Raw genomic sequence first — 57,671 nt, 5'->3', positions numbered from 1 at the left:
ATATCGACCGCCTCGGCCCCGGCGAGATCGGCTTCATCACGGCCTCGATCAAGGAAGTGGCCGATACCCGCGTCGGCGACACGATCACCGAGGACAAGCGGCCGACAGCCCAGGCGCTGCCGGGCTTTAAGCCGGCGCAGCCGGTGGTGTTCTGCGGCCTCTTCCCGGTCGATGCCGCCGATTTCGAGGATCTGCGCGCCGCCATGGGCAAGCTTCGCCTCAACGACGCCTCCTTCTCCTTCGAAATGGAATCGTCGGCGGCCCTCGGCTTCGGTTTCCGCTGCGGCTTCCTCGGCCTGCTGCATCTCGAAATCATCCAGGAACGGCTGGAGCGCGAGTTCGACCTCGACCTCATCGCCACCGCACCCTCCGTCGTCTACAAGATGTACATGACCGACGGCACGGAGCGCGAGCTGCACAATCCGGCCGATATGCCCGACGTCGTCAAGATCTCGGAAATCCACGAGCCGTGGATCCGCGCGACGATCCTGACGCCCGATGATTATCTCGGCAGCATCCTGAAGCTCTGCCAGGACCGGCGCGGCATCCAGATCGAACTCACCTATGTCGGCACACGCGCGATGCTGACCTACGACCTGCCGCTCAACGAAGTCGTGTTCGATTTCTACGACCGGCTGAAGTCGATCTCGAAGGGTTATGCCTCCTTCGACTACACGCTGACCGACCACCGCGAGGGCAACCTCGTGAAGATGTCGATCCTCGTCAACGGCGAGCCTGTTGACGCGCTGTCGATGATGGTGCACCGGACGGCTGCCGAAAAGCGCGGCCGCGACATGTGCGAGAAGCTCAAGGAGCTGATCCCGAAGCACATGTTCAAGATCCCGATCCAGGCGGCGATCGGCGGCAACGTCATTGCCCGCGAGACGATCTCGGCGCTGCGCAAGGACGTGACCGCGAAATGCTACGGCGGCGATGCCACCCGCAAGCGCAAGCTGCTCGACAAGCAGAAGGCCGGCAAGAAGCGCATGCGCCAGTTCGGCAAGGTAGAGATTCCCCAGGAAGCCTTCATCGCAGCGCTGAAGATGGGCGACGAATAGGCTTTCGCAGAGCTTCGTTTGACGAGGAGACGTAGGTCTCCTTAGATGTTGACAAGCCTCGCTCTTTGTTCGCCGTCATCCTCGGCCTTGTGCCGAGGATCTGCTACATATCAAACGGCTGCAGATGCTCGGGACAGGCCCGAGCATGACGAAAGAGAAGTGGTTAGGCTCCGTCAACAGTTATTTCCGAGGGGGATTCTGCGATGAACGATGAAAGCCGAACGACGGGCAAACCGGGATCGGTGATGGGTGCAAACACTGATTCCAAGATCGAAAAGGACTACAAAGCTCCGACCTTCGATCAAAAAACAAGCGATGATGAGACGTTGCCTCGCGAAGAACGCGAGAGACTTTGGCGAATTGAAAACGCCGAGGCGATCGCGGAGCAAAATGAGTATGTCGCGAAGCATGGCTTGCCATTTGCGAAATACAGGCAGTTTTGACTTACCCCCTGCCCATATACTCCTTCACCAGCCCCTCATACGCGTCCATCGCAGGCAGCGCCTCATAGCTGTACACCGCGCCAGTCTCGGCGAATGACAGCTTCTCGCTCGTCCACGTCTCGATGAAAGGCGTGAACCAGCTGGGGTCGTCGAGCATGGTCGCGCGCAGATTGACGAACCAGTCCATGCCTTCCGGGCGGGTGAACATCCAACTCATGCAATGCGGGCAGAAATAATGCTTCGTGACGCCATGCAGGCCGCCGATGACAGGCTCGCCTTGTGTGACCTCGAAGCCTTCGCTGGGGATGGCCGCACTCAGCGAATAGGCGCTCGCGGTCATTTTCTGGCACCCGGTGCAATGACAGGCCATGGTGAGCAGCGGCGGGGCGCTGATCTTCAACCGCACCCGGCCGCAACGGCAGCCGCCTTCCATGGGTAAATTCAGTTCGCTCATGCTTCCCTCCCGTTTGTCCTCTCATCTAGCGGAATGATCGCTGCTGTCGAGATGGCAGATCATCGCGGAATGGCGGTCTTGCCGGCGTTAGCGGATGCGGGCTGGATTGCCGACTACGGTTGCGCCGGCCGGCACATCCCTGGTCACCACCGCACCGGCGCCGACAATTGCACCGTCGCCGATGGTGATGCCGCCGAGGATGATGGCGCTGCCGCCGATCCAGACATCGCTGCCAATGGTGACCGGCCTGGCGATCTCGATACCTGTGCTGCGCAGTGCCGGATCCTTGTGATGCTCGGCGCAATAGATCTGCACGCCGGGGCCGAACATGCTGCGGTCGCCGATGCTCACCCGGCCGGAATCCAAGATGGTGCAGCCGGCATTGAAATAGACGCGTTCGCCGAGAGTGATATTGATGCCGTAAGAGCAGTGAAACGGCGCCTCGATGAAGATATCGGGCGCGGCCCACGCAAAGAGCGCTTGCAGGGTCGGCGCGACGGCGCCACGCTCATCCGGCGGCAGCGTGTTATGCGCGTGGACGGCTAAGCGCGCCTGCCGGCGCAAGAGATCGAGCTCGTCATCGAGGCAGCAATACCATTCGCCTGCCGCCATCTTGTCGCGTTCGCTGGCCGGCATCGCATCACCCCTCAAGCCGAGACCTGCGACAGCATTTCGACCTCTTCCCGCTCGATCAGGCTGACCCAGGCGCGCGCGATGGCAAGGCCTGCGGCATCGGCGGCACCGGCGTGTCTTGCCGCCAGTTCGGCATGGCCCTCCAGCCAGCCGGGCGCAATGCGCGCGATCGTATCGGGAAATTCGGCCTTCCATTGCTCGACGACCGCAGCATTGGCCTCGAAATGGAACTGGGTGCCATAGACGGCGCGGCCGATGCGGAACGCCTGGTTCTCGGCAACGGGGCTCGAGGCGAGACGGACTGCGCCTTCGGGCAGCGAAAACGTATCGGCATGCCATTCGAAGATGGTGAACTCACCGCCAAGCGCCGACAGCAGCGGATCGGCCCGGCCCTCGGCGGTGACGCCGATCCCGTGCCAGCCGAATTCGCGGGCGATTCCTAAATGATTGTCGGCGCCATAGGCGCGGGCGAGGATCTGGCTGCCGAGGCAGATGCCGAGCACCGCCTTGCCGGCATCACCGAAGCGGCGCGTGAGCCGGACGAGTTCCGGCAGATAGGGGTGGGTTTCGTCATCCAGCGCGCTGTGCTCGCCGCCGAGAACGACCAGCGCGTCATGGCCGGATATATCTTTCGGCAGGACGCCATCCTGCCACACCCGGAACCACTCCATCTCCGCGCCGGCCTCGTCGAGGGCCGCGGCAAGCGCGCCGAGGCCGGTATTCCGCATGTTTTCGATGACTGCGACGCGCATGGGCTCTTCCCGGTATGGCCGACCACGGGAAGAGACCATGACGGAGGACGGCGCGCAAGACGCCAGAACAGGATTCAGGCCTTAGGCCGGTTCGACCCAAAGCCTGAATCCTGTTCTTAATTAAATAGTTATAGCATGATGTCGCCCGAAAACCGCTCACACTTTTCGGCATCATGCTCTAGCGAAGCAATTGCGCCGGCACGCGACAGGCCTTAAATCTGAGCAAACGAAAGGACATCGCTATGACCGAAAAAGCCCGCGTCACGATCCTCTACTGCACCCAATGCAACTGGCTGCTGCGCGCCAGCTGGATGGCGCAGGAACTGCTGCACACATTTTCCGACAGCCTCGGTGAAGTGGCGCTGATCCCCGCCACCGGCGGCAATTTCGAGATCCGCGTCAATGGCGATCTGATCTGGGAGCGCAAGCGCGACGGCGGCTTTCCCGGGCCGAAGGAGCTGAAGCAGCGGGTCCGCGACATCGTCGAGCCCGGCCGCGATCTCGGCCATGTCGACCGCGCCTCGCTCGAAAGCTGATCACGTCGATCAGCGATAGGGCGAGCGGCAGGTCTTGTAGATGCCTTCATAGGTGAGGAAACGGTCGGTCCGCGGATTGTAGGAGCGGTACTCGTTGCTGCACCAGGCGGCATGGCTGTTCATGTCGCGCGCCTTCGGCTGCACTCTGCGCACCGGCGGCGGATCATAGGTCAGCTGCGGCCGGCCGGCAGCCCCCGGCTGGTAGTAAGTCGGCCCGGTCGCGCCGCGTGGACGGTAGTTCGGCTGGACATAGGCGGGGCGATGCCATTGCTGCGGCCCGAAACCGAAGCAGCCGCGAAAATCGCAGAGCGTCGAGCCCGTGTTCAGCGGCGCAACCCCCGGCTTGCCGAGCTTCAGCGAATCAGCCCCGGCGATGGCGGGCGTGAGCATGGCGAGAAGGCCGGCGAGCAGAAGCGTGCGGGGAGCAAGCATGAGGCATTCCTTTCGATATTTCCTTTATATAGGGCGTGACCACCGAAGCGCTATGCCCGCCTCGGGCCACTCCCGCCCATGTGATCGGCTGCTTTCTCGCCACCTGTCAGAAAAACTTCAAAAACCCAGTTGACAGTCAGGGGCCACCCCCTTACATCGCTCTCCGTCGCCCAGATGGCGGAATTGGTAGACGCGCCAGCTTCAGGTGCTGGTACCCGAAAGGGTGTGGAGGTTCGAGTCCTCTTCTGGGCACCATTTCCTTTTGTCCCCCTTGAAATCGTTATTCTTTTAGCATTTCAAGGGGTTGACTGCTCCTCAGTGTCACACAGGAGCGCCACACAATGGTAATGCGGATCTCCCGACCAATGAAGCGCGCTGGCACGAAGAACGAGCAATTTAAGAAGCGCGTCCCTACCGCTCTCCTGCCCATTTTGCGCGGCAAAAAGCTCTCGATTTATCTTCCCGTAACGACCGCACCGGACAGCGCCACCTATATGGTCACGGTCACGCTAGGCGATATGATCACCTTTTCCCTTGGCGCTCCCGCATCGCGACTGGCTAAAGTTCGTCACGCCGCAGCCTTAGGCCATGTCGAAGCATTCCTAGATGCAGCGCAGCGCGGGCCTGAAGATCTTTCCCATATGGATATCACCTCTTTGTTGGGCGAGATCCACAAAGCACTCCTTGCCCAGTATGAGGCCGATCCCCCGGCGCGCCATAAGATTGTCGTGGACGATGGGGTCGAGGAGTGGAGCGAGCTTTCCGAGTGGGAGGACATGATCACCGACGCCGAAGAGGGCATTCGAACGCTGACGCCCAAGGGCAGAGCCGCCGCCGTCGCACGTGTTAGCCGCATCGTCGACCTTGACGCTTTCCTGTCCGCCCGCGCCTTGCTGCTGTCAGAGAAGTCATATCGCGATCTGGTCGAAGGGCTACCGGCGACTTTGAGGCGGGTCGCGGAAACGCTCGCGCAGCGCAGCCACGGAAACTACGCGGCCGACCCTTACGCGGCGCAATACCCGCAATGGAAAGCCAAGACCACCGCCGCGCGGCACTCGACCGACGAGTACGTCAAGACCTTCGACGATCTCTTCGACCGCTGGAAGGCGGCGGACAAGCGCGCTGCTTCTACCATTTCGACATGGCGCGGCTACTTGGCGCGCTTTACGAAGTTCGTAGGGCATGACGATCCGCACCGGGTTGAACGATCCGACGCTTTGCGCTGGAAGGACGCGCTTATAGCTGAAGGCCTTAAGAAGATCTCGACAACCTACCTCGCCGCGCTCAACACGCTCTACCGCTTCGGTCTCAGAGACAGCGAGACGACCGGCATCAACCGCAATCCCTTCGAAGGCGTGAAGGCACCACAGAAGGCCGTGGCAGGAACAAGGCGTCTGCCTTTCACCCGCCCCGAGGTGGCGCTTATACTCAGTGCGGCGCGTAAGGAAACGCTAGCGCACCTCCGGTGGATACCGTGGCTCCAAGCCCAGACAGGCTCGCGTGTCGCAGAGATAGCGCAGCTTTGGGCAACCATGGTCATCACCGATGATGCTGGTAACCCCTGTCTCCATATCACCCCCGCACCGGACGGCGGGTCGCTTAAGAACGAGGGATCAGAGAGGGTCGTACCAATCCACCCGGACCTCATCGCAGATGGCTTCCTTGAGTTTGTAAAGACCCGAGGCAAAGGGCCTTTGTTTTATGGAGGCAGTAAGGGAAAGGCGGCAATCCAGCTGCGAGACGACCAGAAGCACCCTTCGAAGGGTGTCAGTAATCGGGTCGGCACCTGGGTACGCGGATTGGGTATCACCGACAAGCGTAAAGGGCCGACGCATTCGTTCAGGCACTGGTTTAAGTCGGAGCTTCCTAACCTGAATATCTCAAAGTAAGGGGTGCATCGGCCCCAAGAATCTGAGAAACTGCTTTTGCAACAAAGAGTTATCAGATTGAAAGACGGGGTCCGATGCAGACACAGTGTATCCGCGCGCAGCTTGAATTTGAAGGCTTCGACGGCCACAAAGTTGTGGCAGATTTCGACGGCGGAGCGATCACCTCAGATGCCGGCGCCTTGCTCCTTCGCCATGTCGACAGAGCCATCGGCCTGTTCGACCGGGTGGCGGCGTGCTTTGTCGATGGTCGCGATCCGGCTTGCACGGTCCACAGCGTGCGCACGCTGGTTGGCCAGCGCATCGCCGCGATCGCCTTGGGATACGAGGACGTCGATGACCATGACACGCTGCGCCACGATCCCGTTCTTGGGCTTTTGTCGCAGAGCCTGACGCCGAAGCGGCAAGACTGTGCGGTCCTTGCCGGCAAGTCGACGCTGAACCGACTGGAGCATGGGCGCCTCGGGGCGCCGACGCGCTATCACAAGATCGGTTACGACAGGCAAGCGCTGGAAGCCCTGTTTGTCGACCTGTTCCTGGAGGCCCACGACAGGCCGCCTGAGGAAATCGTGCTCGATCTCGATGCCACCGACGATCCGCTGCACGGCCACCAGGAGGGGACATTCTTCCATGGCTATTATGGCTGCCATTGCTATTTGCCACTCTACATCTTCTGTGGCCGCCACCTGCTTTCGGCCAAGCTGCGGCGTTCGAACATTGACGCCAGCGCAGGATCGGTAGCCGAACTCGATCGCATCATCGGGCAGATCCGCCAAAGCTGGCCGAACGTGCGCATCGTCCTGCGTGCCGATTCCGGCTTTGCTCGCGACGAACTGATGGACTGGTGCGAGAGCAATCAGATCGATTATGTCTTTGGCCTGGCGCGCAACTCGCGGCTGGAAGGGCAGATCGCCTCGGCCTTGGAGGAAGCGCGCCTGTCATCCAAGGCAAGCGGCCTGGCAGCCCGCGTCTTTGTCGACTTCATGTGGTCGACGAAAGACAGTTGGACACGCCGCAGGCGGGTCGTCGGAAAGGCCGAATGGACCCTGCTGGGCGCCAATCCGCGCTTCATCGTGACCTCCCTCAAACCGGCGTGCTGGGCGCCACAGGCGCTTTACGAGGATCTCTACTGCGCTCGCGGCGATATGGAAAACCGGATTAAGGAATGCCAGCTCGACCTCTACGCCGACCGCACCAGTGCCCATACCATGCGCGCCAATCAACTGCGGCTCTGGTTCGCCTCGTTTGCCTATGTCCTGATCTGCGCCCTGCGCCGCCTCGGCCTTGTCCATACCCGGCTCGCCGAGGCCACCTGCGGCACCATCAGGCTGAAGCTTTTGAAAATCGGCGCGCAGGTTCGCGTCTCGGTGCGCCGCATCAAAGTGGCGATGACGTCGGCTTGCCCCTATGCCGACGAATTCATCCGGGCACACGCCCGAATATGCGCCGCGGCCCGATGATGCCGCAGGATCGAAACCCCGACCGCCAACAACACAGGATACATCGCACAAACTCCAATCGCCGCACGCCGCGGCGCCCCTGCGCTCGCCTTCAATGCCACGCCCTAAAACCGCAGCCGACTAGCTTCAACTATAGAGCCAAAACTGCCAGGCGGGTAGAGTCGAGGACAGGCGCGGTGACATGAGTCCCGTTTCCTGTCCCCGCTCGTCAAACCGGACGTGCCGATTTCCGGCATCCGGCTTTCCGACTGGCTTCACCGCATAGCTCTCGGAGGTGGCCCGATGTGGACGCGTCGAAGGCGCAGCACACCGCCCTCTCCAAAGACATAGTCATCGGAGAAACGGTGCGACCCGCGCCCTGCCACCTTGTGCCGCCGCGTGAGGAAGTTTCGCACACGCTCGTAAACATGGTTGTCGACCGCCCGATATGCCGGAAGGCGGGAGCCATAACCGAAGTAGGTCGACCAGCCGCGCAAAAGGCGGTTGAGCCGGTTCCGCACGTCGGGCCATGTCCCCATCTCACCGGGCACGAGCAAATCGCTCACCTTTTTCTTGAGCCGCTGGACACTTTTCCGAGATGGGCTTGCGCCCAGATACCAATGACCATCCTTGCGAAAATGCTCGGGGCCAAAGCTATAGCCAAGGAAGTCGAAATGCTCCTGTCGTGCATTCCTCACCGAGGTTTTCGCCTCATTGAGGGTGAGCCCGAGCTTCGCCATAACCAGCCGCGTCCACGACAGAGCCTCTTCCGCATAACCACGGCTGAGGATGACGAAGTCGTCGGCGTAGGAAACGACGTGGGCTTGGAACGCTTCTCCCCGTGCGGTCTGCCGCCAATGCTTCAGGAAACGGTTCATGTAGATGTTGGCCAGCATCGGACTCGCGACACCGCCCTGAGGCGTTCCGCTCGTTGCGTTGCGACCACCACTCATGCGCCGCTTGCCGTCGCCATCCCGTTCTTCAACAGGCGCTTTCAGCCACATCTTGATAAGATGCAGCACATGCCTGTCGACGACCCTGCGGGCCACGGATCGTAGAAGGTCCGCGTGCGGAATCGAGTCGAAATATCCCGACAAATCAGCGTCGACCACATCGGTGTAACCCCGGCATATTAGCCGGTGCACCTCCTTGACCGCCTGACCACCACCCCGATTGGGGCGATAGCCATAGGCGCTATCCTCGAAATCCGCCTCGAAGATCGGTTCAAGCACCAGCTTGGCGGCAGTCTGGACGACACGATCCCGAATAGTCGGAATACCGAGCGGCCTTTCTCCACCTCCAGGCTTTGGTAGCATGACCCGTCGTACCAGTTGGGGCCGATACGTTTTCGAAACGAGTTCCTCGCGCAGTCCCGCCAGCCACTCCTGCGCTCCCGCCGCCTCGATCCGCGCGAACGTCACGCCGTCGACGCCCGGCGAACCAGCATTGGAGCGGGCTAGCCGATAGGCATGGTACAGAATGTCGTCGCGACAGATCTTGTCGTAGAGAGCGTAAAAGCGGAAGGCAGGCTCCGCCTTCGCTTTACGATACAGCTTCCTCTGAAGAGTCCGGATCTTATCAGGCGTTTGCAGGCTCATCGCCAATCACCTCCACCTCATCATCGTCAAAAGCACACCAGAAGTCAGGGGCCTTCCCTCCACCGGCATTACCCGGCCTCAGCAGTAGTATGACCCTGTCCGACTCCCGCTCCAGACCGGCGTGCCAAGCACGCCGTTGAGGCCGCTACCCTCGCCCGGGACGGGTCTCCCCCGATTACCCGCACCACCTTTCCAGCGTGCCGTGCCCACTACCCCGGCGAATCGAGCGGGTGCGCTCGTCGATTTCTTCCCCGCTCGTGCTGCCTTCCCCTAATCTCAGGAGGGTCGGCATCCGCATCTTCACTTTCGAGGCCTGCTCAGGCTTCACACTCGTTACGGCCCACTGGATTGCTCAACCGCCCAAGGCGGCCTTTGTCACGAGGCTTCGGCCCGGCCGGTTACCCTGCCAAGCCGCTCGTCAGCTACCAGACCTATCGACAATTATCTGGGTGGAACCTTCCTCCACTGGTGTTACGCGCCGTCGGGGCGCACTGAGAAAAGCGGGCTAACCGCTCTGGGTGCGACATCCTGTTGGTTAATGCAATTCAAGGCCACTCTACCGAAGGCGATGCGGCCGGATACTATCACTCGGGAACACCCGAGATGCTTAAGGCTATCTCAAAGCTCGACCTCAAAGGGCTGGCCGACAGCGTGCCTAAGGCCGAGCAACTGACAGACGCATAAAGTTGCGACAGCATCACAGAACGCAGCGCGTCATATAGCCGGGCGCGCTGCGGGTTCAGATCGGCGTAGGCTAAGGCGGTTGGCTTTGGCGTGAGCGTTCCGCCGTGTCAGACAATTCTTATTATAATGTCACACTACCCTGAGACCGCCCTTGGCCGCACCAATCGTTCCGACGAAGCTTAGGCCCTCTTGGTCTGCATGTTCTCCCGCACCGCGACTGCTGCGATAGCGCGTAGGGAAATCGTCGCAGACTGCGGCGGTTTGGCCTGCTGCCGGTTTATCGGACACGAGGTTAAGCTAATCCCACCTTTGTTTCAAAGTCATTGGGGCTGAGATAGCCCAGTGTCGAGTGGCGACGCTTCGGGTTGTAGAAGCGCTCGATGTAATCGAACACATCGGCTCTGGCGTCATTCCTCGTGCGATAAACCTTCCGTGCCGTTCTCTCCGTTTTCAGTGAGGAGAAGAAGCTCTCCATTGCAGCGTTGTCCCAGACATTTCCAGAGCGGCTCATCGAGCAGGTGATGCCGTGATCTCCCATGAGGCGCTGGAACTGCTCGCTGGTATATTGGCTGCCCTGGTCGGAGTGATGCAGCAGAGCATCTGGTTTTCCTCGACGCCATATCGCCATGATCAGCGCATCTGTGACGAGTTGGGCTGTCATGTTGGCATTCATCGACCAGCCGACGACACGGCGTGAGAACAGGTCGATGACGGCTGCGACATACAGCCAGCCTTCCGCGGTCCAGATATAGGTGAAGTCAGCCACCCATTTCTGGTTCGGACGGTCTGCTGCGTATTTCGGAAGAACGGGACAGTCGTTTCACTAAATCGCGGACAGTGGTTTCACTAATTCCGGGACAGCATGGTGTGGTCGATTTTCGCCTGCCTGGTTGAAGTCATGAGCGATTGATTTCGCCGTTTTCAGCGCCGGTCAAGTGGGATGGTGTTTTTTGCCGTCGCATGCTGTCGCCTTCAAGGGCAATGCGGTGCGCATTGTGGATGATCCGATCGAGGATTGCGTCTGCGATGGTCGGTTCTCCGATCATGTCATGCCACTGGGCGACAGGAAGCTGCGCGGTGATGAGCGTTGATTTCCGGCGATAGCGTTCCTCGAAGATTTCCAGCAGGTCGAGGCGTTGTTGATCTGTGAGCGTGTGCGTTCCCCAGTCGTCGAGGATCAGCAACTGGACGCGGGCGAGTTTGTCGACCAGGCGTGGAAAGCGGCCGTCAAGCCTGGCAAGGCCCAGATCTTCGAACAGACGCGGCATACGCAGGTAGAGGATGGAATGATCGAGCCGGGCAGCCTGACGGCCGAAGGCGCAGGCGAGCCAGGTTTTTCCCGTGCCGGTCTGGCCGGTGATGATCATATTCTCATGTGCCTTCAACCACGCCCCTTGCGCAAGCGACAGAGTGTTGCGGCGGTCGAGACCACGATGAGCGGCAAAGTCGATGTTCTCGATGCAGGCGTCGGGAAAGCGGAGCTTTGAAGCTGCAAGCCGGTTGGTCAGGCGCTTGTCGGATCGCAGAGCCGTTTCCCGATCGAGCATCAGGCCGAGCCACTCGTCGCGGCTGAGATCGCTGCTGTTGTTCTGAGCGGCAAGTTCGCGATAGGCCGTTGCCATTCCGGCAAGGCCAAGGGCCTGCATCTGATCGAGGGTTGGATGTGTCAGCATGGGTCTTTCCTTTCCTTCACTGGTAATAGGAGCCGCCGCGGATGTTGGTGTGCGGCGGGGTGGGTTTTGCCGGGTCTGTCTGGGGTTTGGTTCGATCGAGACCGGATTTGAGAATGGCGGCGACAGAGGAATAGGTGATGGAGTTGATGACCAGCGCCCGCTCGCACGCCGCTTCCAGGCGATCCGTCTCGTAACGGCGGGCAAGGGACAGAATGCCGAAGGCCGAGCGATATCCTTGTTCGGGATGAGGACGATCGCGCATCATCCGCTCGACCAGAATGGCGGTGTTCACCCCGATCCTTGCCGCCTGGTTCAAAAGCGATGCCGGCGTCGTGTTGGCATAACGCTGGTGGGATTTGGGCATATGCTCGTTGACCGTCACATGCCCGGATCGCTGAGAACGCCTGATATGGCTGGCAATCCGCTTGTGATCGAGAAATACCTCGACCACCCGGTGGGTCAGACGCACATCAACCTGTCGGCCGATCAAGCGGTGCGGCACAGAGTAGAAGGTCTTGTCGACCTCGACATGGTAATCGGGATGGACCTTCGCCGATTTCCATTCCGCATAGTCGAACGGCGTTGCTGGCAGCGGCGCAAGCGCCTTTCTCTCTACCTCCTCGAACAGGTCTCGGCGCGACTTTCCGATGTGGCGCATCGGGCGGTTGTTCAAGTCGTCAAGCAGAACCGAGATCGCGGCATTCAGATCAGCCAGACTGAAGAAGCGTCGGTTTCTGAGGCGAGCCAATATCCAGCGCTCGACGATCAGCACTGCACCTTCGACCTTGGCTTTGTCACGCGGCTTGCGGCTTCTGGTCGGCAGGATGGTCGTATCGTAATGTTCGGCCATAGCAGCGAAGGTGGCGTTGAGCGTCGGCTCGAACCACAGCGCCTTGGCGACGCCTGCCTTCAGGTTGTCGCACACGATCGCCTTCGTGACGCCGCCGAAGAAGCTCAGCGCGCGTTCCTGGCCCTCGATCCAGTCCGGCAGTTTCTGGCTGAAGCTGGCACAGGCGAATGTCAACGACGAGGCGGGAAGCATCGCCACAAAGATTTGTGCCGAATGGATGACGCCGGTCGAAGGGTCGATGATGGGGATGGTGTGGCCGGCATAATCCGTCTGCATCACCGCGCCCGCCTCATGACGGTTGCGGAACGTCGCGTGAGCGCGGCGTTCGAAGACGGCAAAACGGTCGCAAAACCATGTGTAGCCGTAGCCGTCGGGATGGCTCGCCCTGTATTCCTGCCAGAGCAGCGTCAGCGTTACACCCTTGCGCTTCAGCTCGGCGGAAACGGACCGCCAATCCGGCTCGACCAAGTCCTGTGGCGGCCGGCCAACGCGCCGGAAAAGATGTCGCTCCAGCGCGGCATCATCGTCCAGGCCCGCAGGCAACGGCCAGACCGAAAGTCCGGTCTCCCTCGCTCGCAACAGATACGTCGCCACAGAGGTTTTGCTGATCTTCAGGCGTTCCGAAACGGCGCGAACCGAAAGGCCCTGCTCGTGCGTCAGTCGCAGTATCGATCGAATGTCTTTCACTGTCGTTCGTCTCGCTTGCTTCCGTCTTGGCATGGCCCCTCTCAACCGATGATGAGGAGGCAATCTGCCAGAACGGCGCTTGCGAAAATCGACCTTAAATCCACGTCCGAGACTGTCCCGGAATTAGCGGAATCGCTGTCCCGTATTTACTGAAATCGCTGTCCGCGAATTACCGGAATCGCTGTCCCGAAATTAGTGAAACACGCAGGTCTGCCACGAACTGGCGGTCCAGCACGTTAGGCATGATGACGGCACGGTCACCGGCATCCTTTGGCAAGCCACGCCGCCTCGGTCTTGCCCTGAGCGCATTCAAGCGCATCAGCCGCTCAATACGATGGAGGCCACAGGATAACCCTTCCTCCAGCACATCGTGCCAGACCCGTCGGGCACCATAGGTGCGGTCGCTGGACTGGAAACTCTGCTTGATCCTTTCCAGCAGGACCTCGTCATGGCGTGCATGTTCGCTCGGAGAACGATTGAACCAGGCGTGGAAACCTGAACGAGAAACTCCCAGCGCTTCACAGAGCCATGCCACCGGCCAGATCGAGCGGTGCTTTGCAACGAACGCGAACTTCATATCGCGTCCCTGGCAAAGTAGGCTGCGGCCTTTTTTAGGATATCGCGCTCTGCCTTCAGCTTTGCGACTTCACGACGGAGCCGCTCGATCTCAAGCTGCTCCGGCTTCATTTGCCCTTTTCCAGGAAAGGATTGGCTGGGATCGTCGCCGTATTCCCGAACCCATTTGCGCAACACATTCTCGTGGACATCAAGATCACGGGCAGCCTGCGCAACGGCAACCCCACGCTCCCTGACCAGCTTCACCGCCTCAAGCTTGTACTCGCGGCTGAATATTCGTCTTTGCATTCATGCTCTCCGGTTTCAGGAGGAACACCTTAACCTCGTGTCCATGAAACCGGCAGCAGGCCACCCCTCACGCTTCGGCCATACGACTCCTACAGCGCGTCCTTGGGTCTCACGGCTACCCACGCCCCAGCGCAAGCCTAACGCCTCTCAGCGACTCACCGTCTGCACGGCAGCGCCTATCCAGTGCTCACGCACACTGTCCAGCCTAAGGCCCAGCTTGCGGCCAGCCTAAGGAACACCATGTACAAGAGACGTACCCTCAACCCCTTCGATCGCTACCGCATTGTGGCGGATCATCCGACCTACCTTGTCAGGGCTGACGGCTACCTTATTCGACTTCCTGAGATCGTCCCCGAGCGGGACTTAAAGCAAGCCCGAGGCGCGGCCCCCGGCACCTTCGCCCTGCGCAAGATCACCAAGAGGGCCCCGCTCCGCATCCTCCACATTGCCTATAGCTCGACCACGCCAAAGCGGAAGCACCCGCTATGCGCCCTGGCCAAGGATGGCGTAAGGACCACGTACCGCGCGGCCTCTATCATCGCGGCGGCGTGGCTCGATCCTGCTCCTTCGCCTTCGCATGTCCTCGCCTATGCAGACGGAGACGTGACCAATCTCGACCCCAGCAACCTCAGTTGGAAAGCGCTTGTTCTCGACCCGTCGCGGGCCACGATCTACACCACGCACGAGCGACAGCAGCGGCGGGAGGCTGCGCTTGTCAGGATGGGCCAGCGGCCTAAGACAGCAGAGCGCAACGCAATGCTTATCGCTTTGCATAAGGACGGACTAACGGACGCTGCAATATCTGCACGCACCGGCATACCGCCGTCTACCGTCGCCCGCGCCATCTCCCCAGCGCGAGAGCACAGACGGAATCACAAAGGCGCAGCACTAGACCTTTCGCACGTCCTCAGACTCCACGCCAAGGGGACGAAACAGGCCGACATTGCGAGGCGGCTGCAAGTAAGCGCGGCGCTGATCAGCGGCGTAATCGCCAAGGCAAGGCGGCAGGGTCTCATTAACCTGGCGCTGGCTGAGCCTGAGGCGTGCGACTTCAGGTTTCCGTGGTCCCGAGAGCAGCGGCGATAATCTCCTAGCGGTAAAATTCTGCCGAAAATTAGGGAGGGGATATGATGGAACGAAGCGCGCAGATCACCCCCATGCCCCGCCAATTCGCGGCCTATTGATGGCATTGATGGCAATCGCGGCGGCATCGTCGCCCGTGCTCCCGCCCTGCATCATTCTCGGCACGCGCGCCCACGCTCAGCGTTAGGCATTCAGCTTGCCCACGGCTGGCCTTGTGCGGTCCTTCTGCTGTTACTGGACATTCCGGCAGACAGAGACCCGAGGCCAGCCATGGGCGCACTGTGGCCAGCGATAGGCCCGCGCTCTGCGCTCATGCTCTACAGGCCGTAGCGCTGATGCCCCGCATTGAGATGACACAGCCCCGCCAGCCTCAGCCCTTCACGCTGCGCCGCATGGTCTCGGCACGCTGGCGGGCGCTTGCCCTATGCCCTCCATATGAAGGCCGTGGGTCTACGCATCTATCGCTGAGCACTGCCTGTCACTAGGGCAGCATCGTGTGACAGAGCGCAGATGAGAAAGCTGAACCTGTCACATGGATAGGGATTGACTTTTGACACTCGCACTGTCACAACACCCTTGATGCAAGTGACAGTCGCTTGCCAATGGGGACACCTTCACTCATGACCGCCACCATCATCGGATACGCCCGCACCTCTACAGTTGACCAGAAGGCGGGCTTCGACGCCCAGCTTCGCGACCTCAAAGAGCACGGCTGCACTAAGACCTTCGCAGAGCAAGTCTCATCGGTTGCCGAGCGCGCCGAGCTTGAACGCTGCCTTGACTACGTTCGCGAGGGCGACACGCTTGTTGTGACCAAGCTGGACCGCCTCGCTCGCTCTATGCACGACCTCATGTCAATCATTGATCGGCTCGACAAGAAGGGCGTATCTCTCCGCATCCTCGCCATGAACCTCGACACTGGCACGCCCACGGGCAAGCTCATGCTGAGCGTGCTGGGCGCTGTCGCTCAGTTCGAACGCGAGATGATGCTTGAACGCCAGCGCGAGGGCGTGGCCAAGGCCAAGGCCGAAGGCAAGTACACGGGACGCCAGCCGACTGCCCAGCGCCAGAGCGAGGAGGTGCTAAAGCTGAAGGCCTCAGGCAAGACCATGGCCGAGATCATAGCCGTCCTCGACATCAGCGAAAGCAGCTATTGGCGCATCCTTCGCGCTTCGAAGAAGGAGCAAGCGGCAGCATAGGGCCAGCCAAGCTACCTGCAATTCTAAAGCTGCTCATGGGAAACCATTGGGCGGCTTTGCTGTATGCATCCAATGCAAGGCTTTCGAATAAGCCATGCGTATATGTGCGCCCTCCTCTGTTTGCGTTTACTGGCTCACATTGGATGCAGTGCGCAATCCGTTCCGATAAAGCACGCTGATCGCGCGCCCCTTTAAGCTCGCATCATGCCGAGCCGGTAGATATCCAAGCGCTAGACCGAACCCGGCTGAAGATGATAGGCCAGCAAATAGGCAGCTCAAGGACTGCAAATCGGGGAATTTAGATGCCTTTCCGCCCTGACGGAACAACGTTGCGAACACTGAGCACGACGCTGCCGGTGGAATATGTTCGCATTGTTCTGAGCCAAGTACTGGACTGTGATAGATCGCTTGGTGATGCTCAGGTGCGGGTTTGCCTTAATGGCGAGATCCACCCTCCCCACTACAGAATTGACGCTGTGATGGATCTGGAGACAGGCGAGACAACCGGTTGGGAAACATTCAGCGGGAAAACTCATAAGCCGTTGTCGGAGCGCCAGACCCGGAACGTCGTATGGTCGACTGAGCACATGACCTTTCGGCAAGTGTCCGCTCTGATCGGGGAAATGAGAAGTTTCTCAGCGCGAAAAGATCGCTCGGCTTAGCCAGCAATACGACGACCACACGCGAGCGTTTAGCCCTCGCAGGGATTATCCTACCCTGAAGCGCTGCCAGCGCTGTGCGAAGCTCACGCCACAACAGAAAAGGCCCCCGATGGTGAACTGCGCGGCGACAAACAAGGTGAGACTCGTATTGCCTCACCCAAGAGTGTTCCCGGAGAATAATGCCGTTGCCTCACTCGGATGTTCTCGAATGCCTCACGGGTTGTTACGATCTTGTCCCCGCACCTGGTGCAAGGTGACGGAGGTAGCGAAGCCGCTCGCGAGCGCGCCCTCAATAGCGCTGTAGCGAGCGGGCGGCTTCGCGGGCGTTCATCATGTTTTCCGCGGGTTGTCGAAGGCCAACCTGGCGGTAAGAGCCTCACTGCACGACCTCTACGTTTTGCGTCTGCCGCGCGGCATCGGCGAATGGCCCGAACACCAGCGCATTGGCCTGTGTACTGCGCCAGATCTTCATTCGACGCTGCACGGTCCGAATGAGGCCGTCGGGATACACGCCGGGGTATTTGACCTGCAAGCGTTCAAGCAACTCTCGCGAAGTTCGCCAAGGCTCCGCCTCGAACCAATCCTCGAGTTCGGCAGTGACGGCGAGTAGAGGATCGGGCCTCCGCCGCTCTCGCTTGGCCGCTGGCTTGGAGCGGGCAGTCGGTTTCACTTCACCACCACGCCAAGCAATCCGTAAGCCAGACAGAAAGTCTTCGAGCGGTAATGCCTCGCCGTCGGTGGCAGGCGGACCATCAGGCTTGTCAGCAATTTCGACCAATCTCTCTTGTGCCAGCCGTATGTCGCGGAGCAGCCGAACCGGATCGAGCGTCAGGTACATCGCCTTGAGCCGAAGGCATGTATCCTCCGGCGTGCGTGCGTCGTCAAGCAGCCGCTGATAAGGCGTGGCGGGACGATGATAGCGCTTGATCACCTTGGCTCCGTCACGGTGCTTTTCTTTCAGCTTGAATGATGGCTGAAAGAAATTCACGAACAACCGCATTGAGGAATAAAGCTTGGCCAGCTCCCGGGTGGCTCGCAGCCCCTCGAAGCGTCGGTATCCAACGATCTTGCGCACGATCGCGCCATTCTTCTGCTCGACAAATGCCTGATCATTCTTTCGGTAAGGGCGGCAACGGGTAAGTTCGATATTATCGCGCAAGCAATACTCATGAACACTCTCGTTCATGAACACACTGTCGTTGTCGGTGTCGAAGCCCAGCAGCGGGAACGGCAGCAACTTGCGCAGTTCGGCCAACGCAGTGATCAGTACCGTTTGCTCGCGAACCAGCAGCGGCGCGCATTCCGTCCAGCCCGTGGCTATATCGGTCAACACCAGCGTTTGCGAGAAGGCACCCCTCGCGTACGGGCCGGAATGAAAAACGAGATCAGCCTCGACAAAGCCGGGTGCGGGGTCATCCCAATCCGAGAAGGTTCGAACGGGAACACTACGCCGAATCGCTGTTGATCCTTTCCGGCGCCGCGGACCTGTGGCGCTCGCTTTAATCTCCTTGAGGACCCGATCAATCGTCGCTGGGCTCATCGCCAAGAGTCGCCGGCGCGTCTCGCTATTCATATCGCCATGTCCATGACGTTCCATCGCTTCGATCAGTGTTGGCAACAGGGGGTGTAGTCGCTTGCCGCAAATTCGATCCGACGCCTCCCAAACAACGACGAGCGCCGCCCGCACGTCATCGCCGTAAACCCGGCGCCCTGGCCGAGGACCACCCTTCGCCGGTTCGCGTTCTCCTCGCAGCAGTCGCATCGCATGCTTGCGATGAAAGCCCGTGAGCGCCACGAACTCGTCCAACATCCTCGCCTTCTCGGCCCGCCCGCCTAACACATAGCGACAACTGATCGCCGCCACCAATTCCACACGTGTCGCCATGCTTACCTTCCTCATCAAAGCTCCCGAGGTTGATTCGTCGGGAGCAATTTAGATGAGGCAATAACCCATTCTCAGGGAGCAGTTCAGGCGAGGCAATGCGGCGTCTCATCCTGATCGTCGCGCTATAGTGAACCGAGGGCCGCGCAGTAGGTAGGCGTTAGGCTGGTTCAGAACGCTCCCCACACAGCTTTGTTGCCTACTGCCAAGCCGATGCCTTTAGTCCAGCAGAACTCAAACCCGAACACTTTCACGTATATCACGCGCCGCCGTACCTCAATTTCACACTGCCCCACGATCTTATGCACTTCACACCTCGCCCTAAGAGATTGCGTTACGCGCTTGTTCAGAAGCGCCACTTTGTGCTACACAAGACTGTCACACAAAACAAGGACAAAGTTGTGAAAAACACAATAAAATCAATCTCACTATCGCAAATGAGACCCGTCCTCTTCTGGGCACCATTCCATTCTTGATCGCTACCAAGATCAAGGAGTTAACGCCTTTTCAACTAAAGTTGCGCAGGTGCCTTGCAACAAAGGCCAACTACGATGCGCTCAAAGGCTTGTTCGCTCAATAGCTCGCAAGAACTCTCCGAAATCCTCATTTCCAGACGCTTGTTTCCGTCGCTCTTGATAGCTGACCTGCATTGACTTCCTCACTCCTAAATGTGAACATAAAGCGAACATAATGGAGTCTTGCTGATGATCCGATACGCCCCGTCCGCAGCCAACAAACCCGAGCCTATAAAGGCCCGCGAGGTGTCAGCTGCCAAGCCTGCCAATGAAATGTCGCCCCCGAAGCCGGTCATTGAGGTAGCCGCCGCGGCGCCTGCGGCCGGCCTGCTGCTGCCCAGCTCCGGGGCAGCCGAGCTCGGCTCCGACACTCAACCGAAAACCACCAAGCCAGCACGCCGTGCGGCAACAAAACGTAAGTCCAAGGTCGTCGAGGCAGACGACACTTCCCTCCAGCTTAGTCTAGTTTCCGTCCATAAACGCTGGTTTTCTTGAGCTTGCAGCGCACTTGGGTTCCGCTTGGTGGCCGCTTTGAAGCCATGCGGTGTGGCTCATGGGTGCTAATTGCGGCGGCCAGGATTTCTGGTGGACATGCGCGCATTGGCAACTGCCGGCGTCACGCCGGTCCGGTTTTGGCTGGCGACATGGGATGTCAGGTCGGCCTGAGGCGGGCGAAGAGGGCGAGATTGTATGCGACCACCGAGGACCAGACATAAGCCTTGAAGTGGTCGAGCCCACGCCAGGTGCAGCGCCCCAAGCCGTAGGCGCGTTTGAGGCAGGAGATGCCGGCCTCGATGCCGGCGCGGAAGTTGCGCAGCTTGCGATAGACCCAGCGGCTCTTGACCATGTCTTCGATCCTGAGGCCGCACTTCTTGTGGAAGGCCATGTCGCAGATGCCCCAGGCTTTGGCTCGGCTCAAATTATCGCGGCTGGCATAGCCGCCGTCGGCCGCCGCCTGACGCGGCGCCTCGCCCCAGATGCCGATGTGGCGTTCCAGCATCGGCAGCAAGCGCTCGCTGTCGGCCGGGTTGCCGGTTTCGACGACGAGGTCGAGGATCAGCCCGCTTGTGCCGGTGGTCAAATTGATCTTATGGCCATACTCGACGTCGCGGCTGCCTTTGACGATGATGTCGGCATGCGGCTCGAACAAACTGACCAGCTTGTCGCCAGCCGGCACCGCCTCGCCGGCCAGGACCCGCCGCTCGGTCTGGGCGATGATCCGTTCGATCAGCGGCTTATAGTGGCGGAGTTGGGCCTGCCAGAGTTCGACCGCCGGGCCCGCCGCCAAGGGCAGTTGCGCCGCCGCCTGTTCGAGATAGCTCAAGGTGGTGCGCGTGATCCTGAGCAGCGCGCGATAGTGCTGAACTCGTTTCGGACGACCGCGGGTAAATTGGATCGCCCGGGATCGCTTCTTCGCCGCGCGGCAGTGATCGTGCCATGAGATGGCGCTGCCCAAGGAAGCCGCCTGCTGCAACAGCCGCACCATCACCCGCACGCAGTCCCACAAAAGACTACTGTCGCTCGGTTCGTGCATCAGCGCCGAAGTGACGGTGCTGTCGATGCGCACGACCTTGCCGCGTTCCACCTTGTCCTGCCGGGCGCTCGTCAACAGCACGCGATTGATCGCTTCAAAGGTCCCGGCCCGGATCGCGCTGATCGTCTTGTGCAAGACCGACTTCTTCGGGTTCCACCCCCACGGCAGCCGGGCAAAGGCCCGGAACGAGGCGGAATCTTCCAGATGAAAGGCCAACTCCTCATAACTCAACTGACGGTGTTGTTTGAGCAGGGCGCAACGCAGCACGGCCTCCGCCGGCAGGCCCTCGCGGCCGGTCTCCTTGACGCCGTGGCGGCGCAGGTCCTGCGCTACCAGCCCGAGCAGATCACGATGCTCATCCAGCCATTGCGACATGGCTTTCAGCTCGCGGCCGATCTCGTGTTCGGCGAAAAGATCGAATATATTGGCTTGGACGGTGCGTTCTTGGCGCATTGTCGGCTCCGGCGGTTGCGGGTTTGTCTTTAGAATCAATGGCTTGATCTAAAGTATACCTGAAACCGCCGGGCTTTGCCCGTCGCAATATCGCTATTCCTCCAATAATTTCAGTGGTTTACCGTTTGTGGACGGGCACTAGTCTAGAGGCTTAGACGCAACGACCCGGCCAAGGTATGGCGGCGCGTAGAGAACTCCCACCATAATCTATATAGCACTTCGGAATCCCGAAATTGGTTGGGGGCCTGAAATCATTGGATGTTTCTCGGCGGCGACAGCCCGCGAAAGGCGGCGAATTTCGGGATCCCGAAGCGGGGGAATTTCGGGATTCCGAAGTGGGATTTTTTTCTTCGGGCCGACGCGCCGGGCCTTTGCCCGGGGCAATCGGCCGGCTATCTGACGCTTTCCTGTCAGGATCGGCCGCGTCTGGTCGGATCAATTGCGCCCGCTTGGCGCTCCTCGTAAAACTGGAAGGACGTGCCTTCGGCCAACGTGATTCCCGAACGGCGAGCCTGTTCCATTGCTCAACGCACGGCCTGCGAGACGCGCGGCTGCCCGTTCCGATAGCCCCCGCAAGCCTCGCACAAGAACGAAATCGGATACCGGGGCAAGGATGAACATACGACCGTTCCGCCTGTAAAGAGCCGGGCGGCTCTGAGGGTGGTCGGAAAACCTGACTAGACACTCTGGAGTTCGCTTGGGATGAAAGTCGTAATTCTCGCCGGTGGCCTTGGCTCTCGTCTTGCCGAGGAGACCAGTATCCGACCCAAGCCTCTGGTCGAAATCGGCGGCATGCCGATCCTCTGGCACATCATGAGCATCTATGCTCATCACGGGCTCAATGATTTCATCATCTGCGCCGGCTACAAGGGCTATATGATCAAGGAATATTTCGTAAACCTTGTTCTGCACCACAACGACATCACCGTCGACCTCGCCTCCAACAGCATCAATTATCACGGCGGCAAACGACCGAACTGGCGCGTGACTGTGGTCGATACCGGCATGTATTCGATGACCGGCGGCCGCCTCGGGCGCATTCGCGACCATCTGACACCAGGCGAACCCTTCTGCATGACCTATGGCGACGGTGTCGGCGACATCGACATTGCTGCCGAAGTCGCCTTCCATCGCGATCACGGCCTGAAGGCGACGATGTGCGCGGTAACCCCGCCCGGACGTTACGGCGCCACGAATATCGAAGGCCAGTTCATCACCTCCTTCGTGGAGAAACCGAGAGGCGACGGCCAGCGTATCAATGGCGGCTTCTTCGTGCTCGACCCTTCGGTGGTCGATCTCATCCCAAGCGACGACACGATCTGGGAAGCCGGGCCACTGGAGTGGCTTGCCGCCAACAACCAGCTTGCCGCCTTCAAGCATGACGGCTTCTGGCAACCCATGGATACGTTGCGCGAGCGCACCCATCTGGAAGAACTCTGGAATTCCGGAAAGGCACCGTGGAAGCTATGGGCCTGACAGACTTCTGGAATGGCAGGCGCGTGTTCCTGACGGGACACACTGGGTTCAAGGGATCCTGGCTGTCGTTGTGGCTGGAAAAGCTCGGTGCGGAAGTGGCGGCGGTCTCGCTCGAACCCGAGACCAATCCCTCGCTCTATGGGCGGCTTGCGCCCTGGAACGGACAGGGACACCACATCGCCGACATCCGCGAAGCAGCGACGTTCAAGCAGCATTTCATCGATTTCGAGCCTGAAATCGTCATCCACATGGCAGCGCAGGCGCTGGTGCGGCGCTCCTACGAAAATCCGACCGAAACCTTCGCGACCAATGTGATGGGAACGGCAAACGTGCTTGACGCGGTGCGGGAAACGCCCTCGGTCAAGACGGCTCTCGTCGTCACCTCCGACAAGGTCTATGCCAACAACGGCAGCGGCGTTCCCTTCGTCGAGACGGATATGCTGGGCGGCAAGGACCCCTACTCCAACTCCAAGGCCTGCACCGAACTCGTCGTCCAGAGCTACCGCGACAGCTTCTTCAAGGGGCGCGATATCAGGCTTGCGACGGTACGTGCCGGCAATGTCATTGGCGGCGGCGACTGGTCGAAAGACCGGTTGATTCCGGACTTCATCCGCGCCTTCGAAAGCAGCCAGCCGATCCTGCTGCGCTATCCCGAAGCGATCCGCCCCTGGCAGCATGTGCTGGAGCCGCTCGGCGGCTATCTCGCCTTCGCCGAGGCCTTGACACTTCCCGGCGAGCAGGAGCTGCCCGAAGCACTCAATTTCGGTCCCGATCCGCAGAGCTTCGCGACGGTCTCCGAACTTGCGGAAGCGCTCGGACGCGCTCATCGCGTCGAAGACGTGTGGCGGCTTGCGCCGGGCGAACATCTGCCCGAAGCGCCGGCGCTGACGCTGAGCTCCGCTCTGGCGCTCGACACGATCGGCTGGCGTCCGCGCCTCAGCCTGCAGCAAACAATCGACTGGACAGCCGCATGGTACAAGGCCAATCGCGAGGGAGTCGACATGCGCGACTTCTCGCTCGGGCAGATCGCGGCTTATGAGGAAACAGTATCATGACAGCGCATAATTGCCGGTTCTGCAACGCTCCGCTGAAGCATCGTTTCGTCGATCTGGGCTCGACGCCGCTCGCCAATGCCTATCTGACGGAAGAGCAGCTCGGGCAGCCGGAGCCCTCCTATCCGCTGCGCGCCTTCGTCTGCTCGGAATGCTGGCTGGTGCAGGCCGATGCCTTTGTCCCGCCGGAGGATATCTTCAGCCACTATGCCTATTTCTCCTCCTACAGCGACGGCTGGGTGGAGCATGCCCGCCAGTTTACCATCATGGCGCGCAAGCGCTTCGGCCTCGACGCCACATCACAGGTCATCGAAGTGGCGAGCAATGACGGTTATCTGCTGAAGCATTTCGTCGAAGCCGGCGTGCCGGTACTCGGCATCGAGCCGGCCGAGAACGTCGCGGAAGTGGCGCGGCAGATCGGCGTTCCCACGGAAGCGCGCTTCTTCGGCAAGGAAACCGCTGCCGATCTCGTCTCCCGCGGCCTTGCCGCCGACATTGTCATCGGCAACAACGTGCTGGCGCACGTGCCTGACATCAACGATTTCGTCGGCGGGCTTTCGGCCGTGCTGAAGCCGGACGGCGTCGTCAGCGTCGAATTCCCGCATCTGCTGCGGCTGATGGAAAATATCCAGTTCGACACCGTCTACCACGAGCATTTCTACTATCTGTCGTTGCTCGCCGTCGAAAAGGTGTTCGCGGCGCACGGCCTCGAGGTCTTCGACGTGGAAGAATTGCTGACCCATGGCGGGAGTCTCCGCGTGCTTGCCTGCCGCGCAACGTCCATGATTCACGCAATCGGCCATGGCCTTGCCAAGGTGCGCACTGAGGAGGCCGCCGCCGGCTTCGACAGGGTCGAGACCTATGAGGCTTTCCAGAGCCGCGTGGCGCCGATCAAGGATGGGCTGCTCGCCTTCCTCGAACAAGCCAAACGCAGCGGCAAGAAGGTCGCCGCCTATGGCGCTGCCGCCAAGGGCAACACGCTGCTGAATTTCTGCGGCGTCGGCACGGATCTCATCGAATATGTCGTCGACCGCAATCCGCACAAGCAGGGGCATTTCCTGCCGGGCAGCAAGCTGCCGATCTACGCGCCGGAGAAGATGGACGAGACTCAGCCGGATTACGTGCTCATCCTGCCCTGGAATATCAAGAACGAGGTCGTTGCGGCCAACAGCAGGATCGGCGCCTGGGGTGGACGCTTCGCCGTTGCCGTGCCGGAACTGACGGTGCTCGGATGAAATTCCTTCCGACCGCGGTTTCGGGTGCCTTTGTCGTGGAAGTCGACGCACGCTCCGACGACCGGGGAATGTTCGCACGAACCTTCGACGCGCAGACCTTTGCGGCGCAAGGTCTCGTGCCCGTCTACCCGCAGTGCAATGTCTCGCAGAACCACAAGCGCGGGACGCTGCGCGGCATGCACTACCAAGCCCAACCGCGGCCGGAGATCAAGCTGGTGCGCGCCACGCGCGGCAGGGTCTTCGACGTGGCGCTCGATCTGAGGCCGGATTCGCCGAGCTATCTCAAATGGGCCTCCGTCGAGCTCGATGCTATCAGTCACAACGCCTTCTACATACCTGCCGGATGCGCACACGGCTTCCTGACGCTCGAGGATGATTGCGAACTCTTCTACCAGATGTCGGAAACCTACGTGCCAGAGCTTGCCCGCGGCGTTCGCTGGGACGATCCCGCCTTTTCCATCGCCTGGCCGTTCACGCCGAGCATCATCAGCGAGCGCGACGCCGCGCTTGACAGCTACGGCCAGGAGACAAGCCTTTGAGCGGTATCAAACTCAGCATCTGCATCCCGACCTATAACCGCGAAGCCTATCTCAGAAACGCGCTGACCTACTGCGAGAACGATTACAAGTTCGACTTTCCCTTCGAAATCGTCATCTGCGACAATGCCTCCACGGACGGCACGCAGCAGGTGGTCGAGGAATTCATCGCCCGCGGGCTGCCGATCCGCTACTACAAGCGTGAAACCAATGCTGGCGCCGCGGCAAACGTCACGAGCGCTCTGCGCCTCGGCAAGGGCGAATACCTCATCTATCTCGCCGACGATGACATCCTGATCGTCAATTCGGCGATCGCCCGCGACCGCCCGCAAGAAGGCACCAACGACGTCATGACGAGCTGGGACCGCTATCGCGGCGGGCTTGAGTATTTTCTCTATACGGGCGTCAGGCGCGGGGGGCGCTGCCACTCACGCCCGAGACGCGTCTCAAATATGACGAGATGTGCAAGGCCTTCACGCTCAATCGCATGGCGGTCGCCTTCCGCTTCTGGGCGGAGCGCAAGAACTTCATCAAGGCCTATGAACTCTATACCCGCATCATGTGGGGCGGGATGCTCGACCACCCGGAAATTCGCAGTTTCCGTGAAAGGCTGCCCCTGATGGTCGCCATCCAGACGCTGGTGAGCGAAGTGAATTCGGCAATCGGCATCGATACGCTGCTGCTCGGCGGTTTCCCGGAAATTACCGCGCTCGAAGGCCTGATACGCGAACTCGGCCTCAACGAAAAGGTGAAGGTGACGGTGAAACTCAGCGACAGTCCGCTGGAAAGCACCGCCGTCTTCATCAGTGCCGATAGCGACCGGGAGTATTTCGTAGCACTCGGCTACCTGCCCAATCTCGTGTTCCACCAGCACGATGTCGCCCGGCACATCATCATGTGAGCCTCGCGCCAGCTTCAAAAACTAGCGTCGTGGCGGGCGCCTGCGTCTTGATTTCAATTCAACAGAAATTAGCGGCATGACAAACAGGATCTTCTACACCAAGCCTTCGATCACCCAGCTCGAAACGGATTATGCGGCCGATGCCGCCGCCACCGGCTGGGGCGCGCGCTGCTACGATTATCTCAACCGTTTCGAACGTGACTTCAAATCCTATCTCGGCAGCGGCTTTGCGATCGCGACCTCGAGCTGCACCGGCGCCATGCACATGGGGCTTGCAGCGCTCGGCGTCGGCGCCGGCGATGAAGTGATCCTCGCCGATACGAACTGGGTCGCCACCGTCTCGCCGATCGTCCACCTCGGCGCAAGACCCGTTTTTGTCGACGTGCTTGCCGACACGTGGTGCATTGATCCCGAGGAGGTCGAGCGCCATATCACGCCGAAGACCAAGGCCATTATCGCCACGCATCTCTACGGCAACCTCTGCGACATGGACGCGCTGCTGGAAATCGGCAAGAGGACGGGCATTCCGGTGATCGAAGATGCGGCTGAAGCGGTCGGCTCCGTCTGGCACGGCCGCCGCGCCGGCTCGATGGGCGCATTCGGCACCTTCTCCTTCCACGGCACCAAGACGCTGACGACAGGCGAAGGCGGCATGTTCGTCACCAATGACGCCGCGCTTTACGAAAAGGTGTTGACGCTCAGCAATCACGGCCGGGCTCGCGGACAGACGAAGCAGTTCTGGCCGGATGCGATCGGCTTCAAATACAAGATGTCCAACATCCAGGCGGCCATCGGATGCGCCCAACTCGAGCGCATCGACGAACTCGTCAACCGCAAGCGCGAAATTCTGGCCTCCTACATGATCCGGCTTTCAGCCCTGCCGGGCATCACGATGAACCCGGAATACACCGGCACGATCAACGGCGCTTGGATGCCAACCGCGGTCTTTCATCCGTCGACGGGCATTACCCGCGAGATGATGCAGCAAACCTTCGAGACCGCCAATATTGACGCGCGCGTCTTCTTCTATCCCCTCTCCAGCCTCTCCATGTTCAAAGATCGGCACGAGAACGTGAACGCCTGGAGCATTCCGGGCCGCGCGATCAACCTGCCGAGCTATCACGACATGAGCGAAGCCGATATCGACCGGGTAGCGGCAACGCTGCTCGATATGGCGGCCGGGCGGATCTATCATAACAGCACGGCATTGCGGCAGTCGGTCTAAGACAGCCCTACAGCGAAGGACAAAGAACAGTCATGACCACGAAGGACGATCGTCTCGAATTCGAAGCCCACAAGCGGGAGATGTCACTTGCACTCGGCAAGGACGAGGCAAGTTTCCAACAATCGCTAAACACGCTGATCGGGCTCGACAAGTTCGACTATTTCTATCTCTGGTCATGGATGGGCGTGCCGATCATCCAGCTTCCGGTCGATATCCTGGCGACCCAGGAAGTCATCTGGGCGACCAAGCCCGATGTCATCATCGAAACCGGCATTGCGCGCGGCGGCTCGCTGATCTTCATGGCGTCGATCCTCGCCGCCATGGGCAACGACAAGGCCAAGGTCGTCGGCGTCGACATCGACATCCGAGCCCATAATCGCGAGTCGATCGAATCCCATCCGATGTCGAACAGGATCAAGATGATTCAGGGCGGTTCCGTCGACGACGACGTGCTCGCCGCCGTGAAAGCCGAGATCCCGCCAGGCGCCCGCGTGATGGTGGTGCTCGACAGCGACCATTCCTACGAGCATGTTCTGGCGGAATGCCGCGCCTACGGTCCGCTGGTGACGGAAGGCTGCTACCTCGTCGTCGCCGACACGCTCATCGGCCACCTGACCGAGGAACAGGCCTTCACAAAGCGCTCCAAGGTCTGGCTGCGCGGCAACGAGCCGCTGAAGGCAGTCACCGATTATCTGGCGGAAACCGACCGCTTTGAGGTCGATCCGGTTCTGAACGGCAAGCTCGTGCTGTCTTCCTCGCCGGGCGGCTACTGCGTCTGCCGAAAGGCGTGAGCGGACCTAAAGCGCGTCGCGATCTTTCAGATTCGCTCCTCGCGCTTTAGGTCCTTGTTTTTACGTATGTCGTTATCGCAAAACCGCTGCACACTTTTGCGCGACATGCTCTAGGGATAGTCGTTCATGGCGCAGGTCGATATCGTCAGCCTCAAGGACAATGCGGATCCGGCCAGGCGGCTCCGACTTCCGATCAGGGACGATAACGGCAGGCATGTGGGCGACCTGCAATGCATCGACAGGTCGATGCTCGACGAGCCCGGCCTGATCGACGATCTGACGACGTGGCGCAACCAGTCGATGCCGTTTTTCCTCAGCCAGTTTAACGCGACGGAGGAACGCACGCGGCGCTGGCTCGAAACCATCTCGCTGCCCGCCGCCGACCGAATCCTATTCGTCATTTGCGATCCCGGCGGAAACCGGTTCGGTAATTTCGGCATCTGCAACATTCAGCCCGGCTCGGCCGAATTCGACAACGTCATCCGCGGCAGGGCGAGCGATACTCGTAACCTGATGTTTCAATGCGGCATTGTATTGCTGGAGTGGATGTTTTCCGGACTTGGGGTCGAAACGGCCGAACTGCACGTGTTCTCCCACAATGAAAAAGCGATCGGCCTTTACAAGCGGCTGGGCTTTGCAGCGGCCGAAAGCCTGCCGCTGCGGCGCGCGGAGGAAGAAGGCATGGTCAAATATTCGATCGTCGATCGATCGGAAGCAAATGCCGGCTTCGACTATCTGAGGATGGAGCTCCCTATCGAGCGTTTCCGGCAGGCGCATCCAGCTGCTTTGCTGACTGCCTGAAGCTCCTCACCGCACCGGCTGATAGTGGCCGCGGAGCGGAACTTTGCCACCCGTGGTAACGAAGCCGTCGCGTTCGCAAACATACATCAGCGTCGGCATGCCGCCCGAGCGGAAGATCTCGTCGTAACGGCGGCGGACCTGGACGGTTTCGGTGCGGCAATTGTAGGATTCCTCTTCCTTCTTGTCCGGCTGCGCCTTGACGCCGGGAAGACCCTTGTAGGGATAGAGGGGTTGAACGCGCGAATCGACGGATTTCGTCCAGTCGACGGCAAGGGCGGACGCCGGGGCGAGGCCAGGCACGGCAGCGAGCGATATCACAAGCATCATCATTAGCCGCATGGGAACTCTCCTGCCGGCTAGAGCGGTTCAGCTTTTCACGGAAACGCAGAACCGCTCTAACTTTTTGTTTTACACAATTCCGGACGGAAAACCGCTTCGCACTTTTCCTGGAATTGCTCTATAGGCCGCTTCCCCGATGTAGGAAAACCGACGACCGTCATCAAGCGGCCGCAGCGGGCGACTTCCTGAAATAACTTCTGATGACGGGATGGCCGAAGAGGCCGGCGAGGATCGCAAAGCCCGCGCCGACGACGAAACCGGCGAGAAAACCGCCGATGACGCCGGCGACCAATAGAATCGTCTTTCCGGGACCGTCGGCCTTGACCGGCGGCTCGGCCGGCGAGATGACGCGAATGTTACTCTGGTTGAGGTTCTGTTCCTCACTCGTCTGGCTGGAGCGCTTCAGCACCGTCTCGTAAATATTGCGCGCCGCGGTCGCCTTGCGCTGCAATTCGTTCAATTCCACCTGCTTGTCCGACGAACTCGCGTGCAGCGCCTTCTGCACGGCAAGCTCCTTGGCGATGCTGTCCTCGGCGGCCTTGGCCTGCTCGTATTCGCCCCTTGCCGAGGTGGCGAGACGCTGCAATTCGCCCCTGATTTCGACTGATATGCTCTGCAGCGACGAGCGGGCCGCCTGCAGGCGCGGATGACGCGTGCCCATCTGGCTTTCGAGGCTGCCGACGGCGGCGGCCTGGGTGGCATATTGCTGACGCAGGCTGACGAGCGGCGAGGTGACGCCGCCCTCTGCCTGGTTGCCGGCGACGATGTCCTCGACGCGGAGATTGGCGACAGCATCGGCGCGCGCCTTCGCCTGGATGGTCTTTTCCTGCGCCGTCACTAGCATCGTGTTCAGCGAAACGAGCCGCTGATCGGAAATCAGATTGCCCTCGGTCGCGGCCATGTCGTTGTCGGCGCGGAAGGTTTCGACAGCCTGCTCGGCCTCCAGCACGTTCTGGCGCAGGTCGTTGAGGCGTCCGTCGAGCGTCGAGGAGGTGTTTTCGTAAATGCCGTTCGAGGCGCTGTTCTCTTCCTCGGTGAAGGAGGTGACGACCTGGTTGGCAAGCCTTGCGGATTTTTCGGGATCGTTGGTCGTGGCGGCAAGCGAGACGACATAGGTGCTGGCCTCACGGGTGATGACCAGCGCCTTCTGCAGAGTGCCGATCACGGCGGCGCCATCCGTCCGGCCGCCGGTGAATTCGGGGTCCTGGTCAAGCTTCATGGCTTCGGCGACGCGGCGCAGCACATTGCCCGAGGTGAGGATCTGCACCTGGCTATCGATCAGCGCCGAGATCATTTCCGGCGAGGGACCCGACGATTGCGCGCCCGCATCCGCAAGGCCGATCTGGCGCGGATCGAAATAGAGGCTGCTTACGGCCGTGAATTTCTGGGCGATGAGCGGCGCCACCGCCCCGCCGGCGAGGGCTCCGAGAAGCGCCAGCCCAAACACGATCAGCCGCCGGCTCCAGATCGCGGCGATACTCGAGCGGAGGTCGAGAAGCGGTGCGGCAGGCGCGGGCTCTGCATTCGGCGGCGCGTCCACGACAGGCTGTCTCGGAGGAGGAGGAGGCGCCGGGCGCTCATATTGGCGGGTTTCCGCAATACTTGCCGGCGGCACGAAGGGGGGCGAAGCGGGTTCGGGTGAAGGCCGGGCGAAATCATCCGGGCGGATGACCGGGCTGCGCATGCGTACGCCTTCCGGCGCAGTCTGAGATGGCTCAAAACTGCGCCAGCCAGGGAGCCGGCTTACCCTGTTCCTGTCATACTGGTTCATACGCGCACTCGTGTCCTGCCCAGCGTGAAAGACTGAAGCCGAGGTGCTGAGACTTTAGAAATTCTTAGCTAACGGACCGTTAAAATAACCGGAGCGGCGCGATGTTGCGATTTGCCGCGATAGCGAGGATGGCCATGAAGACGACACGACATCTGACAGCGCTGCTGCTTGCAGCCGCTCTGATCCCGTCGCCGGCCCTTGCGGCTGAGGCCGCCTGCTACCGCGGCGTCAATTTGTCCGGCGGCGAATATGGCGAGCGCGGCGGCATCTACGGCACCAACTACACCTATCCGAGCGAAGACACGATCAGCTATTTCGCCGAAAAAGGCATGACGATCATCCGGCTGCCCTTCCGCTGGGAACGGCTGCAGCCCGCACTTGGCGGGCGGCTCGACGAGGATGAGCTCAAGCGGATCAAAGATACGATCGGCCTGATCCGCAAGCACGGCATGGCGGTTCTGCTCGACCCGCATAATTTCGGCTATTACGACAAGACCCAGGTCGGCACGGCGCCGGCGACGGATGCCGCCTTCGGGGATTTCTGGGCAAGGCTCGCCGTCGAATTCGCCAATCACGACGGCGTTCTCTTCGGCCTGATGAACGAACCGCACGACATCAAGGCGACGGACTGGCTGGATGCGGCCAATGCCGCGATCCGCAGCATCCGCGCCGTCGGCGCGCGCAACCTCATCCTGGTGCCAGGCACGGCATGGAGCGGTGCGGGCAGCTGGGAAAAGGACGTGATCGGCGGCGCCAACGGCACGGTGATGCTCGGCGTGCGAGACCCGCTCGACTTCTACGCCTATGAGGTCCACCAGTATCTCGACGCCGACTCCTCCGGAACCCATCCGACCTGCGAAGGTGCCGGCGCCGCGGTCGCGGCGATCAACGGCGTTACCGCCTGGCTGAAGCAGAACCACAAGCGCGGCTTTCTCGGCGAATTCGGCGCCTCCGCCGACAAGGACTGCATGAGCGGGCTGACCGAAATCTATGCCACCATGTCTGATAATAGCGACGTCTGGCTCGGCTGGTCCTATTGGGCGGCCGGCGATTGGTGGCCGGCGAACGAGCCGTTCAACGTCCAGCCGCGCAAGGGTCCCGAGCGGCCGCAGATGCGGCTTCTTGCCGAGGTGGCAAAAGCCGGTGCCGGCACTTGCTCCGCCGTCAAGCCCGCGGGGAAATGAGCGTGGCGGTCGTCGATCAGAGGGCAGCAACATTCACTGTAGCCGGCACCGTCGCCGGCAACCGGCTCGATGCCGTCCGCGAGGCATCGCGCACCGATCATACGGTGCTCTGGCTCGGCCTGCTCTCCGTGCTCTACAACGGCATTCTCGCCTTCATCAACCATAATATCGTGCCGCTCTCGATGACGCATGTCGCCGCCAGCGAAGGCCTGATCATGGCGAGCGCCATCATCTACATCCTGCACAAGGGGATCTACGAGACCGACCTTCCGGCCTTCCTGTTCCTGCTGTTCACGCTGATCGTGACCATCTATGTCAGCGTACTCAACCGCCTGCTGTTCATCGATCACTTCCGCAACGTGCTGATCATCTTCTGCTTTACCGGGCTCGGGGGCTGGAGCAACGAGAAAACGATGAAGCTCGCCTTTCGCTGGGCAAGCCTTGCCGTCATGATCTTCCTGATCTTCGAGATCGTCAGCGTGCCCTTCTACGTCAGCATCGTCCATCCGTCCGATTACTTCGCCAATACGCGCGGGCTGCTGCCGCTGAGCTACAACACGACGGGCCTCTTCCAGAACGCACTCGGCTTTCCCGAGCGCTTCTCCTTCGGCATCATCGACCATCGTTCCTCGTCGATCTTCCTCGAACAGGTGTCGCTCGCCAATTTCTGCGGCGTCATCGCGGTCTACCTGATTTCGATGTGGGAGAGGCTCGGCCGCTGGGACCGGCTGCTGATGATCGGCACGGCCGTGCTGATCCTGGTGACGAACGACACGCGTACGATGCTGATCTTCTGCTTTGCCTGCATCATCGGCTATTTCGTCTTTCCGAAGATCCCGAAGAATTTCAATCTGGCGCTGATGCCGCTGATCGTCGCCGCGGGCTTCCTCGTCTACGTCCTGAAACCCAACGCGACCGGCGACAATTTCACCGGCCGCATCAACCTGACGATGAAGAAGATCATGGAGCTCGATCCGCTCGCCGTCCTTGGGCTTTCGGTCGACCGGGTCGCCGAATTCGCCGACAGCGGCTATGTCTACCTGATCTACGCGGCGACGATCTTCGGCGTCATCGCATTGTGGCTGTTCGTCTGCCTCTTTCCCGCCGGGCGCACGGCAGCACAGCGGCGCTGCGCCCATTCACTTTCTCTTTTCATTTTTCTGAATATGATGATCGGGGGCACCGCGGTTTTCTCGATGAAGATTGCCGGTCTCCTCTGGTTCGTCGTCGGATATATGCGTTTCCACGACAGCCCGCGCATCCGGCAGGATCGTCCGGCAGATGTACTGAGTTGACCGCAGCGGCGCCTGTCCGTGCGAGCCCTAGAACAGGATGATTTTAGGCCGGATCGGCCTAAAATCTGAATCCTGTTCTGAATCAAAGAAATAGAGCATGATGTCGTCCGAAAACCGCCCACACTTTTCGGCATCATGCTCTGGGAGCAAGACGCTCGATGCTTGTCCAGCTTCAATATCTGCGCGCCATCGCGGCGCTGATGGTCGTCTATTTCCACGCGGTATTGCAGCTTGCCAAGGTCAATCCGGCAGTCGACGCCACCGCCTTCGTCTATGGCGAAACCGGCGTTGACATCTTCTTCGTCTTGAGCGGCTTCGTGATGTGGCTGACGACGAGCGGACGCGCGATGAGCCCGATCGATTTCGCCCGCCGGCGCATCAAGAGAATCGTGCCGCTCTACTGGCTGGCGACGCTGTTTTCGGCGACTGTGGCGCTGGTCGCTCCATCATTGCTGAAATCGACGGTATTCGACCTGCCGCATCTCATCGCCTCGCTGTTCTTCCTGCCATGGGCCAATCCTGCCGATCCCAGCACGATCGCGCCGGTGGTCGTCCCCGGCTGGACGCTGAATTACGAAATGTTCTTCTACTTCGTCTTTGCGCTGCTATTGCCGCTACAGGAAGTACGGCGCATCCCGGCGATGTTTGCCGTCTTTGCCGTCATCCTGATCGCTTGCCGGCTGCTGCCGGAAACGACTGTGACCCGGTTCTACCGCGAACCAATCATGCTGGAATTCCTCGCCGGTGTGGTGCTCGGCTGGCTCTACGGGCAGAAGGTCCTGCTGCCGAACCGCTGGGCTTGGGCGGCGCTTGCCATCGGCTTTGCGTTTCTCTTCATCAACGAGGCGCTGATGCCGCCGGAAAGCCGGTTCTATGCCTGGGGAATCCCGGCGATCTTCATCGTCTACGGCGCGATCTCCATCGACTTCTCCAGGCTGCCGGTGATCGGATGGCTGAACTATCTCGGCGACTGCTCCTACAGCATCTACATCACCCACGCCTTCACGCTGGCTTTTCTCAGGGTCGCCGCCGACCGCCTGCCGATCGGCATCCTGCAACAGCCGGTGCTCTTCGTGATCCTCTCGCTGGTGCTCTCGTCGATCGGCGGTGCGATCATCCATGAGATCACCTCGCCGCGCCGCCGGCAGGTCGCGGTGGCGAGCCGGCCGCCTGCCTAAAGCGCGTCGAAGGCGAGAATACGCATCCAAGCGGCGCTGACGGTACAGTTTTTCGCGCAACTTCTCCTAAGCTTCAGACTGAGCAATGAGAGAACTTGCACAAACGTGATGGTTTATCTTGCAATTTGTCGCATGAATGAAAGTGCGCCGGCCTATTCGCGGTCCGGGCTTTGATCTAAGCACAGCGGCGGCCTTGGAGAGGGAAGAGGGAAAGACATGACAAGTTACGTATTGACGGTATCCTGCAAGTCGACGCGCGGCATCGTGGCGGCGATTTCGAGCTATCTGGCCGACAAGGGCTGCAACATCGTCGATAGTTCGCAGTTCGACGATCTCGATACCGGCAGGTTCTTCACGCGCGTCAGCTTCATCTCCGAGGAAGGTGTGCCGCTTGCCGAACTCAAGGAAGGTTTCGAGCCGATCTGCAAGCGGTTCGCCATGGATGCCGAGATCCATGACGGCAATGCCCGCATGAAGGTCCTCTTGATGGTGTCGCGCTTCGGCCATTGTCTCAACGACCTGCTTTACCGCTGGAAGATCGGCGCGCTGCCGATCGATATCGTCGGCGTCGTCTCCAACCATTTCGACTACCAGAAGGTCGTGGTCAACCACGACATCCCCTTTCACCACATCAAGGTGACGAAGGAGAACAAGCTGCAGGCCGAAGGCCAGATCATGGAGATCGTCGAGCAGACCGGCACCGAGCTGATCGTGCTGGCCCGTTACATGCAGGTGCTTTCGGATGCGATGTGCCAGAAGATGTCCGGGAAGATCATCAACATCCACCATTCCTTCCTGCCGAGCTTCAAGGGCGCCAATCCTTACAAACAAGCCTATCAACGCGGCGTGAAGCTGATCGGGGCGACGGCGCATTACGTCACTGCCGATCTCGACGAAGGTCCGATCATCGAGCAGGACACGGCGCGCATCACCCATGCGCAGTCGCCCGACGACTACGTCTCGATCGGCCGCGATGTCGAAAGCCAGGTGCTGGCGCGGGCCATCCACGCCCATATCCATCACCGCACCTTTCTGAACGGCAACCGCACCGTGGTCTTCCCGGCCAGCCCCGGTGGTTACGCCTCCGAACGCATGGGCTGAGCGCAGCCCTGCATCTCTTTTGCTGGCAAACGACAATCCCCGTTGCCTGCCAGCGGCAAGTACTTGATTATCTCGTTCAATAGGTAATCGAATCATGCTGCGGGAGGGGTGTCATGACCGACAAGGCGCTTGTTGATCGCATGGCGCTGCCGCGCCCCGACGTGACCGCCAGCGACGCGGAAGAGATCCTCCTTGCTCATTACAGCCTCTCCGGCACGCTTGTCGAACTCGGCAGCCAGCAGGATCGGAACTATCGCGTCGATAGCGATCGTGGCCGCTACGTCCTGAAGATCTGCCATGCAGCCTACGAGACCCGCGAGCTCGAAGCACAGAATGCGGCGATCCATCATCTCAAAAGTAAGCAAGATGCGCCGCGCGTTCCGAAGGTGATCGCCACCAATGACGGGCGGGAGATCGTCGTCCTTACCGTGCGTGGGCAGGGCTATCAGGCCCGGCTGCTGGAATATCTGGAAGGCCATGGGCTGACGGAGCTGACCTATCTGGCGCCGGCTTCCGTTGCGGCGCTGGGCGCGCTCTGCGCCAGGCTGGCGCAGGCGCTTGCCGATTTTAACCATCCCGGTCTCGACCGCAGCCTGCAATGGGACCTCAGACGGGCAGGTCCCGTTGCGGTGCAGCTGCTTTCGGCCATCACCGACAGCGCCGCGCGCGACCGGATTGCCAAAACCATGGTGATGGCCGTTCGCCGCATCCAGCCGTTGGCGCCGTCGCTTCGGCTGCAGGCCGTGCATCACGACGTCACCGGCGACAATGTCGTCGGCCACCGTGACGCCCGTGGCCATATCGTCCCCGACGGGGTGATCGATTTCGGCGACATCATCCGCGGCTGGCTGGTCGGCGACCTCGCCGTCACCTGCGCTTCGCTGCTGCATCAGGCCGATGGCGACCCTTTTCATATCCTGCCCGCCGTCACCGCCTATCAGGCGATCTATCCGCTGAGCGACGAGGAACTGAAGGCGCTCTGGCCACTGATCGTCGCACGCGCGGTCATTCTCGTCGCCAGCGGCGAACAGCAGATTTCGGTCGATCCCGACAATGACTATGTCCGCGACAATCTCGACCGCGAGCGGGCGATCTTCGATACGGCGATGTCGGTTCCCTTCGATCTCATGGAAGCGGCGATCCTCAAGGCAGCCGGCGCCGATGTCGCCGCGCCGGAAACATCGGGATGGCTGCCGTTGCTGCCCGACATCGATCCCGCCGGGATCGCCTATGTCGATCTTGGGGTGCGGAGCCCGCATTTTTCCGCCGGCAACTGGCTGAATACCGACATGGACTGGCGGCTGCTTGCCCGCATGGCAACCGAAAACGGTACGGCAGCGACGCGCTACGGCGAATATCGGCTTTCCCGCGCGGCAACTGCGAAGGGACAGGCGACCTGCGCCCTGCATATCGACATATGCCTTGCCGCAGGCAGCGCGATTGCCGCGCCCTTTGCCGGCCGCATCGGCTGGAAGGACCAGCATCTGACAATCGCCGGCGACAACATGACCCTGCATCTCGATGGGCTCGACCTCTCGGTCGAGGACGGAGCCGAGATTGCCGCCGGCGATTCGCTCGGCACGGTTTTCGGAGAGGCGTCGTCGCTAGGCGGGCTGCGCGTCCAGCTTTGCAGCGTCGCAGGTCTCGAACCGCCGCTCTTTGCCTCACCGCGCGCGGCGGCGGCCTGGTCGGTGCTCTGCCCTTCGCCTTCGCTGCTTCTCAGCCCGCAAGCGGATGCGCCGCAACCTGAAACCGCCGAACTCTTCGCCAGGCGGCGGGCGCATCTCGCAAGGCCGCAGAAGAATTATTATGCGGCGCCGCCGCAGATCGAGCGCGGCTGGAAGGAGCATTTGTTCGATGTCGAGGGCCGCGCCTATCTCGACATGGTCAACAACGTCACCATTCTCGGCCATGGCCATCCCAAGCTCGCGGCGGCGATCGGCGCGCAATGGCTGCGGCTCAACACGAATTCGCGCTTCCACTATGCCGCGATCACGGAATTTTCCGAACGCCTCGCCGCCCTGTCGCCGAATGGGCTCGACGCGGTCTTCCTGGTCAACAGCGGCTCGGAGGCGAACGATCTGGCGCTTCGGCTCGCGCAAGCCCATAGCGGAGCGCGCAACATGCTCTGCCTGCTCGAAGCCTATCATGGCTGGTCGGCGGCGAGCGATGCCGTCTCCACCTCGATCGCCGACAATCCGCAGGCACCGACCACCCGGCCGGACTGGGTGCATGCCGTCGTTTCACCGAATACCTATCGCGGCGCATTCCGTGGTCCCGATACGGCGGCAAACTATCTCAGCGCAGTAACGCCGGTGCTGGAGGCGATCGACGCCGGCGGCAACGGCCTTGCCGGCTTCATCTGCGAATCGGTCTACGGCAATGCCGGCGGCATTCCGCTGCCGGACGGTTATCTCAGGGAAATCTATGCGCAAGTGCGCGCCCGCGGCGGCCTTTGCATCGCCGATGAGGTGCAGGTCGGTTATTCCAGGCTCGGACATTATTTCTGGGGCTTCGAGCAGCAAGGGGTCGTGCCCGATATCATCACTATCGCCAAGGGCATGGGCAACGGCCATCCGCTCGGCGCCGTCATCACCACGCGGGAGATCGCGCAATCGCTGGAGAAGGAAGGTTATTTCTTTTCCTCCACCGGCGGCAGCCCGGTCAGTTGCGTCGCCGGCATGACGGTGCTCGACATCATGGTCGAGGAAAAGCTGCAGGAAAATGCCCGGACGGTCGGCGATCATCTGAAGGCGCGGCTTGCCGCGCTGATCGACCGCCATCCGATTGCAGGCGCCGTGCACGGCATGGGCCTCTATCTCGGTCTCGAATTCGTCCGCGACAGAACGACGCTGGAGCCGGCGACGGAAGAGACGGCTGCAATCTGCGACCGGCTTCTCGAACTCGGCGTCATCATGCAGCCGACCGGCGATCACCAAAATGTGCTGAAGATCAAACCACCGCTCTGCCTCAGCATCGACAGCGCCGATTTTTTCGCGGACATGCTGGAGAAGGTGCTCAAAGAAGGTTGGTGACACAGGGCTTCCGGCATTAACCAATTCGGTCATTTCGAGGCATGTCGATTTTTAATGAAGCGGGCCATTGCCGGAATCAGCAGGACTTCCTATCTCTGCCGCGGTGATCGATTGAACTTCGATTCTGTCATGCGAATTTAACGAAGAGCTGATATGTTTCTTTCTGCAAGTTCGGGCTGCGACGGAATGAATTTTTTCGGATCGTCGATATTTTGACACGTTTAGGAATATGTTTCTGACAGGCTATCGGGTAATCTCTACCAAGTTAGTGGATTATCGAAGGCAGCCTTCACCGGCCCCGGGCTCTACCGGGACCACTCAAGTGCAACGCCAACACAAGGAACGAGCATGATAGACATCGATATTCTCGCCGATCTCCTTGGGCGATCTGTGCTTGGCAATGACCGTCCGGGCGCCCTCTCCCGCCCGAACTGTCGAATGTGACGTTCGTCCTCCTTTCAACGGTATCAGACAAGTCAATTCGCCATGGCTGCGCATGTCGCGCGGCAGGAGTTCTATTTATGAAGAAGCAAGTTATCGAATATGCAGGCGTTCCCGTCGGGATCGTCATTCCCGATGAAGACCGGCTGAAGTTCATCGCCGTGAAATTTCATGTCCACGACCTCGACGAGCAGCGTTTCGGTTCGCCGGACGAGGTGCGGCTGGCAATCCATGACCTGATGACCCGCCGTCATCCGAAGCCGCTTCATGCCTGACAGCATGAGGCCGCCATTAGAATTCACGGCTTTTCCCGATGTCCGACCGGTCCCGCCAAATGGGGCCGGTCTTGTTTTTTGAGGGCATTACAGCGCCGCGCGTCTTTATCAGACGCGCAAAGGACGTTGTAACACTTTGAATTGCTGCATAATTTTATCCTTAAATCGATTCCGATTTAAGGAATTATGCAGTACAGTCCTACCGGCCGCCTTTCCGCATAAGGATCCGCCCTTGCCCGATCTTCTGAACCTCATCACCGACATCGAAGGCGTTTCCGTCGGCCATGCAACCGACCTTGCGCTCGGTTCCGGCGTCACGGTCATCGTCTTCGACGAACCGGCCGTCGCATCCGGCACGGTGCTCGGCGGTGCGCCCGGCGGGCGCGACACCGGCCTGCTCGATCCGTCGATGACCGTCAATGCCGTGGATGCCTTCGTGCTCTCCGGCGGCTCGGCCTTCGGGCTGGATGCCGCCGGCGGCGTGCAGGCGGGCCTGCGCGAGCTCGGCCGCGGCTTTGCCGTCGGGTCGGTGCGTATTCCGATCGTGCCGCAGGCGATCCTGATGGACCTGCTGAACGGCGGCGACAAGGATTGGGGCCTTCACTCGCCCTATCGCGACATGGGTTATACGGCACTGCAGGCCGCGGCCAAGGGCACATTCGCGCTCGGCACGACAGGTGCCGGGACGGGAGCGACGACGGCCACCGTCAAGGGCGGGCTCGGCTCGGCCAGTGCCGTCAGCAGCGCCGGGCATCGTGTCGCGGCGATCGTCGCCGTCAATGCGCTCGGTTCGGCAACGATCGGCGACGGGCCGCATTTCTGGGCGGCACCCTTTGAAAAAGACGCGGAATTCGGCGGGCTCGGCATGCCTGCGGTGGCCGACCATAGGATGCGGCTCAAGGGAATGAACACGCCGGCAACGACGATCGGCGCTGTCGTGACCGATGCGCAGCTGACGAAGGCCGAGGCGCACCGGCTATCGGTTGCCGGCCATGACGGCCTTGCCAGGGCACTGCTGCCGGCGCACCTGCCGCTCGACGGCGATACCGTCTTTGCCGCTTCGACGGCCCAGCATCGAAGAGACGACATGGCAAGCCTGATGGAGTTGTGCCACCTTGCGACCATCGTCATGGCGCGGGCGATCGCCCGTGGCGTCTACGCAGCGACCGCCCTTCCGGTCGAGGGCGCGCAAAAGGCATGGCGCGACCGCTACCCGAATGGCCGTTGATTGAGATCTTTGTTTTTGTGGATGTCGTCGCCCCAAAACCGCTGAGCACTTTTGGGCGACATGCATTAGGGTCGGAACCGGAACCCACAACGTGCCGAATGGCGGAGAGACGTGAATGCAGATCCGGGCGCTGATGTATTTCGACGAGCTGGTCAGGACCAATTCGATGCGCCAGGCGGCCGAAAATCTGAACGTCGCGCCGACGGCGATCAGCCGGCAGATCGAGAACCTCGAATATCATTTTGGCGCGCCGCTCGTTGAACGCAGCGCCCGTGGTGTCAAGCTGACGGCCGCCGGCGAACTGCTTGCCGCCCGCGCCGGCCGGACGCTGCGCGAGCTCGATCATGTGCAGCAGCTGATCGAAGACCTGAAGGGCCTGCAGCGCGGCCGCGTCAGCATCTATGCCAATGGGGCGACCGTCGCCAATCTGCTGGCGCCGGCGCTTGCCGAATTCAGCCTGAAATATCCAAAACTGCGTTTTACCGTGACGATCACCAGCGCCCGGCAGGCGGTCGATGCCGTCAACAGCGCCGAGGCGGATATTGCGGTGACGCTGTTTGCGCCACCGATGTCCGGCACCAAGGTGCGGCTGCGCTCCGAGATCGCCTATGATCTCATCGCCACGCCGCAGCATCCGGCCGCCGCGCATGCCGAGATCCCGCTGAGGACGCTTGCCGACTACGCATTGGCGCTGCCGGATCAATCCTTCGGCTTTCGCCAGGCCTTCGACGCGCTGTTCGAGAAGGAGGGGTTGAGCCTCGATCCCGTCTTCGTCACCAGCTCGCTCGAAATGCTGAAGGAACTCGTGCTCAGCGGAGCTGCGGTCACGCTGCTACCGGCGCTAACCGTCCGCCGCGAGATCGAGGCGGGTCAGCTCCTTGCCATTCCGCTGGCCGGCAAAACCGGCATTCGCACCCATGTCGATCTCTGCGTCGCGCCGGACCGACAGCTGTCCTTCGCCGCGACGAAACTGCTCGACTTCATCGAGAGGTTCATGCGCGAGCGTACGAACCGTCGGACCGATGCGAAAGACTGACGCTTCGAGCTTGCATTGCCCGTAGATTTACGGTGTAGCTTTTTCGGCTACACTGAGCACACAAAATCGTCATTGTGTGTGCACTGGCATAGTGTCACTCTCCTCGCAAAAGGTCTTTCGTCATCGACGCGCGGCCAGACAAGGGAACATGATGATCAAGCTTTCGTTTGCGCCTTCAGCGCGTTTCGCCCGGCGGCTTTCGCTCAGTGCTGCGCTTTCGGCCAGCCTGGTGATGATGGCGATGACGCCGGCGGAAGCGGCGAAGACCACCCTCAATCTCGGCATGAGCGTCGAGCCGACCGGTCTCGATCCGACGATCGCTGCACCGGTCGCAATCGGCCAGGTGACCTGGCAAAACGTGTTCGAGGGACTGGTGACGATCGATCAGGCCGGCAAGATCCAGCCGCAGCTGGCAAAAAGCTGGGAAATCTCGCCCGATGGCCTGACCTATACGTTCAAGCTGCAGACCGGCGTCAAATTTCATGACGGCGAGGTCTTCGATGCCGCGAGCGCCAAGTTTTCGCTCGACCGCGCCCGCGGCGCCGATTCGGTCAATCCGCAGAAGCGCTTTTTCGCCTCGATCGCCTCGATCGATACGCCCGATGCCGAAACGCTGGTGCTGCATCTTTCGGCACCGACCGGCAGCCTGATCTACTGGCTCGGCTGGCCAGCCTCGGTGATGGTCGCACCGAAGACGGCTGCCGACGACAAGACGACGCCGATCGGCACTGGTCCCTTCAAATTCGCCAGCTGGGCAAAAGGTGACAAGGTCGAACTCGCCAGAAATGCCGATTACTGGAACAAGGGTGCGGCCGCCAAGCTCGACAAGGTGACCTTCCGCTTCATTGCCGATCCGCAGGCGCAGGCGGCTGCGCTGAAATCCGGCGATCTCGATGCCTTTCCGGAATTTGCCGCACCCGAGCTGATGAGTTCTTTCGACGGCGATGCAAGGCTCGTCACCAGGATCGGCAATACCGAACTCAAGGTCGTTGCCGGCATGAACACTGCCAAGAAGCCATTCGACGACAAACGCGTCCGCCAGGCGCTGATGATGGCGATCGACCGCAAGACGGTAATCGACGGCGCATGGTCCGGCCTCGGCACGCCGATCGGCAGCCACTACACGCCGAACGATCCGGGCTATCAGGACATGACCAATGTGCTGCCCTACGATGTCGAGAAGGCGAAGGCGTTGCTTGCCGAAGCCGGCTACCCCAACGGTTTCATCTTCACGATCAAGTCGCCGCAGATGGCCTATGCGCCGCGCAGTGCGCAGGTGATGCAGGCGATGTTTGCCGAGATAGGCGTGACGATGAATATCGAGCCGACGGAATTTCCGGCGAAGTGGGTCCAGGACGTCATGAAGGACCGCAACTTCGACATGACGATCGTTGCCCATGCCGAACCGCTCGACATCGACATCTATGCCCGCGATCCCTATTATTTCAATTACAAGAACCCCGCTTTCAACGCGCTGATGAAGAAGGCCCAGGAGACGGCCGATCCTGCCGCTCAGAATGCGATCTATGGCGAAGCGCAGAAGATCCTCGCCGAGGACGTTCCGGCGCTCTACCTCTTCGTCATGCCGAAACTCGGCGTCTGGGACAAAAAGCTGAAGGGCCTGTGGGAGAACGAGCCGATCCCTTCCAACGTGCTCTCCGGCGTTTCCTGGGATGAGTGAAGGTGGCAGGCTAGGCGGCGTACGATGAAGGTGATGGCCTTGGTGCCTGAAGCAGGACAGCCGGATTTGGTCGATTCACGCGAACCTCTCGCTCCCTCATTCCTGTGCTCGTCACAGGAATCCAGTGCGCCCAAGTCCTTGGGCGCGAGAGAACGACTTCATCGCATGAGAGTCTTTCACGGCGCCGACGCGCCGTGGCTGGATTCCTGTGACGAGCACAGGAATGACGGAGGAGAGGATGTGCCGCGTCCCATTGCGGCCGTGCTCAATCTGATATGATCCCACTCCTCGCCCGCCGCTTCGCCGGTCTCATCGTCACGCTCGTCGTCGTCTCGCTGCTGATCTTCGCCGTTATGGACCTTCTGCCAGGCGATCCCGCCTCGATCATGCTCGGCACCTCGGCAACACCGGAAACCCTTGCAGCCCTCCGTCACAGTCTCGGCCTCGACCAGCCGCTGTTGATGCGCTATGGGCAATGGTTGGCCGGCGTGCTCTCCGGCGATCTCGGCAATTCGCTGACCTATGGCGTACCGGTCGCCGGGTTGATCGTCGAGCGGCTGGTCGTGACGCTGCCGCTGGCGCTGATGGCGATCGTGCTTTCGGTGGCGATTGCCCTGCCGCTCGGCGTGCTGGCCGCCTCGCGCCGCGGCGGTGTCTTCGACGTCATCGCGACGCTGTTTTCGCAGATCAGCATCGCCGTGCCCGCCTTCTGGGTGGCGCTGCTGTTGATCATCCTGTTTTCGACGATGCTCGGGCTGATGCCGGCCGGCGGTTTCCCGGGCTGGAGCGCCGGCCTCAAGCCGGCATTGCAGGCGCTGATTATGCCCGCCGTCGCGCTGGCGATGCCGCAGGCGGGCGTGTTGACGCGGGTGGCGCGCTCGGCGGTGCTTGACACGATGCACGAGGATTTTGCCCGCACCGCAGTCGCCAAGGGGCTGTCACGCAGTGCGGTGCTGTGGCGCCATATCGTGCCGAATGCGCTGATCCCCATCCTGACGATGATCGGGTTGCAATTCACCTTTCTCGTCGCCGGCGCGGTACTGGTGGAAAACGTCTTCAACCTGCCTGGCCTCGGGCGGCTCGCCCTTCAGGCGCTCTCTCAGCGCGACATCATCGTCATGCAGGATGTCGTGCTATTCTTCGCAGGCCTCGTCATCGTGATGAATTTCATTGTCGATCTCTCCTACCTGGCGATCGATCCCAGGATGAGAAAGGCGGCCTGACGCATGGCACCGATCGTGTCCACCGCCATCATCAGCCGCCGCCGGGTCTTTAGACTTAGCCGGCGAATGAACCTGATTTCGGGGGTCGTCATCATCGGCCTGCTCACCGCCGTGGCACTGCTGTCGCTCGTCTGGACGCCGCTGCCGCCGGCGAAAATGCAGATCATCCACAAATTGCAGCCGCCGTTTGCCTTCGGCCTGCTCGGCACGGATCAGTTCGGCCGCGATGTGCTTTCGATGCTGATGGCGGGATGCTGGAATTCACTGTCGATCGCCATCACAGCGGTTGCGATCGGCGGGACGCTCGGCTCAATCGCCGGCATTTCGGCAGCGGCGATCCGCGGTCCTTTCGAAGCGTTGCTGATGCGCATCTGCGACGTCATCTTTGCGCTGCCGCCGATCCTGTCCGCCATGGTGCTCGGCGCCTTTCTCGGGCCAGGGCGGTTCACCGCGATCACCGCGATCGCCGTCTTCATGATCCCGGTCTTTGCCCGGGTGACGCTTGCAACCTCGCTGCAGGCCTGGAGCCGCGACTATGTGACGGCGGCGCGCGCCATCGGCAATACGCGCCTGACCATTTCGCTGCGCCATGTGCTGCCGAATATCGTCAGCCAGATCATCGTGCATGGCGCGATTCAGCTGGGGCTGGCGATCCTCACCGAAGCGGGCCTCAGCTTCCTAGGGCTCGGCATGGCGCCGCCGGCGCCGACCTGGGGCCGGATGCTTGCCGATGCGCAAACCTATCTGGCGCTCGCTCCCTGGCTGGCGATCCTGCCCGGCCTTGCCATCGCGCTCACCGTCTTCGGCTTCAACATGCTCGGCGACGGTTTGCGCGATCTGCTCGACCCGCGCGAAGCGAGCCGCTGATGTCCTCCCAAGACGAAAAGCCCGAAAGACCATGCCATGACCGAAACCGACCTTACCATCCGCGAACTCAGGCAGCACTTCGCCGATAAGAGCCTCTCCCCTCTCGAATACTGGCTCGCCCTCGAAGACCATATCGCCGCCTGGGAGCCTTCGATTTCGGCACTCTACCTCTACGATCGGGAATCGGCGCGCGCCCAGGCGAAAGCGTCGACGGAGCGCTGGGCGAAGGCAGAAACGCTAGGCCCCCTCGACGGCATCCCGGTAACGCTGAAGGAATTGATCGCCACGAAGGGCCAGCCGGTGCCATCAGGCACAAGGGCAGTGGAACTCAAACCCGCGGACGCCGATGCACCTGCCGCCGCCCGGCTGCGGGAAGACGGCGCGGTGATCTTCGCCAAGACCACCTGCCCCGATTACGGCATGCTGTCCTCCGGCCTTTCGAGCTTTCATCCTCTCAGCCGCAATCCATGGGACATCACGCAGAATCCCGGCGGATCGAGTGCCGGGGCTTCCGCAGCGGCGGCGGCCGGTTACGGACCACTGCATATCGGCACCGATATCGGCGGTTCGGTGCGCCTTCCCGCCGGCTGGACCGGCATCTTCGGCTTCAAGCCAAGCCATGGGCGCATTCCGGCCGATCCCTATTATGTCGGGCGCTGCGTCGGGCCGATGGCGCGCACGGTCGAGGACGCGGCCTTTTCAATGGCGACGTTGTCACGGCCGGACTGGCGCGACGGCACCAGCCTGCAGCCGAACGATTTCAACTGGATGGATCTCGACATCGACCTGTCGGGCATGAAGATCGGGTTGATGCTCGATGCCGGCTGCGGGCTTGCGGTGGACGACGAGATCAGGGCCGCGGTCGAAACGGCGGCGAAACAGTTCGAGGCGGCCGGCGCGACCATTCTATCGGTCCAGCCGGTGCTGACGCGCGCGATGCTGGATGGGCTCGACAATTTCTGGCGGTCCCGGCTGTGGGGCGATATCGCCGATCTCGACGATAACAGGCGCGACAGCATCCTGCCCTATATCAGGGATTGGGCGAAGGGCGGCGCCGACATCCGCGGCGTCGATGCGGTCAGAGGCTTCAACCAGACGATCGAGATGCGCAAGAGCTGCGGACGGCTGTTCACCGAGGTCGACGCGCTGCTTTCGCCGACCAATCCGATCATCTCCTATCCGGCAGAATGGGCATCTCCCACCAACGATCCGGCCCTGCCGTTCGAGCATATCGGTTTCACGGTTCCGTGGAACATGTCGGAGCAGCCGGCCGCCTCGATCAATTGCGGTTTCTCCCGCTCGGGCATGCCGATCGGGTTGCAGATCGTCGGGCCGCGCTTCGACGACATGCGGGTGCTGAGACTGTCGAAAGCCTTCGAGGACTGGACCGGCGGAGTGAGATCCTGGCCGCAGCCTCCGATCGACTGATCAGCTGATCGGGCGGCGATAGCCGGTCGGTTGCTCGTAGAGCCAGCCGATGCGCTCGACCGCGGCCTCGAAATTCTCGCGCGCCACCGTCATGCTATGGCCGTTGGCGTGCAGAATGGTTTCCGGATCTTCGAAGACGGCGACATGACCCTTCCAGAATACCAGGTCGCCACGGCGGATTTCGGATCGGTCGATCGGCTGGCCAAGGCCTGCCGCCTGCATATCGGTATCGCGTGGCGCAGCTCTGCCCGTCATCAACATCGCCAGCTGGACGAGGGCGGAGCAATCGATGCCGAGGCCGGAACGTCCGCCCCAGAGATAGGGCGTTTCCAGGAAACGGGCGACGATCTCCACGTAATCGGCGCCATCGAGCGCGCCGATCGGCTGGACGTGCTTGGCGAAGATCGCCGTTCCGTCCTCGAGCACGACATAGCGATTGCCGCGCGCTTCCGCCTCACGGGCGACATGAACGCGACTTCCCATCGACAGGATCGCCTGGTGGGGCTTGCGCAGTTCCGGTTCGGGATAGACGAAGCTGCGCTGGACGGTGACCATATGGGTCGGCGCCGGCCGGCCTTCCGAGAGCGCGTCCGCCGCGACATAACCGACATAGCCGTCCGAGGCGGCTTTCACCCAGCACCAGCCGTCGGCGCGATCGAAAACCGTCACGTCCTCGCCGAGAAGCAGTTCGGTATCGATGCCGCGGGCAAGGTCCGGCTCAGGGCGCACGGCCACGACAGGAACGGCGACACGCGCCGGCACGCCTTCCGTAAAACGCGACGCCTCGACCTTGCCTTCGAGCCCTGCTTCCGCGAGATCAGGCCGGTAGGCATGCAGGCGGCGGTCGAGCATCGTCATTCGCATTCCTTTCAGATCGGCAACCGGCGGGCCTGATCTCGGATGAGATCGCCGAGCTTTTCCAGATAAAGCGCACCACCGACAGTGCGCTTGATGATCACATTGCGCCGGTCGGCATCATCGCGCACGCGGTCTACCAGGCCCATCTCGCCCATCGTATCCAAGGCACGGGTAATGACCGGCTTGGTGACCTCAAGCGTGGCGGCAAGCCCGCGCACGGTGTGCGGCGGCGGCACCAGATAAATATGCAGCAGGATCGCCATCTGGCGCAACGTCAAATCGCGGTCGTCGTGGCGGACCTGATCGAGCGCCACCCCATGCCAGAGCCCCAGCGCCTGCGAGGCGGTCAGTTCGATCGGCACGGCCCCTCCGGAAGATCGTTACGCTAACGTTCCATTTTCCGGCAGTTGCCACGCACATGCAAGGGGCGGCAGAAATTGCCGCCCGGCAAGGTGAATAAAATTTTAACGATCGGCAGCAAGGCGCGGCGCGTGAACCGGGATCATGCCACGCGCCTCAGCGCCTACTTTGGCATGGCGTCAGCGCAGGCTCTCGCGGATATGGTGAAAGAGCGCGCGGATTGCCTGCGCCTCGCCGCCGCCCGGCGAATGCGGCCGTTCGGACGGGGCCCAGCCGTAAATGTCGAAATGCACCCAGCTCTTCGCCTTGCTGACGAAACGCTTGAGGAAGAGGGCTGCGGTGATCGCCCCTGCCATGCCGCCGGCCGGCGCGTTGGTGAGGTCGGCGAACTTGGTGCGGATATCCTTTTCGTAGCCGGAATAGAGTGGCAGGCGCCAGATCGGATCGTCGGTTTCCAGGCTCGCTTCGGTGAGGTGATGCGCCAGATTGGCGTCATCGGTGAAGAAAGGCGGAAGATCCGGACCAAGCGCAACGCGGGCGGCGCCGGTCAGCGTCGCCATGTCGATCAGCAGCTCGGGCTCTTCCTCGTCGGCATAGGCAAGCGCATCGGCAAGGATCAAACGGCCTTCGGCGTCGGTATTGTCGATCTGGACGGTCAGGCCCTTGCGGCTCCGGTAGATGTCGCCGGGCCGGAAGGCATTGGACGAGATCGCGTTTTCGACAACCGGAACGATAACGCGCAGGTCGACCTTCAGCTTGGCGTCCATGATCATCAAGGCAAGCCCCATGACATTCGCCGCCCCGCCCATGTCCTTCTTCATCAGCAGCATGGAAGCGGCAGGCTTGATGTCGAGACCGCCGGTATCGAAGCAAACGCCCTTGCCGACGAGGGTCACCTTGCGATGGCCCTTCTTGCCCCAGCGCAGCTCGAGAAGGCGCGGCGCATCGGCGCTGGCCCGGCCGACGGTATGGACCAGCGGGAAATTCTGCTTGAGCAGGTCGTCACCCGTAATAACCGATATCTCCGCCTTGTAATGCCCGGCCAGACCGCGGAAAACGGCCTCGAGCTGGTTCGGACCCATGTCGTTCGTCGGCGTATTGATGAGGTCGCGGGCGAGAAAGACGCCGGCGAGCTGGCGCTTGATGTCGGCGGCGTCGGCATCGCGGGGGATCATCAGCGTCGCCGCCGGCGATTTTTCGGATTTGTAACGGTCGAAACGGTAGCTGCCGAGGCCAAAGCCGAGGGCCAAGCGATTTGCCGTCAGCGGCGCGGTCTCGATGTGCCAATCGCCGGCCGGCAGCGCACGGGCGAGCCTGCCGGTGATGTAAGGCTGCTCGGATGGATTGGTGCCGAGGCCGTAAAGCGCGCCGCCGAGATGGCCTTCGGCCGTCGGGATCAGCAGCAGCGCCCCGCTTTCGGCCTTGTAGCCTGCCCTGCGCGCCCAATCGAGCGCGATCGGATCGATCGTGCCGGTCTCGATATGGGCAGGCGTGACGGCAAAGATCGGCAGCGTCAAACCGCCCTTCGTGTTGAAAGGGGTCGGTCTCTCGATGAACTGATAGGGGGCCATGATTGTCCTTCGGCGGTCGCAAGGAATCGTTCCTTAACGGTCTGTTAGGGTTAACAGACTATTGCTGGAGCGAAGATTACGCGTCAAACCTTTCCCTGTTCCGCTTCGAGGTCAGGCGCCGATTTCGGAATCCAGGAACGCGCCATGCCTGCCTCGCTCACCACCACATTCACCAATCGTATCCTGCAGGGCGCTGCGGCATCGCTGCTCGTCTTGGCACTTGCCGGTTGCTCGACGACCAAGGACCGGATGACGACGGGCTCGGTGCCGAAACTCACCAAACCGGTCGAAGAGATGGATGCGACCGAGCTGCGCTCGGCGACGGACCGGCTCGGTCAGGCCTATGAAAAGAACCCGCGCGATCCCGTCACCGGCATCAACTACGCCAATCTGCTGCGCATGAACGGCCGCGACACGCAGGCGCTCGCCGTCATGCAGCAGGTGGCCATCGCCAATCCCGGCGACCGCAACGTGCTGGCTGCCTACGGCAAGGCACAGGCGGCGGCCGGCCAGTTCCAGCAGGCGCTCGACACGATCGGCCGCGCCCAGACGCCGGACCGTCCGGACTGGAAGCTGATCTCGGCCCAAGGCGCTATCCTCGACCAGATGGGCCGGGCAAGCGATGCAAGGCAGCGCTACCGCGACGCGCTCGACATCCAGCCGAACGAGCCCTCCATCCTTTCCAACCTCGGCATGTCCTACGTGCTGACCGGCGATCTGCGCACGGCCGAAACCTACCTGCGCTCCGCCGCCGGCCAGCCGACTGCCGACAGCCGCGTCAGGCAGAACCTTGCCCTCGTCGTCGGTCTGCAGGGGCGTTTCCCGGAAGCCGAGCAGATCGCCCGGCGCGAACTTTCGCCGCAGCAGGCCGATGCCAATGTCGCCTATCTCAGAGGCATGCTCTCGCAGCAGAATTCCTGGCAAAAACTCGCTGCCAAGGACAAGACGCCGCAAGCTGCAGGCGACAGCAACACCAATTGACCCAATCATGTCGTCGAAAGGCTTACGCTTTCGGAGTGATCATGATCTTAACGGGCGCTCAGGCCCGAAAGAATAAGACGCAAACCTAGGCCGCCCATGACGGCACCGGCGGCCCGGTCGATCCAGCCCTTGGCGGCAAGATAGAGACGCCGCGGATGGCGTGCCGAAAAGGCGAAGGCCACGGTCGAATACCACCCGGCCTCCACGGCAAAGACGCCGAGCGGCAGCGCGACAATGAGATCGAGCGGCACCGTCCTCGGCAGAAGTGCAGCAAAGAGGCTGGCATAGACAATGATGGTTTTCGGGTTGCTGAGCTGGGTCAGCAGGGCAGTCGTGAAGCTCAATCTCAGCGCGCGATTGCCGTTGACGGCGTCAGAGACTTCGAGCGGCTGACCGGCGCTCCTCCAGATATTGACGGCGATATAGACGAGATAGGCGCCGCCTGCGACCTTCAGCAGAACATAGAGCCATTCGAACTGAGACAGCAGCGCCGTCAGCCCGGCAAGCGCCAGCACGGCAAAAACGACACCGCCGACGCCCATGCCGAGTGCGGCCGCAAGGCCATCCAGCCTGGAACGCGAGATGGCGATCCTGGAGACGACGACGAAGCTCGGGCCGGGGCTCATCGCGCCGACCGCCAGGGCTGCCATGATGCTGATGAAAATGCCGGCAGAAGACATCGGACACCTCTCTTTTGGATTGAACGCGCGCCAGGGGCACTGCGGCTGCATCGGCGCGCTTGCCAATGGTCGTCCATCCCGTTTAACAGCTATGCCGGCGGCGGTCACGCGTGTTTGAAGGCCGCAATCGGCCGACGGTCTTTGAGGCAACATCCTCTTCTACAGAAAGCGGCATCCGCTTTCCGGGCCGGCGCAACCGTCAGAACTTGTCTGCCACCTGAATGCCGGCCGGACCGAGAATGACGGCGATCAGCACCGGCAGGAAGAACAGGATCATCGGCACCGTCAGTTTCGGCGGCAGCGCGGCCGCCTTCTTTTCCGCTTCGTTCATGCGCTCGTCGCGTCCTTCCTGGGCGAGAACGCGCAACGCCTGCGCGACTGGCGTGCCGTAGCGATCGGCCTGGATCAGCGCCTGAGTCACCGAACGCACCAGTTCGATCTGGGTGCGCGTGGCAAGATTTTCGAGCGCCACGCGGCGATCCGGCAGGAAGGAGAGTTCGGCCGTGGTCAGCACCATCTCCTCGGCGAGCGCCGGCGACTGCTCGCCGAGTTCTTCCGATACACGGCGCATCGCGGCCTCGATCGAGATGCCGGATTCGACGCAGATCAGCATCAGGTCCAGCGCGTCCGGCCAGGCGCGCTTGATCGAGTGCTGGCGCTTGCCCATGCGGTTGGAGATATAGATGTTCGGCGCGTAGAATCCGAGATAACCGACGCCGATGACGGCAAAGAGGCGGATCGGCGTGCCCTTTTCGGCGAGGTTGCCGAGACCGAAGACCCAGAAGGCAGCAAGCGCCAGGAAAAGGAAAGGCAGCAGGAAACGCGCCACGAGGAAGCTATTCAGCGCATTCTCCGAACGGAAACCCGCGGCACGCAGCTTGTTGACCGTGTTTTCGTCGACCAGCGCCTTGCGCAGGTTGAAGCGCTCGACGATCTGACGGACCGAGCGGTTGTTCTGGTTCCTGAGCGAGGCCTTGCCGGCGCCGGTTTCCGTGTTCATGCGGGCGCGTTCGCGGGCACGGATCTGCTCGCGCTCTGTGGAGACAGCCTTCATACGCTTGTTCAGATCGCCGCGCTCGAAGAAGGGAACGGCAATCGTGTAAAAAGTGGCGAAGACGGCGATCGCGACGAGAAGGGCGATCAGCATGCTCGGATTGGTCAGCGTTGCGGCAAGATCCTGCGACATGGTGCGTCCTTCCGGCTAAATGTCAAAATTGACCATGTTGCGCATGACGAAAATGCCGATCGACATCCAGATCGCCGAGACACCCATGATGAAATGGCCGCGCGGATCGGTGAAAAGGATCATCATGTAGTTCGGCGACGTCATGTAGACGAGGGTCGCGACGATGAAGGGCAGAGCCCCGATGATGACGGCCGACGCCTTGGCTTCCATTGACAGCGCCTGGACCTTGGCCTTCATCTTCCTGCGCTCGCGCAGCACCTTGGAGAGGTTGCCGATCGCTTCCGACAGATTGCCGCCGGCCTGCGACTGGATGGCGATGACGATGGCGAAGAAGTTGACTTCCTGGAGCGGCATGTGGATCGTCATGCGGGCGCAGGCGTCGGGAATGCTGAGGCCGACCTGCTGCGCCTCGATCACCCGCAGGAACTCGCTCTTGACCGGCTCGGTGCCTTCGGTGGCGATAAGGCGGATCGCATCGTTGAGCGGCAGGCCCGATTTGATCGAGCGCGTGATGACGTCAAGCGCATTGGGGAGTTCGTTCAAAAACTTGGTCTGGCGGCGCTTGATCAGGAAGCCGACGACCCAGCGCGGCAGGCCGAGACCGGCGACGACGGCGATACCGACCATGACCATCCACGATGCGCCGACGACCAAGGCGACAAGCAGCAGCACGGAGGCGAAGACGGCGCTGATGAGATAGAATTTCGCCGCCGTGATCGTCAGGCCGGCCTGCACCAGCCGCGATTTCATCGACACGGTCTTCTTGGTCTTCTCGTGCTGGCGCTTTTCCAGATCCTTCAGATTGTCCTGCACCGATTTACGGCGCTTCGACAGCTCTTGCACCCGGTCACGGGCGGCCTTGACCTTGACCCGGTCGCTTTCGGCCGATTTGACCCGATTGATGCGGCTTGCCGATTTCTTGTCGGCCTCGATCTTCGAAAACAACAAGGCATAGGCGACCGCCGCCGCGGAGACGGCGGCGAGGACGACGATTGCCAACACTATCGGATCGAACCCGAACATCTCGCCTATTCCTTCGTTTTCGCTTCCATCGCGTCGAGGGCGGCGGCAAGACGCTTTTCCTCGTTGAAGTAGCGGGCGCGATCCCAGAAATGCGGCTTGCCGACGCCGGTCGACATGTGCCGGCCAATCAGGCGGCCGTTCGCATCCTCGCCTTCGATCTCGTAGCGCATCAGGTCCTGGGTGATGATGACGTCGCCTTCCATGCCGATCACCTCGGTGATCTGGGTGATGCGGCGCGAACCGTCGCGAAGGCGCGCCGCCTGAATGACGACGTCGACCGAGCTTGAAATGATCTCGCGGACCGTCTTTGCCGGCAGGGTAAAGCCGCCCATGGCGATCATCGATTCAATACGGCTCAGGCATTCGCGCGGTGTGTTGGCGTGGATCGTGCCCATCGAGCCGTCGTGACCGGTGTTCATCGCCTGCAGCAGGTCGAACACCTCAGGTCCGCGCACTTCGCCGACGATGATGCGCTCGGGACGCATACGCAGGCAGTTCTTGACCAGATCGCGCATGGTGATCTCGCCCTCGCCTTCGATATTCGGCGGGCGCGTTTCGAGACGAACGACATGCGGCTGCTGCAGCTGCAGTTCGGCGGTATCCTCGCAGGTGATGACGCGTTCGTCCCTGTCGATATAATTGGTGAGGCAGTTCAGCAGCGTGGTTTTGCCCGAGCCGGTGCCGCCTGAAATGACAACATTACAGCGTACGCGCCCGATGATCTGCAGCACGGTTGCGCCTTCCGGCGTGATCGCACCGAAACGGACGAGCTGATCGAGCGTCAGCTTATCCTTCTTGAACTTGCGGATGGTGAGCGCCGGCCCGTCGATCGACAGCGGCGGCGCGATGACGTTGACGCGCGAACCATCCGGCAGGCGGGCGTCGCAGATCGGGCTCGATTCGTCGACGCGGCGGCCGACCTGGCTGACGATGCGCTGGCAGATCGAGAGAAGCTGTGCATTGTCGCGGAAGCGAATCTCGGATTCGATCGTCTTGCCGCCGACTTCGATGAAAGTCTGGCCGGCGCCGTTGACCATGATGTCGGCAATGTCGTCGCGCGCCAGCAACGGCTCCAGCGGGCCGTAGCCCAGGACGTCGTTGCAGATATCCTCGAGCAGTTCTTCCTGCTCGGAGATCGACATCGCAAAGTTCTTGATGGTGATGATGTCGTTGACGATGTCGCGGATTTCCTCGCGGGCGCTTTCGCCGTCGAGCTTGGAAAGCTGCGAGAGATCGATCGTGTCGATCAGCGCGGAAAAGACCTGCGCCTTAGTGTCGTAATATTCATCGGTGCGGGCCGGGCGCTTGCGCTGCGGCGCCTGCATCGGCGGCGGCGTCACCTGCTGGCGTGCGGACTCGCGCGAGGGTTCGACCAGAATGGAGGGGGAAGAGGCCGCAAGGGCGGCGGCCGGAACCGGCGGCGGCGGAGCAATCGCCCCTCCGACCTTTCCGGAACCTTCGTTTCCGCGTTTTCCAAACATGCCACTCGATCCAATCTGCTCGTTCTAGAGAATTTCCCGATCTCCGACTGAGGGAAATGCTCTATCTTTTTGTTTTCACGCAATTCCGGATGCAAAACCGCTGCCCGCTTTTGCTGGAAATGCTCGTCGTCTACTTGCGCTTCAGGAGGCCCAGCAGGCCGCCTTTCTTCGCCTTCTTGATCGCGACCCGGCCGGTGACGATGTGCGATATCTGCGAAAAGGTTTCCGCCGTCGGCGACTTCGGGTCGACTTCGGAAATCATCCGGCCGCTGTTGGCGGCGTTGCCGAAAAGACTGATGTCGAAGGGGATGATCGCGATCGGATCGATCTCCAGCGGCTCACAAAAATCCGACGGCGAAATCTCCGGCCGTTTCGGCATGCCAACCTGATTGAGGATGAGATGCGGCGGCCTGTCGTTCGGCCGCATCTTGCGCAGCGCGTCCAGCATGTTCTTGGCGTTGCGCAGATTGGCGAGATCGGGAACCGCTGCGATGACCACCTCGTCGACGCTCGACAGCACCGAGCGCGTCCATTCCGACCATGCATGCGGAACATCGAGCACGGTGACGGGCGCGCTGCGCTGCAGGACGTCGAGCACCGGCTGGAAGGCCTGGCCGTCGAAATCATAAGCACGATCGAGCAGCGAGGGTGCGGCAAGCAGCGACAGATGCTCGGAGCATTTCGTCAGCAGGCGGTCGAGGAAGACCTCGTCGAGACGATCGGGTGCGAAGACCGCTTCGGCAATGCCCTGGGCCGGATCCTGATCGAAGTCGATGTTGGCGGTGCCAAAGGGCAGGTCAAGATCGGCGAGGATCGTCTCGGTGGAGAAGAGATTGGAAATGCCGAAGGCGCAATTATGCGCGATGGTCGAGGCGCCGGTGCCGCCCTTCGAGCCGATGAAGGCGATGCTGCGGCCGAGCGGCTCGGCGTCCGGATCGACAAAGATCGAGGCCATCGCCGTAAGGATATCGGGCATGGCGACGGGCTGGACCATATATTCGGAAATGCCGTTGCGGATGAGCTCGCGGTAAAGCCCGATATCGTTGTAGTAGCCGATAATGACGACCTTGGTCGTCGGATCGCAGACGGCGGCGAGTGGCGCGAGTTCGCCGAGCAGGTTCGCGGCATTCGCCTTGGTCTCAAGGATGATGAGATTCGGCGTCGGGGCGCCGGAAAACATATTGGCGGCAGCGGCGATGCCGCCGCTGGTGATGCGCATGCTGACTTTCGCGACGCGCCGATCATTGGCGCAGCGTTCCATGACTTGCTGCAGGGCCTCGCTCTCGCAGAAGGCATGGACGGAGATGCGCGGCAACGGCCGCATGTTTTCCAGATCCGCCATGCGCACCGCCTCCTCGGCGTTGCGAAGCTCGCTGGGATTCCTGATTTCGTATTCGATCGCGCTCATCGTTCCGTTCCGCCTCAGAATCCGCTATCGCCGGCATCTTCGATCGTCGTCGTCGTCGTCCGGTATTCCTGGATCGCATTGTTGCGCCGCTGCGCATCGATCGGGGTCATGCCGCGGGGCGCCACCAGATCCTCCGGATTGGCGATCTGGGCGGCAAGGTTGTTCTGCGAGGCGCAGCCGAAATTATAGTAGTTCTGGTTGGTCAAATCGTTCGATATGTCCTTCGGCCATTGACCGCATTGCGTGGTGACCGCGGTGGTGCCGGTAAAGCTCAGCCGGATCGGCGCCGCATCGCCAGGACCGACCGCGGCATAGGAGGTGTTGACGATTTTCGAGCTTGCGATCCCCCTCGATGTCAGCTCGGCACGGACCTGATTGCGCAGCTGATAGGCTGCGGCCGAATTGGGCGAGCCTTGCGGCGACAGCACATAAACCGGCCCCGAGGCGCGCGAGATGTAGTTTGCGGCAAAGCCACGAATGAGGTCGCGCTGAGCGATGGTCAGGCGGCGATCGGTGGAGGCGACGGGTATATCCACCGTCTGCTCCGCCTCCGTGACGATGATCGGGTGGCGGGCGCGGTAATCGTCCGGAATGCCGCCGGTCGTTAGTTGGTCATGCGGGCCGGCGCATCCGGAAAGTATCGCCGCCGACATGGCGACCGTGGCAAAAAGCGCCTTCGAGATTCCGAGGCGGGGTGTCGTCGCATT

47 protein-coding genes, 1 tRNA gene and 5 pseudogenes (2 of these 53 only partly in view) are annotated in these 57,671 nt (G+C 61.3%); 30 read left to right on the top strand and 23 right to left on the bottom strand.

What is annotated here, in order from left to right:
- Positions 1-1,058 carry the 3' portion of a translation elongation factor 4 gene (gene lepA, locus BA011_RS21030; RefSeq protein WP_065281860.1) on the top strand. It extends 775 nt beyond the left edge of the window, so the window shows 1,058 of its 1,833 coding nt (coding positions 776-1,833); its start codon lies off the left edge, out of view; its stop codon occupies positions 1,056-1,058.
- Between the two features lie 203 nt (positions 1,059-1,261).
- Complete coding sequence (locus tag BA011_RS21025; RefSeq protein ID WP_237352499.1) at positions 1,262-1,501, top strand: type II toxin-antitoxin system CcdA family antitoxin; 240 nt, start codon at positions 1,262-1,264, stop codon at positions 1,499-1,501.
- A gap of 1 nt (position 1,502) precedes the next feature.
- Here BA011_RS21025 and BA011_RS21020 read toward each other — a convergent pair whose 3' ends face one another.
- The 4 genes and pseudogenes from BA011_RS21020 to BA011_RS21010 form a co-directional block, all read right to left on the bottom strand.
- Positions 1,503-1,955, bottom strand: a complete 453-nt coding sequence (locus tag BA011_RS21020) for a GFA family protein (protein WP_065281859.1) — start codon at positions 1,953-1,955, stop codon at positions 1,503-1,505.
- 93 nt (positions 1,956-2,048) lie between these two features.
- Positions 2,049-2,192 (bottom strand): annotated as a pseudogene (locus tag BA011_RS46560) (DapH/DapD/GlmU-related protein); the annotation flags it as partial.
- A 294-nt stretch (positions 2,193-2,486) separates the two neighbouring features.
- Positions 2,487-2,567: pseudogene (locus BA011_RS46555) on the bottom strand (maltose acetyltransferase domain-containing protein); the annotation flags it as partial.
- A gap of 35 nt (positions 2,568-2,602) precedes the next feature.
- Entirely contained in the window at positions 2,603-3,379 is a 777-nt protein-coding gene (locus BA011_RS21010) for a type 1 glutamine amidotransferase (RefSeq protein WP_186806474.1), read from the bottom strand.
- Positions 3,380-3,582: 203 nt separating this feature from the next.
- Here BA011_RS21010 and BA011_RS21005 point away from each other — a divergent pair, with 203 nt between their 5' ends.
- Positions 3,583-3,876 carry a SelT/SelW/SelH family protein gene (locus BA011_RS21005; protein WP_003544579.1) on the top strand — a complete coding sequence of 98 codons (294 nt, stop codon included), beginning with the start codon at positions 3,583-3,585 and terminating at the stop codon, positions 3,874-3,876.
- A gap of 9 nt (positions 3,877-3,885) precedes the next feature.
- Here BA011_RS21005 and BA011_RS21000 read toward each other — a convergent pair whose 3' ends face one another.
- Positions 3,886-4,308, bottom strand: coding sequence for a BA14K family protein (locus BA011_RS21000; RefSeq protein ID WP_065281856.1), 423 nt, complete (start codon positions 4,306-4,308; stop codon positions 3,886-3,888).
- Positions 4,309-4,476: 168 nt separating this feature from the next.
- Between BA011_RS21000 and BA011_RS20995 the strand changes: the two genes are divergently transcribed.
- The 3 genes from BA011_RS20995 (at position 4,477) to BA011_RS20985 (ending at position 7,654) form a co-directional block, all read left to right on the top strand.
- A tRNA-Leu gene (locus BA011_RS20995) sits at positions 4,477-4,563 on the top strand.
- 86 nt (positions 4,564-4,649) lie between these two features.
- Positions 4,650-6,197: a hypothetical protein gene (locus BA011_RS20990; protein ID WP_065281855.1), complete on the top strand. Its 1,548-nt coding sequence runs from the start codon at positions 4,650-4,652 to the stop codon at positions 6,195-6,197.
- A 74-nt stretch (positions 6,198-6,271) separates the two neighbouring features.
- Positions 6,272-7,654 carry an IS1380 family transposase gene (locus BA011_RS20985; RefSeq protein ID WP_065281854.1) on the top strand — a complete coding sequence of 461 codons (1,383 nt, stop codon included), beginning with the start codon at positions 6,272-6,274 and terminating at the stop codon, positions 7,652-7,654.
- A gap of 254 nt (positions 7,655-7,908) precedes the next feature.
- Here BA011_RS20985 and ltrA read toward each other — a convergent pair whose 3' ends face one another.
- The 5 genes and pseudogenes from ltrA to BA011_RS41880 form a co-directional block, all read right to left on the bottom strand.
- Entirely contained in the window at positions 7,909-9,231 is a 1,323-nt protein-coding gene (gene ltrA / locus BA011_RS20980; protein WP_186806473.1) for a group II intron reverse transcriptase/maturase, read from the bottom strand.
- Between the two features lie 976 nt (positions 9,232-10,207).
- Positions 10,208-10,711: pseudogene (locus BA011_RS20975) on the bottom strand (IS3-like element ISAtu4 family transposase); the annotation flags it as partial.
- 100 nt (positions 10,712-10,811) lie between these two features.
- Positions 10,812-11,588, bottom strand: coding sequence for an IS21-like element helper ATPase IstB (gene istB / locus BA011_RS20970; protein WP_065279981.1), 777 nt, complete (start codon positions 11,586-11,588; stop codon positions 10,812-10,814).
- A 16-nt stretch (positions 11,589-11,604) separates the two neighbouring features.
- Positions 11,605-13,158 carry an IS21 family transposase gene (gene istA / locus BA011_RS20965; RefSeq protein WP_065279982.1) on the bottom strand — a complete coding sequence of 518 codons (1,554 nt, stop codon included), beginning with the start codon at positions 13,156-13,158 and terminating at the stop codon, positions 11,605-11,607.
- 175 nt (positions 13,159-13,333) lie between these two features.
- Positions 13,334-13,989: pseudogene (locus BA011_RS41880) on the bottom strand (IS3 family transposase); the annotation flags it as partial.
- A 240-nt stretch (positions 13,990-14,229) separates the two neighbouring features.
- Between BA011_RS41880 and BA011_RS20950 the strand changes: the two are divergent.
- Together BA011_RS20950 and BA011_RS20945 are read left to right on the top strand one after the other, a co-directional pair.
- Positions 14,230-15,075, top strand: a complete 846-nt coding sequence (locus tag BA011_RS20950; RefSeq protein WP_065281853.1) for a hypothetical protein — start codon at positions 14,230-14,232, stop codon at positions 15,073-15,075.
- A 617-nt stretch (positions 15,076-15,692) separates the two neighbouring features.
- Entirely contained in the window at positions 15,693-16,271 is a 579-nt protein-coding gene (locus BA011_RS20945; protein ID WP_065281852.1) for a recombinase family protein, read from the top strand.
- 1,038 nt (positions 16,272-17,309) lie between these two features.
- Here the strand turns inward: BA011_RS20945 and BA011_RS20940 are convergent.
- Positions 17,310-18,833, bottom strand: coding sequence for an ISNCY family transposase (locus BA011_RS20940; protein ID WP_065281851.1), 1,524 nt, complete (start codon positions 18,831-18,833; stop codon positions 17,310-17,312).
- 686 nt (positions 18,834-19,519) lie between these two features.
- Between BA011_RS20940 and BA011_RS20935 the strand changes: the two genes are divergently transcribed.
- Positions 19,520-19,825, top strand: a complete 306-nt coding sequence (locus BA011_RS20935) for a poly(hydroxyalkanoate) granule-associated protein (protein ID WP_065281850.1) — start codon at positions 19,520-19,522, stop codon at positions 19,823-19,825.
- A gap of 157 nt (positions 19,826-19,982) precedes the next feature.
- On the opposite strand, the gene BA011_RS20930 is transcribed toward BA011_RS20935, so the two are convergent.
- Entirely contained in the window at positions 19,983-21,317 is a 1,335-nt protein-coding gene (locus tag BA011_RS20930; protein WP_065279157.1) for an ISNCY family transposase, read from the bottom strand.
- 702 nt (positions 21,318-22,019) lie between these two features.
- Here BA011_RS20930 and rfbF point away from each other — a divergent pair.
- From rfbF to BA011_RS20885, 8 genes and pseudogenes are all read left to right on the top strand, one after another.
- On the top strand, positions 22,020-22,793 hold the full coding sequence (rfbF, locus tag BA011_RS20920) for a glucose-1-phosphate cytidylyltransferase (protein ID WP_065281848.1): 774 nt from the start codon (positions 22,020-22,022) through the stop codon (positions 22,791-22,793).
- On the top strand, positions 22,784-23,848 hold the full coding sequence (gene rfbG / locus BA011_RS20915) for a CDP-glucose 4,6-dehydratase (protein WP_065281847.1): 1,065 nt from the start codon (positions 22,784-22,786) through the stop codon (positions 23,846-23,848). Before rfbF ends, rfbG begins: the two co-directional genes overlap by 10 nt.
- Complete coding sequence (locus BA011_RS20910; protein ID WP_065281846.1) at positions 23,845-25,080, top strand: class I SAM-dependent methyltransferase; 1,236 nt, start codon at positions 23,845-23,847, stop codon at positions 25,078-25,080. The genes rfbG and BA011_RS20910 overlap by 4 nt, the downstream gene beginning before the upstream one ends.
- Positions 25,077-25,619, top strand: coding sequence for a dTDP-4-dehydrorhamnose 3,5-epimerase (gene rfbC, locus BA011_RS20905; RefSeq protein ID WP_065281845.1), 543 nt, complete (start codon positions 25,077-25,079; stop codon positions 25,617-25,619). The genes BA011_RS20910 and rfbC overlap by 4 nt, the downstream gene beginning before the upstream one ends.
- A pseudogene (locus BA011_RS20900) lies at positions 25,616-26,517 on the top strand (glycosyltransferase family 2 protein). The gene rfbC and the pseudogene BA011_RS20900 overlap by 4 nt, the downstream one beginning before the upstream one ends.
- A gap of 76 nt (positions 26,518-26,593) precedes the next feature.
- Positions 26,594-27,742 carry a DegT/DnrJ/EryC1/StrS family aminotransferase gene (locus BA011_RS20895; RefSeq protein ID WP_065281844.1) on the top strand — a complete coding sequence of 383 codons (1,149 nt, stop codon included), beginning with the start codon at positions 26,594-26,596 and terminating at the stop codon, positions 27,740-27,742.
- A gap of 32 nt (positions 27,743-27,774) precedes the next feature.
- The gene (locus BA011_RS20890; protein WP_065281843.1) at positions 27,775-28,533 is read left to right on the top strand and encodes a cephalosporin hydroxylase family protein; all 759 of its coding nucleotides are present in this window, start codon (positions 27,775-27,777) and stop codon (positions 28,531-28,533) included.
- Between the two features lie 126 nt (positions 28,534-28,659).
- The gene (locus BA011_RS20885; RefSeq protein ID WP_065281842.1) at positions 28,660-29,334 is read left to right on the top strand and encodes a GNAT family N-acetyltransferase; all 675 of its coding nucleotides are present in this window, start codon (positions 28,660-28,662) and stop codon (positions 29,332-29,334) included.
- 6 nt (positions 29,335-29,340) lie between these two features.
- Here the strand turns inward: BA011_RS20885 and BA011_RS20880 are convergent, their stop codons facing one another.
- Together BA011_RS20880 and BA011_RS20875 are read right to left on the bottom strand one after the other, a co-directional pair.
- Positions 29,341-29,673: a hypothetical protein gene (locus tag BA011_RS20880; RefSeq protein WP_065281841.1), complete on the bottom strand. Its 333-nt coding sequence runs from the start codon at positions 29,671-29,673 to the stop codon at positions 29,341-29,343.
- Positions 29,674-29,833: 160 nt separating this feature from the next.
- Positions 29,834-31,444 carry a GumC family protein gene (locus BA011_RS20875; protein ID WP_065281840.1) on the bottom strand — a complete coding sequence of 537 codons (1,611 nt, stop codon included), beginning with the start codon at positions 31,442-31,444 and terminating at the stop codon, positions 29,834-29,836.
- A gap of 134 nt (positions 31,445-31,578) precedes the next feature.
- On the opposite strand from BA011_RS20875, the gene BA011_RS20870 reads away from it, so the two are divergent.
- The 12 genes from BA011_RS20870 (at position 31,579) to BA011_RS20815 (ending at position 47,416) form a co-directional block, all read left to right on the top strand.
- Positions 31,579-32,628, top strand: coding sequence for a glycoside hydrolase family 5 protein (locus BA011_RS20870; RefSeq protein ID WP_065281839.1), 1,050 nt, complete (start codon positions 31,579-31,581; stop codon positions 32,626-32,628).
- A gap of 2 nt (positions 32,629-32,630) precedes the next feature.
- Positions 32,631-33,923 carry a hypothetical protein gene (locus BA011_RS20865; RefSeq protein WP_065281838.1) on the top strand — a complete coding sequence of 431 codons (1,293 nt, stop codon included), beginning with the start codon at positions 32,631-32,633 and terminating at the stop codon, positions 33,921-33,923.
- Positions 33,924-34,081: 158 nt separating this feature from the next.
- Positions 34,082-35,101: an acyltransferase family protein gene (locus tag BA011_RS20860; RefSeq protein WP_065281837.1), complete on the top strand. Its 1,020-nt coding sequence runs from the start codon at positions 34,082-34,084 to the stop codon at positions 35,099-35,101.
- A gap of 216 nt (positions 35,102-35,317) precedes the next feature.
- Entirely contained in the window at positions 35,318-36,202 is an 885-nt protein-coding gene (gene purU, locus BA011_RS20855) for a formyltetrahydrofolate deformylase (RefSeq protein ID WP_065281836.1), read from the top strand.
- 113 nt (positions 36,203-36,315) lie between these two features.
- The gene (locus BA011_RS20850) at positions 36,316-39,237 is read left to right on the top strand and encodes an aminotransferase (RefSeq protein ID WP_065281835.1); all 2,922 of its coding nucleotides are present in this window, start codon (positions 36,316-36,318) and stop codon (positions 39,235-39,237) included.
- A 521-nt stretch (positions 39,238-39,758) separates the two neighbouring features.
- Positions 39,759-39,953 carry a hypothetical protein gene (locus tag BA011_RS20845; RefSeq protein WP_003544544.1) on the top strand — a complete coding sequence of 65 codons (195 nt, stop codon included), beginning with the start codon at positions 39,759-39,761 and terminating at the stop codon, positions 39,951-39,953.
- Positions 39,954-40,185: 232 nt separating this feature from the next.
- Positions 40,186-41,181, top strand: coding sequence for a P1 family peptidase (locus BA011_RS20840; RefSeq protein ID WP_065281834.1), 996 nt, complete (start codon positions 40,186-40,188; stop codon positions 41,179-41,181).
- A 115-nt stretch (positions 41,182-41,296) separates the two neighbouring features.
- On the top strand, positions 41,297-42,217 hold the full coding sequence (locus BA011_RS20835) for a LysR substrate-binding domain-containing protein (protein ID WP_065281833.1): 921 nt from the start codon (positions 41,297-41,299) through the stop codon (positions 42,215-42,217).
- Positions 42,218-42,368: 151 nt separating this feature from the next.
- The gene (locus BA011_RS20830; protein WP_186806472.1) at positions 42,369-43,898 is read left to right on the top strand and encodes an ABC transporter substrate-binding protein; all 1,530 of its coding nucleotides are present in this window, start codon (positions 42,369-42,371) and stop codon (positions 43,896-43,898) included.
- 275 nt (positions 43,899-44,173) lie between these two features.
- Positions 44,174-45,121: an ABC transporter permease gene (locus BA011_RS20825; protein WP_065281831.1), complete on the top strand. Its 948-nt coding sequence runs from the start codon at positions 44,174-44,176 to the stop codon at positions 45,119-45,121.
- Between the two features lie 3 nt (positions 45,122-45,124).
- Complete coding sequence (locus BA011_RS20820; RefSeq protein WP_065281830.1) at positions 45,125-45,988, top strand: ABC transporter permease; 864 nt, start codon at positions 45,125-45,127, stop codon at positions 45,986-45,988.
- A 36-nt stretch (positions 45,989-46,024) separates the two neighbouring features.
- Positions 46,025-47,416 (top strand): amidase, encoded by a 1,392-nt coding sequence (locus BA011_RS20815; protein WP_065281829.1) that lies wholly within the window; start codon positions 46,025-46,027, stop codon positions 47,414-47,416.
- Here the strand turns inward: BA011_RS20815 and BA011_RS20810 are convergent, their stop codons facing one another.
- The 3 genes from BA011_RS20810 to BA011_RS20800 all read right to left on the bottom strand — a co-directional run bounded on the left by BA011_RS20810 (position 47,417) and on the right by BA011_RS20800 (position 50,205).
- The gene (locus BA011_RS20810; protein WP_065281828.1) at positions 47,417-48,274 is read right to left on the bottom strand and encodes an NlpC/P60 family protein; all 858 of its coding nucleotides are present in this window, start codon (positions 48,272-48,274) and stop codon (positions 47,417-47,419) included.
- Positions 48,275-48,285: 11 nt separating this feature from the next.
- A complete protein-coding gene (locus BA011_RS20805; RefSeq protein ID WP_027669177.1) occupies positions 48,286-48,636 on the bottom strand; it encodes a MarR family transcriptional regulator in 351 nt (116 codons plus the stop codon).
- Between the two features lie 177 nt (positions 48,637-48,813).
- Positions 48,814-50,205, bottom strand: a complete 1,392-nt coding sequence (locus BA011_RS20800) for a leucyl aminopeptidase family protein (protein WP_065281827.1) — start codon at positions 50,203-50,205, stop codon at positions 48,814-48,816.
- 144 nt (positions 50,206-50,349) lie between these two features.
- Between BA011_RS20800 and BA011_RS20795 the strand changes: the two genes are divergently transcribed.
- Positions 50,350-51,186, top strand: a complete 837-nt coding sequence (locus BA011_RS20795; protein WP_065281826.1) for a tetratricopeptide repeat protein — start codon at positions 50,350-50,352, stop codon at positions 51,184-51,186.
- Between the two features lie 47 nt (positions 51,187-51,233).
- On the opposite strand, the gene BA011_RS20790 is transcribed toward BA011_RS20795, so the two are convergent.
- From BA011_RS20790 to BA011_RS20765, 6 genes are all read right to left on the bottom strand, one after another.
- Positions 51,234-51,866, bottom strand: a complete 633-nt coding sequence (locus BA011_RS20790; protein WP_065281825.1) for a LysE family translocator — start codon at positions 51,864-51,866, stop codon at positions 51,234-51,236.
- Positions 51,867-52,065: 199 nt separating this feature from the next.
- The gene (locus BA011_RS20785) at positions 52,066-53,052 is read right to left on the bottom strand and encodes a type II secretion system F family protein (RefSeq protein ID WP_065281824.1); all 987 of its coding nucleotides are present in this window, start codon (positions 53,050-53,052) and stop codon (positions 52,066-52,068) included.
- A gap of 15 nt (positions 53,053-53,067) precedes the next feature.
- Entirely contained in the window at positions 53,068-54,075 is a 1,008-nt protein-coding gene (locus BA011_RS20780; RefSeq protein ID WP_065281823.1) for a type II secretion system F family protein, read from the bottom strand.
- Between the two features lie 5 nt (positions 54,076-54,080).
- On the bottom strand, positions 54,081-55,556 hold the full coding sequence (locus tag BA011_RS20775; RefSeq protein ID WP_065281822.1) for a CpaF family protein: 1,476 nt from the start codon (positions 55,554-55,556) through the stop codon (positions 54,081-54,083).
- A 130-nt stretch (positions 55,557-55,686) separates the two neighbouring features.
- Complete coding sequence (locus tag BA011_RS20770) at positions 55,687-56,964, bottom strand: AAA family ATPase (protein WP_065281821.1); 1,278 nt, start codon at positions 56,962-56,964, stop codon at positions 55,687-55,689.
- A 14-nt stretch (positions 56,965-56,978) separates the two neighbouring features.
- Positions 56,979-57,671 carry the 3' portion of a CpaD family pilus assembly protein gene (locus BA011_RS20765; protein ID WP_065281820.1) on the bottom strand. 60 nt of this gene lie beyond the right edge of the window, so only the last 693 of its 753 coding nucleotides appear in the window; its start codon lies beyond the right edge, outside the window; the stop codon is at positions 56,979-56,981.

The organism is Rhizobium leguminosarum (assembly GCF_001679785.1).
GTDB lineage: Bacteria > Pseudomonadota > Alphaproteobacteria > Rhizobiales > Rhizobiaceae > Rhizobium > Rhizobium leguminosarum_R.
Note: the sequence above shows the minus strand (reverse complement) of the source record. Positions and strands in the feature narration are given on the sequence as shown.

Coding starts and splice junctions, on each gene's coding strand:
- BA011_RS21025 (WP_237352499.1), top strand. CDS start 1,262: ATGAACGATGAAAGCCGAACGACGGGCAAACCGGGATCGGTGATGGGT.
- BA011_RS21020 (WP_065281859.1), bottom strand. CDS start 1,955: ATGAGCGAACTGAATTTACCCATGGAAGGCGGCTGCCGTTGCGGCCGG.
- BA011_RS21010 (WP_186806474.1), bottom strand. CDS start 3,379: ATGGTCTCTTCCCGTGGTCGGCCATACCGGGAAGAGCCCATGCGCGTC.
- BA011_RS21005 (WP_003544579.1), top strand. CDS start 3,583: ATGACCGAAAAAGCCCGCGTCACGATCCTCTACTGCACCCAATGCAAC.
- BA011_RS21000 (WP_065281856.1), bottom strand. CDS start 4,308: ATGCTTGCTCCCCGCACGCTTCTGCTCGCCGGCCTTCTCGCCATGCTC.
- BA011_RS20990 (WP_065281855.1), top strand. CDS start 4,650: ATGGTAATGCGGATCTCCCGACCAATGAAGCGCGCTGGCACGAAGAAC.
- BA011_RS20985 (WP_065281854.1), top strand. CDS start 6,272: ATGCAGACACAGTGTATCCGCGCGCAGCTTGAATTTGAAGGCTTCGAC.
- ltrA (WP_186806473.1), bottom strand. CDS start 9,231: ATGAGCCTGCAAACGCCTGATAAGATCCGGACTCTTCAGAGGAAGCTG.
- istB (WP_065279981.1), bottom strand. CDS start 11,588: ATGCTGACACATCCAACCCTCGATCAGATGCAGGCCCTTGGCCTTGCC.
- istA (WP_065279982.1), bottom strand. CDS start 13,158: ATGCCAAGACGGAAGCAAGCGAGACGAACGACAGTGAAAGACATTCGA.
- BA011_RS20950 (WP_065281853.1), top strand. CDS start 14,230: ATGTACAAGAGACGTACCCTCAACCCCTTCGATCGCTACCGCATTGTG.
- BA011_RS20945 (WP_065281852.1), top strand. CDS start 15,693: ATGACCGCCACCATCATCGGATACGCCCGCACCTCTACAGTTGACCAG.
- BA011_RS20940 (WP_065281851.1), bottom strand. CDS start 18,833: ATGAGGAAGGTAAGCATGGCGACACGTGTGGAATTGGTGGCGGCGATC.
- BA011_RS20935 (WP_065281850.1), top strand. CDS start 19,520: ATGATCCGATACGCCCCGTCCGCAGCCAACAAACCCGAGCCTATAAAG.
- BA011_RS20930 (WP_065279157.1), bottom strand. CDS start 21,317: ATGCGCCAAGAACGCACCGTCCAAGCCAATATATTCGATCTTTTCGCC.
- rfbF (WP_065281848.1), top strand. CDS start 22,020: ATGAAAGTCGTAATTCTCGCCGGTGGCCTTGGCTCTCGTCTTGCCGAG.
- rfbG (WP_065281847.1), top strand. CDS start 22,784: ATGGGCCTGACAGACTTCTGGAATGGCAGGCGCGTGTTCCTGACGGGA.
- BA011_RS20910 (WP_065281846.1), top strand. CDS start 23,845: ATGACAGCGCATAATTGCCGGTTCTGCAACGCTCCGCTGAAGCATCGT.
- rfbC (WP_065281845.1), top strand. CDS start 25,077: ATGAAATTCCTTCCGACCGCGGTTTCGGGTGCCTTTGTCGTGGAAGTC.
- BA011_RS20895 (WP_065281844.1), top strand. CDS start 26,594: ATGACAAACAGGATCTTCTACACCAAGCCTTCGATCACCCAGCTCGAA.
- BA011_RS20890 (WP_065281843.1), top strand. CDS start 27,775: ATGACCACGAAGGACGATCGTCTCGAATTCGAAGCCCACAAGCGGGAG.
- BA011_RS20885 (WP_065281842.1), top strand. CDS start 28,660: ATGGCGCAGGTCGATATCGTCAGCCTCAAGGACAATGCGGATCCGGCC.
- BA011_RS20880 (WP_065281841.1), bottom strand. CDS start 29,673: ATGCGGCTAATGATGATGCTTGTGATATCGCTCGCTGCCGTGCCTGGC.
- BA011_RS20875 (WP_065281840.1), bottom strand. CDS start 31,444: ATGAACCAGTATGACAGGAACAGGGTAAGCCGGCTCCCTGGCTGGCGC.
- BA011_RS20870 (WP_065281839.1), top strand. CDS start 31,579: ATGAAGACGACACGACATCTGACAGCGCTGCTGCTTGCAGCCGCTCTG.
- BA011_RS20860 (WP_065281837.1), top strand. CDS start 34,082: ATGCTTGTCCAGCTTCAATATCTGCGCGCCATCGCGGCGCTGATGGTC.
- purU (WP_065281836.1), top strand. CDS start 35,318: ATGACAAGTTACGTATTGACGGTATCCTGCAAGTCGACGCGCGGCATC.
- BA011_RS20850 (WP_065281835.1), top strand. CDS start 36,316: ATGACCGACAAGGCGCTTGTTGATCGCATGGCGCTGCCGCGCCCCGAC.
- BA011_RS20845 (WP_003544544.1), top strand. CDS start 39,759: ATGAAGAAGCAAGTTATCGAATATGCAGGCGTTCCCGTCGGGATCGTC.
- BA011_RS20835 (WP_065281833.1), top strand. CDS start 41,297: ATGCAGATCCGGGCGCTGATGTATTTCGACGAGCTGGTCAGGACCAAT.
- BA011_RS20830 (WP_186806472.1), top strand. CDS start 42,369: ATGATCAAGCTTTCGTTTGCGCCTTCAGCGCGTTTCGCCCGGCGGCTT.
- BA011_RS20825 (WP_065281831.1), top strand. CDS start 44,174: ATGATCCCACTCCTCGCCCGCCGCTTCGCCGGTCTCATCGTCACGCTC.
- BA011_RS20820 (WP_065281830.1), top strand. CDS start 45,125: ATGGCACCGATCGTGTCCACCGCCATCATCAGCCGCCGCCGGGTCTTT.
- BA011_RS20815 (WP_065281829.1), top strand. CDS start 46,025: ATGACCGAAACCGACCTTACCATCCGCGAACTCAGGCAGCACTTCGCC.
- BA011_RS20810 (WP_065281828.1), bottom strand. CDS start 48,274: ATGACGATGCTCGACCGCCGCCTGCATGCCTACCGGCCTGATCTCGCG.
- BA011_RS20800 (WP_065281827.1), bottom strand. CDS start 50,205: ATGGCCCCCTATCAGTTCATCGAGAGACCGACCCCTTTCAACACGAAG.
- BA011_RS20795 (WP_065281826.1), top strand. CDS start 50,350: ATGCCTGCCTCGCTCACCACCACATTCACCAATCGTATCCTGCAGGGC.
- BA011_RS20790 (WP_065281825.1), bottom strand. CDS start 51,866: ATGTCTTCTGCCGGCATTTTCATCAGCATCATGGCAGCCCTGGCGGTC.
- BA011_RS20785 (WP_065281824.1), bottom strand. CDS start 53,052: ATGTCGCAGGATCTTGCCGCAACGCTGACCAATCCGAGCATGCTGATC.
- BA011_RS20780 (WP_065281823.1), bottom strand. CDS start 54,075: ATGTTCGGGTTCGATCCGATAGTGTTGGCAATCGTCGTCCTCGCCGCC.
- BA011_RS20775 (WP_065281822.1), bottom strand. CDS start 55,556: ATGTTTGGAAAACGCGGAAACGAAGGTTCCGGAAAGGTCGGAGGGGCG.
- BA011_RS20770 (WP_065281821.1), bottom strand. CDS start 56,964: ATGAGCGCGATCGAATACGAAATCAGGAATCCCAGCGAGCTTCGCAAC.